This is a genomic window from Ruegeria sp. SAZD013, from assembly GCF_059612525.1.
In genome coordinates this window covers 1-46,059 of sequence record NZ_JBXWQT010000033.1, presented here as the reverse complement: position 1 = coordinate 46,059, position 46,059 = coordinate 1, and the positions used below count along the sequence as shown (strand labels likewise).

Annotated in this window: 44 protein-coding genes and 1 tRNA gene; 24 read left to right on the top strand and 21 right to left on the bottom strand. The window is 58.4% G+C overall.

Annotation, left to right across the window (positions count from 1 at the left end; genetic code table 11):
- Positions 1-477 precede the first annotated feature (477 nt).
- From AC2FLU_RS16970 to AC2FLU_RS16955, 4 genes are all read left to right on the top strand, one after another.
- On the top strand, positions 478-1,227 hold the full coding sequence (locus AC2FLU_RS16970) for a 5-oxoprolinase subunit B family protein (RefSeq protein WP_480475358.1): 750 nt from the start codon (positions 478-480) through the stop codon (positions 1,225-1,227).
- Complete coding sequence (locus AC2FLU_RS16965; protein WP_496809165.1) at positions 1,224-2,222, top strand: 5-oxoprolinase subunit C family protein; 999 nt, start codon at positions 1,224-1,226, stop codon at positions 2,220-2,222. Before AC2FLU_RS16970 ends, AC2FLU_RS16965 begins: the two co-directional genes overlap by 4 nt.
- A gap of 12 nt (positions 2,223-2,234) precedes the next feature.
- A complete protein-coding gene (locus tag AC2FLU_RS16960) occupies positions 2,235-2,996 on the top strand; it encodes a LamB/YcsF family protein (RefSeq protein ID WP_496809166.1) in 762 nt (253 codons plus the stop codon).
- Between the two features lie 150 nt (positions 2,997-3,146).
- On the top strand, positions 3,147-4,394 hold the full coding sequence (locus AC2FLU_RS16955; protein WP_480625494.1) for a hypothetical protein: 1,248 nt from the start codon (positions 3,147-3,149) through the stop codon (positions 4,392-4,394).
- 55 nt (positions 4,395-4,449) lie between these two features.
- On the opposite strand, the gene AC2FLU_RS16950 is transcribed toward AC2FLU_RS16955, so the two are convergent.
- On the bottom strand, positions 4,450-5,844 hold the full coding sequence (locus tag AC2FLU_RS16950) for a D-alanyl-D-alanine carboxypeptidase family protein (protein WP_480475350.1): 1,395 nt from the start codon (positions 5,842-5,844) through the stop codon (positions 4,450-4,452).
- A gap of 279 nt (positions 5,845-6,123) precedes the next feature.
- Complete coding sequence (locus AC2FLU_RS16945; protein WP_496809167.1) at positions 6,124-6,825, bottom strand: HAD family hydrolase; 702 nt, start codon at positions 6,823-6,825, stop codon at positions 6,124-6,126.
- A gap of 93 nt (positions 6,826-6,918) precedes the next feature.
- Between AC2FLU_RS16945 and clpS the strand changes: the two genes are divergently transcribed.
- Genes clpS through hemF form a run of 4 tightly spaced genes read left to right on the top strand, consistent with a single transcriptional unit; the run spans position 6,919 to position 9,998 of the window.
- On the top strand, positions 6,919-7,260 hold the full coding sequence (gene clpS / locus AC2FLU_RS16940) for an ATP-dependent Clp protease adapter ClpS (RefSeq protein WP_480475346.1): 342 nt from the start codon (positions 6,919-6,921) through the stop codon (positions 7,258-7,260).
- Positions 7,261-7,304: 44 nt separating this feature from the next.
- Entirely contained in the window at positions 7,305-8,270 is a 966-nt protein-coding gene (locus AC2FLU_RS16935; RefSeq protein ID WP_496809168.1) for a class I SAM-dependent methyltransferase, read from the top strand.
- A gap of 37 nt (positions 8,271-8,307) precedes the next feature.
- A complete protein-coding gene (locus tag AC2FLU_RS16930) occupies positions 8,308-9,108 on the top strand; it encodes an SDR family NAD(P)-dependent oxidoreductase (RefSeq protein ID WP_480475342.1) in 801 nt (266 codons plus the stop codon).
- 5 nt (positions 9,109-9,113) lie between these two features.
- The gene (gene hemF / locus AC2FLU_RS16925; protein WP_480495567.1) at positions 9,114-9,998 is read left to right on the top strand and encodes an oxygen-dependent coproporphyrinogen oxidase; all 885 of its coding nucleotides are present in this window, start codon (positions 9,114-9,116) and stop codon (positions 9,996-9,998) included.
- Between the two features lie 3 nt (positions 9,999-10,001).
- On the opposite strand, the gene AC2FLU_RS16920 is transcribed toward hemF, so the two are convergent.
- Entirely contained in the window at positions 10,002-10,409 is a 408-nt protein-coding gene (locus AC2FLU_RS16920) for a hypothetical protein (RefSeq protein ID WP_480495565.1), read from the bottom strand.
- Between the two features lie 182 nt (positions 10,410-10,591).
- Between AC2FLU_RS16920 and AC2FLU_RS16915 the strand changes: the two genes are divergently transcribed.
- Entirely contained in the window at positions 10,592-11,104 is a 513-nt protein-coding gene (locus AC2FLU_RS16915) for a toxin-activating lysine-acyltransferase (RefSeq protein ID WP_480518620.1), read from the top strand.
- Positions 11,105-12,031: a Hint domain-containing protein gene (locus tag AC2FLU_RS16910; protein ID WP_480518618.1), complete on the top strand. Its 927-nt coding sequence runs from the start codon at positions 11,105-11,107 to the stop codon at positions 12,029-12,031. It abuts the gene before it with no gap.
- A 2-nt stretch (positions 12,032-12,033) separates the two neighbouring features.
- Here AC2FLU_RS16910 and modC read toward each other — a convergent pair whose 3' ends face one another.
- Genes modC through modA form a run of 3 tightly spaced genes read right to left on the bottom strand, consistent with a single transcriptional unit; the run spans position 12,034 to position 14,608 of the window.
- The gene (gene modC / locus AC2FLU_RS16905; protein WP_480518616.1) at positions 12,034-13,134 is read right to left on the bottom strand and encodes a molybdenum ABC transporter ATP-binding protein; all 1,101 of its coding nucleotides are present in this window, start codon (positions 13,132-13,134) and stop codon (positions 12,034-12,036) included.
- Positions 13,131-13,823 carry a molybdate ABC transporter permease subunit gene (modB, locus tag AC2FLU_RS16900; RefSeq protein ID WP_480476900.1) on the bottom strand — a complete coding sequence of 231 codons (693 nt, stop codon included), beginning with the start codon at positions 13,821-13,823 and terminating at the stop codon, positions 13,131-13,133. Before modB ends, modC begins: the two co-directional genes overlap by 4 nt.
- A gap of 5 nt (positions 13,824-13,828) precedes the next feature.
- Positions 13,829-14,608 carry a molybdate ABC transporter substrate-binding protein gene (modA, locus tag AC2FLU_RS16895; RefSeq protein ID WP_496715430.1) on the bottom strand — a complete coding sequence of 260 codons (780 nt, stop codon included), beginning with the start codon at positions 14,606-14,608 and terminating at the stop codon, positions 13,829-13,831.
- A gap of 256 nt (positions 14,609-14,864) precedes the next feature.
- On the opposite strand from modA, the gene AC2FLU_RS16890 reads away from it, so the two are divergent.
- The 4 genes from AC2FLU_RS16890 to AC2FLU_RS16875 all read left to right on the top strand — a co-directional run bounded on the left by AC2FLU_RS16890 (position 14,865) and on the right by AC2FLU_RS16875 (position 20,486).
- Positions 14,865-14,940 (top strand) — tRNA-Val (locus AC2FLU_RS16890).
- A 146-nt stretch (positions 14,941-15,086) separates the two neighbouring features.
- Positions 15,087-18,683 (top strand): ATP-binding protein, encoded by a 3,597-nt coding sequence (locus AC2FLU_RS16885; protein ID WP_496812057.1) that lies wholly within the window; start codon positions 15,087-15,089, stop codon positions 18,681-18,683.
- 26 nt (positions 18,684-18,709) lie between these two features.
- Positions 18,710-18,967, top strand: a complete 258-nt coding sequence (locus AC2FLU_RS16880; RefSeq protein ID WP_209504668.1) for a DUF4242 domain-containing protein — start codon at positions 18,710-18,712, stop codon at positions 18,965-18,967.
- Between the two features lie 103 nt (positions 18,968-19,070).
- Positions 19,071-20,486 carry an FAD-binding oxidoreductase gene (locus AC2FLU_RS16875; protein ID WP_496812056.1) on the top strand — a complete coding sequence of 472 codons (1,416 nt, stop codon included), beginning with the start codon at positions 19,071-19,073 and terminating at the stop codon, positions 20,484-20,486.
- A gap of 327 nt (positions 20,487-20,813) precedes the next feature.
- Here the strand turns inward: AC2FLU_RS16875 and AC2FLU_RS16870 are convergent, their stop codons facing one another.
- Genes AC2FLU_RS16870 through AC2FLU_RS16855 form a run of 4 tightly spaced genes read right to left on the bottom strand, consistent with a single transcriptional unit; the run spans position 20,814 to position 23,971 of the window.
- Positions 20,814-21,611, bottom strand: a complete 798-nt coding sequence (locus AC2FLU_RS16870; RefSeq protein ID WP_480475312.1) for an ABC transporter permease — start codon at positions 21,609-21,611, stop codon at positions 20,814-20,816.
- Positions 21,608-22,360: an ABC transporter permease gene (locus tag AC2FLU_RS16865; protein WP_480475310.1), complete on the bottom strand. Its 753-nt coding sequence runs from the start codon at positions 22,358-22,360 to the stop codon at positions 21,608-21,610. Before AC2FLU_RS16865 ends, AC2FLU_RS16870 begins: the two co-directional genes overlap by 4 nt.
- Positions 22,361-22,369: 9 nt before the next feature.
- Complete coding sequence (locus AC2FLU_RS16860; RefSeq protein WP_496809171.1) at positions 22,370-23,134, bottom strand: transporter substrate-binding domain-containing protein; 765 nt, start codon at positions 23,132-23,134, stop codon at positions 22,370-22,372.
- A 39-nt stretch (positions 23,135-23,173) separates the two neighbouring features.
- Positions 23,174-23,971, bottom strand: coding sequence for an ABC transporter ATP-binding protein (locus AC2FLU_RS16855; protein ID WP_496715424.1), 798 nt, complete (start codon positions 23,969-23,971; stop codon positions 23,174-23,176).
- Positions 23,972-24,048: 77 nt separating this feature from the next.
- Between AC2FLU_RS16855 and AC2FLU_RS16850 the strand changes: the two genes are divergently transcribed.
- The 5 genes from AC2FLU_RS16850 to AC2FLU_RS16830 all read left to right on the top strand — a co-directional run bounded on the left by AC2FLU_RS16850 (position 24,049) and on the right by AC2FLU_RS16830 (position 29,497).
- Complete coding sequence (locus AC2FLU_RS16850; protein ID WP_480475304.1) at positions 24,049-24,705, top strand: TetR/AcrR family transcriptional regulator; 657 nt, start codon at positions 24,049-24,051, stop codon at positions 24,703-24,705.
- On the top strand, positions 24,702-25,886 hold the full coding sequence (locus tag AC2FLU_RS16845) for a pyridoxal phosphate-dependent aminotransferase (RefSeq protein ID WP_480538902.1): 1,185 nt from the start codon (positions 24,702-24,704) through the stop codon (positions 25,884-25,886). The genes AC2FLU_RS16850 and AC2FLU_RS16845 overlap by 4 nt, the downstream gene beginning before the upstream one ends.
- Positions 25,883-27,487, top strand: a complete 1,605-nt coding sequence (locus AC2FLU_RS16840) for a 5-guanidino-2-oxopentanoate decarboxylase (protein WP_496809172.1) — start codon at positions 25,883-25,885, stop codon at positions 27,485-27,487. The genes AC2FLU_RS16845 and AC2FLU_RS16840 overlap by 4 nt, the downstream gene beginning before the upstream one ends.
- 3 nt (positions 27,488-27,490) lie before the next feature.
- The gene (locus tag AC2FLU_RS16835) at positions 27,491-28,273 is read left to right on the top strand and encodes a dimethylarginine dimethylaminohydrolase family protein (protein WP_480518602.1); all 783 of its coding nucleotides are present in this window, start codon (positions 27,491-27,493) and stop codon (positions 28,271-28,273) included.
- 225 nt (positions 28,274-28,498) lie between these two features.
- On the top strand, positions 28,499-29,497 hold the full coding sequence (locus tag AC2FLU_RS16830) for a LacI family DNA-binding transcriptional regulator (protein WP_480518600.1): 999 nt from the start codon (positions 28,499-28,501) through the stop codon (positions 29,495-29,497).
- On the opposite strand, the gene AC2FLU_RS16825 is transcribed toward AC2FLU_RS16830, so the two are convergent.
- Both AC2FLU_RS16825 and AC2FLU_RS16820 read right to left on the bottom strand, forming a co-directional pair.
- The gene (locus tag AC2FLU_RS16825) at positions 29,498-30,631 is read right to left on the bottom strand and encodes a Gfo/Idh/MocA family protein (RefSeq protein WP_480518598.1); all 1,134 of its coding nucleotides are present in this window, start codon (positions 30,629-30,631) and stop codon (positions 29,498-29,500) included.
- 37 nt (positions 30,632-30,668) lie between these two features.
- Positions 30,669-31,772: a Gfo/Idh/MocA family protein gene (locus AC2FLU_RS16820; protein WP_480518597.1), complete on the bottom strand. Its 1,104-nt coding sequence runs from the start codon at positions 31,770-31,772 to the stop codon at positions 30,669-30,671.
- Between the two features lie 111 nt (positions 31,773-31,883).
- Here AC2FLU_RS16820 and iolC point away from each other — a divergent pair, with 111 nt between their 5' ends.
- Genes iolC through AC2FLU_RS16805 form a run of 3 tightly spaced genes read left to right on the top strand, consistent with a single transcriptional unit; the run spans position 31,884 to position 34,546 of the window.
- Positions 31,884-32,864 (top strand): 5-dehydro-2-deoxygluconokinase, encoded by a 981-nt coding sequence (iolC, locus tag AC2FLU_RS16815; RefSeq protein ID WP_496809174.1) that lies wholly within the window; start codon positions 31,884-31,886, stop codon positions 32,862-32,864.
- A gap of 9 nt (positions 32,865-32,873) precedes the next feature.
- Entirely contained in the window at positions 32,874-33,710 is an 837-nt protein-coding gene (locus AC2FLU_RS16810) for a 5-deoxy-glucuronate isomerase (RefSeq protein ID WP_480475288.1), read from the top strand.
- Positions 33,707-34,546 (top strand): class II fructose-bisphosphate aldolase, encoded by an 840-nt coding sequence (locus AC2FLU_RS16805; RefSeq protein ID WP_496715417.1) that lies wholly within the window; start codon positions 33,707-33,709, stop codon positions 34,544-34,546. The genes AC2FLU_RS16810 and AC2FLU_RS16805 overlap by 4 nt, the downstream gene beginning before the upstream one ends.
- Before the next feature lie 15 nt (positions 34,547-34,561).
- On the opposite strand, the gene AC2FLU_RS16800 is transcribed toward AC2FLU_RS16805, so the two are convergent.
- The 9 genes from AC2FLU_RS16800 to iolG form a co-directional block, all read right to left on the bottom strand.
- A complete protein-coding gene (locus AC2FLU_RS16800; protein ID WP_496715416.1) occupies positions 34,562-35,320 on the bottom strand; it encodes an SDR family NAD(P)-dependent oxidoreductase in 759 nt (252 codons plus the stop codon).
- Positions 35,317-36,123, bottom strand: coding sequence for a 5-deoxy-glucuronate isomerase (gene iolB, locus AC2FLU_RS16795; RefSeq protein ID WP_480518586.1), 807 nt, complete (start codon positions 36,121-36,123; stop codon positions 35,317-35,319). The genes AC2FLU_RS16800 and iolB overlap by 4 nt, the downstream gene beginning before the upstream one ends.
- Positions 36,124-36,171: 48 nt before the next feature.
- Positions 36,172-37,353, bottom strand: a complete 1,182-nt coding sequence (locus tag AC2FLU_RS16790; RefSeq protein ID WP_480518584.1) for a phytanoyl-CoA dioxygenase family protein — start codon at positions 37,351-37,353, stop codon at positions 36,172-36,174.
- A gap of 47 nt (positions 37,354-37,400) precedes the next feature.
- Positions 37,401-38,300 (bottom strand): myo-inosose-2 dehydratase, encoded by a 900-nt coding sequence (gene iolE / locus AC2FLU_RS16785; RefSeq protein ID WP_480518582.1) that lies wholly within the window; start codon positions 38,298-38,300, stop codon positions 37,401-37,403.
- Positions 38,297-40,129, bottom strand: coding sequence for a 3D-(3,5/4)-trihydroxycyclohexane-1,2-dione acylhydrolase (decyclizing) (gene iolD, locus AC2FLU_RS16780; protein ID WP_496809175.1), 1,833 nt, complete (start codon positions 40,127-40,129; stop codon positions 38,297-38,299). Before iolD ends, iolE begins: the two co-directional genes overlap by 4 nt.
- Positions 40,130-40,280: 151 nt before the next feature.
- On the bottom strand, positions 40,281-41,102 hold the full coding sequence (locus AC2FLU_RS16775) for an ATP-binding cassette domain-containing protein (RefSeq protein ID WP_480475274.1): 822 nt from the start codon (positions 41,100-41,102) through the stop codon (positions 40,281-40,283).
- A gap of 1 nt (position 41,103) precedes the next feature.
- On the bottom strand, positions 41,104-42,210 hold the full coding sequence (locus AC2FLU_RS16770) for an ABC transporter permease (protein ID WP_480475272.1): 1,107 nt from the start codon (positions 42,208-42,210) through the stop codon (positions 41,104-41,106).
- A 68-nt stretch (positions 42,211-42,278) separates the two neighbouring features.
- Complete coding sequence (locus AC2FLU_RS16765) at positions 42,279-43,199, bottom strand: sugar ABC transporter substrate-binding protein (RefSeq protein ID WP_496809176.1); 921 nt, start codon at positions 43,197-43,199, stop codon at positions 42,279-42,281.
- Positions 43,200-43,323: 124 nt separating this feature from the next.
- A complete protein-coding gene (iolG, locus tag AC2FLU_RS16760; RefSeq protein WP_480554164.1) occupies positions 43,324-44,337 on the bottom strand; it encodes an inositol 2-dehydrogenase in 1,014 nt (337 codons plus the stop codon).
- On the opposite strand from iolG, the gene AC2FLU_RS16755 reads away from it, so the two are divergent.
- Together AC2FLU_RS16755 and AC2FLU_RS16750 are read left to right on the top strand one after the other, a co-directional pair.
- Positions 44,290-44,559: a hypothetical protein gene (locus AC2FLU_RS16755; RefSeq protein WP_480476954.1), complete on the top strand. Its 270-nt coding sequence runs from the start codon at positions 44,290-44,292 to the stop codon at positions 44,557-44,559. The genes iolG and AC2FLU_RS16755 overlap by 48 nt on opposite strands.
- Before the next feature lie 367 nt (positions 44,560-44,926).
- Positions 44,927-46,059, top strand: a 1,133-nt coding sequence (locus tag AC2FLU_RS16750; protein ID WP_496809177.1) for a tyrosine-type recombinase/integrase, incomplete at its 3' end; no start/stop codon positions are given.

The window sequence follows — 46,059 nt, the reverse complement described above, 5'->3', positions numbered from 1 at the left end:
AGTCCGTCAGGCCAACCTCAGCTGCGCCGGTGAAGGGGTATTTACGGATTAGACTCCCTACCCGCAAGCGGAAAATGACGATATTGATCTTTTTTTTGAGTTTTCTTTGTTTATTATTTTATTTCAATAACTTATACCCCATCACAATTGCCCGCCACCCTTCCGTCCGGGTGCTATTAGGCATGATCTGACCGGCAAGCCCCTAAAAACAAAAGGGGCCGACACAAGATATAGAGTCTCCGCGATTTCAAGATACAAGTCAGGGCGACTCGAAACGGGAAAACGAGTCGGATTTGCGGCCAGAATACGGTCAAAAACCTCTCACCCCCGACGGACGCCTTGTACTGCGGGTCGCTCCCTGCCGGGATGTGGACGCATCAGGCACAATGTCGGCTATTGAACGCCCTGTCTTGCGCATCCCCTAAAGATGCGGTCAGGTTCCACCAATTCACTCTTCGATCCGAAAGCAGATCAGCAATGGCGCGCAATGTTCAGTTTCCTTTGGTCAGAACCGTCGGATTTGATGGCGCGCTGGTGACCTTTGCAGACAAGATGACCGACACCGCGAACCGGGCAGCGCTGGCGTTTCGGGCAGAAGTGGATCGTCTGCACTGGGATGAGGTGACCGAGTCGTCAGCCTCCCTGGGCTCGGCCTTTGTTCGGTTCGACACGCAGCGCATCTCTCATCAGAAGATGCTGCAAAAGCTTAGGGAACTGGTTGAGCAAAAGGACTGGTACACTACACCGCTGCCTGCCGGCCGCAGGTTGTGGCGCGTTCCGACGGTTTACGGGACCGACCTTGCGCCCCAGCTTGACAATGCCGCCGCTGCTGCCGGCCTGACACCAGACGAAGCAATACGTAGGCTTGGACAGTCCCGCGTTCGCGTTCTGACCATCGGCTTCGCTCCGGGGCAGCCTTACCTTGGACCTCTGGGGCCCGAGTTCAACATTCCCCGGCTGCAAAGCCTGACCCCCATGGTGCCGGAAGGGGCTTTGGTTCTGGCGATCTCGCAATTTGTTCTGTTTTCCGGGCCGACACCAACCGGGTGGCGGCATATCGGACAGACCGCCTTTCGGTGTTTCCGCCCCGAAAGGGCCGAGGCCTTTACCCTTAGACCCGGCGATGAGCTGTTGTTCAAGCCCGTTTCCCGCGACGTTCTGGAACACATCAAGGCCAACAACGAGGACGGCACAGGCGGCGCAACCTGTGAGGAGATTGCACCATGAGCCTGATCGTCCACCGGATTGGCCCGGCCTGCACCATTCAGGATCAGGGGCGCACAGGGTATCTGGATCAGGGGCTGTCCCGATCAGGGGCCGCGGACATTCTGGCCTTGCACGAAGGGGCGGCGTTGCTGGATCAAAGCGCAAACCTTGCGGCGCTGGAAATGGCCGGGATGGGAGGCGAGTTCGAGGCGACGCATAACATGCGCATCGCCCTGACTGGCGCGCGGATGCAGGCCAGCATTGATGGCAGCCCTGTGGCCTGGAACGCGTCGCACCAACTGATCGCCGGGCAAAGGCTGGTCATCGGGGCGACGCTGGCTGGAAACTATGGCTATCTGCATGTGGGCGGAGGTATCGATGCCGAGGTTTTTCTGGGGTCCCGCTCAACCCATCTGACAGCGCGGATAGGCCGGGCGCTACAGCAGGGTGACAGGCTGACCTGTGGACCGGATGCAGGCAACAGCGGGATGAAACTGGCTGCTGCCGAGCGGTTTTCGGGCGGGGTGCTGCATGTGATTGCCAGCTTTCAGACCCCTTTGTTTGATGGCGAAACACTTGAACGGTTTGCCCAAACCAATTTCCGGCGCGGCGCACGCGCCAACCGGATGGGCATGCAGCTGGACAGCGACGGCGACGGCTTTGCTGCCTCAGGCCAGCTGAATATCCTGTCCGAGGTGATCACCCCCGGCGATATCCAGATGACCGGTACTGGCGACCCGTTCATCCTGTTGCCGGAATGTCAGACCACAGGCGGGTACCCTCGTATCGCGACCGTTCTGCCATGCGATATGCCCCGCGCGGCACAGACACCCGCAGGCAGCGACATCCGGTTCGAATTTGTCAGCATGGAACAGGCAGAAGAAATGCACAAAGCGTTCCTGTCAGACCTTGCGCGCCTGCCCTCAAAAGTCGAGGCGCTGGTGCGTGATCCCCATGACATCCCGGACCTGTTGTCCTACCAATTGATCGGCGGAATGATCTCTGCCACAGACTAAGGAGATGTGCCAATGCCAAGCGTCGATCTGAATGCCGATATGGGGGAAAGCTTTGGCCCCTGGAAAATGGGCGATGACGAAAGCCTGCTGAAAATCATCACCTCGGCCAACATCGCCTGTGGGTTTCATGCCGGTGATCCGGATGTGATGGCATCAACGATGAAACTGGCGGACGAAAACGACGTCGGCATCGGCGCGCATCCCGGCTTTCCCGATCTGCAGGGATTTGGTCGGCGGAACATGAAGCTGCCCCATGACAACCTCCGCAATCTGGTCCGGTATCAGTTGGGGGCCGCAATCGGCATGGCCAACGCGGTTGGCACCAAAGTACGGCACCTGAAACTGCACGGGGCGCTGGCCAATATGTGTTCAGCCGATATCGATATGGCGCGCGCCTGTTATCAGGGCGCATTGGATGTTGATCCCGATATCATCGTCATGGTGCTGGCCGCGACAAAACAGGAAGAGGCCGTGCGTGAGCTCGGGTGCAGCTGGGTGGGCGAGATTTTTGCCGACCGTGCATATAATGACGACGGAACACTGGTTGACCGCAGCCTGCCCGGCGCCGTCATCCACGATGCCGAGGTCGCAGGCCCGCGCATCCTGAACATGGTCCGCGAAGGTGCGATCATCACCGAAAGCGGCAAGCGGCTGGAAACATCCATCGACACGATCTGCCTTCATGGAGACGGCCCGACCGCGGTTCAAATCGCTCGCTCGGTTCGCGACAACCTGATCGGGGGCGGTGTCGAGGTCACGAAATTCACCCGCTGAACATCATGCGTTAACGTCGGCAACCCAATTTTACGACTGTTGCCCGTACAGGTCTCAGCGCCTAGCATGACGGGCAAGCACATGTTCTGAAACCTACAATTTCAAACGATAGCTCGCCCCGGTCGGGGTTCCGCGCAAGGAGGTAGTCGAATGTCCTTTGATCTGATGTCCTATCAACCCCGGGGCGACAAGAAGAACTCGGACTTCTTTGCGCAATACCTTCCGAAAATCTACGAGCGCCGGACAAGTTCGGGCATCGCCGATCAGGTCGGGCCAATGCGCGCAATCTGTATGCAGATCGAAACCGACGCGCTGTTCGATACCCTCGTCGAGCTTTACGTCATGACACCCTATCGCCACACCGCCAGCTATCTGGGGCAGACCCACAAATTCTCGATCCTGCATTCGCATCCCGACTATCCCGCGCTGATCGTGATGGCCCCGCTCAGCCCGGGTTTCGAAGACTTTATTCCCCGCATCAATCGCATGTACCCGCTGGCCCGCAACACACCCCAAACGCGGTATGTTGGCGAGGTTTTCGCGGCCTGTGATCTGAAGGCGCTGACCGGGACGCTTGAGGATCAGAACATCCGCTTCGAATATGCCGGAGACACCGAAAACCCGTTCTACACATTGGACGGCTTCCGGTTCACGACCCCTTCGGATTTCACCTGCAACCGGGTCGGATATTCGACACATGATTTCAACGACACAGACAGCCTGGGCCTTGGTGATCGCGTGTTGCTGAGTGACGCGGAACAAGCCCGGCTGGATCAGGCCGCCGCTTTCGGATCGGATAGCAAAATCGCGCCTTTGATGCTGGGCATTGATCATCTGGCGACGCGCGTGCTGGCGGGTGAGCGCGAGGATGCGATCCTCGAATTCCTGACCATGGTGCCCTACTATTTCTGGGGGGCCTACAACATCTTCGACATGAACTCGTCCACCAACGTGAACCGCAACGCCAATGTGGATGATGACAAGAAATCCCCGGCCAAGGTTTTCACGGCCAATAACACGCCGTCCTTCGTCAACTCATTCGCCAAGCTGCCGATGCCGACCGAAGATTTTGTGCGCAATTTTGGCCGTCGCCTGCATCACATGGCAGTTGAGATCAAGGATGGCGATCATGGCGCCGGGGAAAAGAATGTCGACTTTGTCGTGAACACGCTGAAGGACAAGGGCGTGCCGTTCCTGGCGCATGTAGTGGGCGAATGCAAAGACGACCCGAACCTGAAGCAGATCTTCTCAAAACACTCGAAGAACACGCTGCTGATCACCGAATATATCGAGCGGTGTCACAAGTATGACGGGTTCTTCACCAAGGACAATGTCGCCGCCCTGACCGCCGCCGCGGGACAGGACGAGCAATATCAGCACGGTCACGTCTTCGATTAAAAAAAGGCTGCGGATGACCGCAGCCCAGACCCAACAGGAGAGAATATGCCGGACCTTATGATGGCCCGATCATGAAACAGGTGACATTGCGGGCTTGCAGGCGGCGACACGCCAGATCGGCCTGTTCCCGCGTCATGCCTTGGAATGTCGCGTCAAAGCCGCGCGAGCTCTGACTGACCTTGCGCAGACTGCCATCCAGCGTGGTCATCTCCGACAGCGCCGTTTTCAGCAGAACCTTCTCGGCCTCGTATCGTGTGGTGTAGCGGCCCACATTGACCCCCCACAGATGCCCACCGGACGAAGACAGGCGGGTAACCACTTCCTGCTCGGGCTCTGGCTGGCTGACGGGCTCGGTCGAGGCCAGCACCAGATTGTCCGGGCGCAGCGCCGGTCGGGTATCGGATGTTTCAACTGGTGGGGCGGCTGGGGTTATATCCGCTTCGGCAATCGCTGCGGCAATGCCGCTGCTGATACGGTCGCTGTTCTGGTCTGCCGATGCCGCAACCGCACTTGCAACCTGTGTCGCGGCGCTGGGGCGCCCAAGCGGGCGCAGGCTGGATTTCGGTGCGCCGCTCAGCGCTGCGACCTGGGTATCGCCCCCCAACCCGGCATTGCCCGCATAAACCGGGCGCTCAGGCTTGCGAATGGGTGCGCGCGACGGGGCAAGGCGAAACCCCAGATCCAGCAGTTCCGCAACCTTGGCGTTCCGCGACTCTCCGGATTTTCCGCCAAAGACAGTTGCGATGATACGCTCATCCTTGCGTTTGGCCGACGCCACCAGGTTGAACCCCGCCGCACGTGTGTATCCGGTCTTTATTCCGTCCGCACCCTTATAGGCTGCCAGCAGGCGGCGGTTGGTGTTGGGAACAGTCTTGATACCGGCATCCGTCGATTGGCGCGAGAACAGGTTATAATACTGCGGGTAATCGTACAGCAGATGCCGTCCCAGCGTGGTCATGTCGCGCGCGCTGGACAGGTGCCCTGCCTCAGTCAGACCATGCGCATTCTTGAAAGTTGTGCGGCTCATGCCCATCGCTTTGGCGGTTCGGGTCATGCGGCGGGCAAAGGCCGCTTCCGAGCCACTGATGGCAATGCCGATCGCCGTAGCCGCGTCATTGGCCGATTTTACCGCAGCAGCACGGATCAGATAGCGGAACGCAATCGTCTGGCCCGCGCGCAGGCCCAACTTCGACGGGGGCTCGGCCGCTGCCTTCTGGGTAATCCGAACGGGTGTATCCAGCGTGATCTCGCCGTTTCGCACCGCCTCAAACGCGATATACAGCGTCATCATCTTGGTCAGCGAGGCCGGGTGCAAGCGCGCATCCGCATTGCGTGAATGCAGCTCCTCGCCAGTTCGGGCGTCGATCACCATAGCTGCATAAGGCGCCGCCATGGACCTGAGCGGCGCAAACGCCAGCACACATAGCAACGCTATAAGGAAAAAGCCCATTCGGGCCGGAACTGTCCGCCGAATCTGCACGATCTTTGCCTCTGTCTGCCTCGCGCCGCCGGGTTTTCCCGGTCAGCAATGTTTGTTTTATTATCCCCAAGGCTATCACAGCGACCCAATGAAATAAACCGAAAGCTGAGGTTTTCGCGGTTTCGTTTCATGTCCCGGCAGAGGCTATATCTTGCGGATTCAGCCATCAAGACCACCAGATGCGCGATAAAAGCGAAGCTGCGTCAGGATGCGGCTGGGTTTATGCGAAACTGAGGCGAAAAGGCAACATCACTTCAGGTCGCGCAGCAGATCGGCCAGATCGCCCAAATCTCTCAACTCGCGGAATCGGGGGCTGTCGACAGGGGCTTCGGCATGTTCCACCTCCCAAACCAGACCGTGGGGCACATAGACACCCCAGCACCCGGCCTGAATGGGGGCCACGACATCCGAGTGCATGGAATTGCCGATCATCATCGCGGCAGTCGGGCCATCACCGTGACGGTCGAATACGAACCGATAGGTTTCGGGGGTCTTTTCGGATACGATTTCGACACCATCGAACAGATCGCCCAGCCCGGACTGGGCCAGTTTGCGTTCCTGATCGATCAGGTCGCCCTTGGTGATCAGAATGACCCGGTACGCATCGGCAACACCTTCGACGGCCTCGCGGGCATGGGGCAACAGCTCGATCGGATGGGCCAACATTTCTTGCCCTGCTTCGATCAGCTGCCGGATGACCGACGCAGGAACGAGGCTTTCGGTAACTTCGATCGCAGTTTCGATCATCGACAAGACAAACCCCTTGATGCCATACCCATAGCGCTGAATGTTGCGTTTTTCAGCAGCAAGAAGTCGCTCCATCAGGTGATCACGATTGGCATGATCGGCCAAGAGTTCAGCAAAACGAGCCTGCGTCAGCTGAAAAAACCGTTCGTTATGCCAAAGGGTATCGTCCGCATCGAACCCGATTGTCGTCAGCTTGGTCGTCATCCTGTTTACGTCCGCTTGCTCTTTTCACCGGCCATGCACACGTTATATAAGCGCCAAGATAAACCCCAAGCCTGAATCGGACAGTTGCACACGATGCTTGAAATGACCTGGATGATGTCTGACAAGCCGGACGACGACAGTGACGCGTCCGTCCTGGTACAGACACGCCCAAAAACCAAGCGTCCGCCTTTATACAAGGTCCTGTTGCTGAACGACGACTATACACCGATGGAGTTTGTGGTGCATGTACTTGAACGCTTCTTCGGCATGACCCATGCACAGGCGTTCGAGATCATGCTGACCGTTCACAAGAAAGGTGTAGCCGTTGTCGGGGTTTTCAGCCACGAGATTGCCGAGACCAAAGTTGGTCAGGTGATGGATTTTGCCCGCAGGCACCAGCACCCTTTGCAATGCACAATGGAACGCGAAGAGTAAGGCCTTTGGCCTGACGTTTTCCCTTCACTCAGCCGGAATTGCCCATGTCCCCTCGTCTGGAACTTGCCTTGCAAAACGGCCTGACGCTGTCCCCCCCTCTTAGTGTGATCTGCCCTACACCGGATCATGATCTGTCTGCGCTGGCGGGCGGGGCGCAAGTTGTGCAGCCCTTCAAACCCTTTCATGACCATTTCACCGCGCAGGGTTTTGAAACGGTGCCCGACGCGGACGGCTCTTGTCAGGACGCAATTGTCTTTCTGCCCCGCGCCAAAGCACTGGCACGGTCGCTGATTCAGCAGGCCTGTGCGCGGGCGAGCGGCCTGGTTGTCATCGACGGTGCCAAGACCGATGGTGTGGACAGCATATTGAAGGATGTGCGCAAGCGGGTTCCGGTCGAGGGACCGATTTCCAAAGCACATGGTAAGATTTTCTGGTTTCAGGCCGATGATCTGGCCTTTGTGGACTGGGCCGCGCAGAAACAGCAGATGGTTGGCGGATACTACACGGCACCGGGTGTGTTTTCAGCGGACGGGATTGATCCTGCCTCGGCCCTGTTACTGAAGACCTTGCCTGACCGGCTTGGCCCCCGCGTGGCCGATCTGGGGGCGGGATGGGGATATCTGTCTGCGGAAATCCTGAAACGCGGTGGGGTAAGCTCGTTGCATCTGGTCGAAGCGGACCATGCGGCGCTGACCTGCGCGCGGCTTAATGTCACCCAATCCCAGGCGCATTTTCACTGGAGCGATGCCGTATCCTGGACCGCGCCGGAGCCTATCGACACCGTTGTGATGAACCCGCCATATCACACGTCACGCAGCGCGGATCCCGCCTTGGGGCAAGGGTTTATAACCTCCGCCGCCCGCAATCTGACACGCAACGGAACCCTTTGGATGGTCGCCAACCGGCACCTTCCCTACGAAGCTACACTGAACGAACATTTCGCTCAGGTCGGTGAAATTGCCGGCGACAACCGGTTCAAGGTATTCCAGGCCTCTCGCCCTCGGCGTTAAGGCCCGTTAACCTGCGCCCCAATTCAGGAGGATTCGGATGTCCTTTTCCATCGCTGGCAAGACAGCAATCGTAACGGGCGGGGCAAGTGGCATCGGCCTGGCCATCGGGCGGCATTTCGCGGATGCGGGCGCAAATGTCATGTTTGCCGACATAGACGAAAAACGCCTGATCGACGAACTTGGAGAACAAGCCGAAGACAGCAATATCCGATATTTTGCGGGCGATCTGCGCGAAAAGCTGACCATTGCCAACCTGTTATCTGCGACGCTGGATGCGTTCGACCAGGTGGATATTCTGGTCAACGGTGCACGGCAAGTGATCCCGTCTGATCCGCTGGATCCGGATGACGATTCGATGCGCACCCTGCTGAACCAGAACCTGATGCCCGCCTTGCGGCTCAGCCAACTGGTTGCAAAGCGCATGATCAAGCAGGCCGACGGCGATCTCGAAAACCCGGCAGGGACGATCATCAACCTGTCCTCGATCGCGGCCCGACGGACCCACCCCGATCTGATGGCCTATTCCGTCTCGACCGCAGCACTGGACCAGTTGACCCGATCTCTTGCGGTCGCGCTGGCTCCGAAGCGGATCCGCGTCAACTCGATTGCGCTGGGTTCGGTCATGAGCGCATCACTGCAATCGACCCTCAAGGACAATCGCGATTACCGCGTCGATATCGAAAAGCACACACCCCTGGCCCGTATCGCCTCGGCCACGGAACTGACGGAAACCGCGCAATATCTTGCGTCTGATGCCGCCGGTTTCGTCACCGGGCAGATCCTGACAATCGACGGTGGCCGTACCCTGCTTGACCCAGTCGCGGCCCCTGCACATTAAGACCCATGTTCAAAACAGAAAAATCTACCGCCTCCGCCTGGTTTCGCCAATTGCGCGATGACATCGTTGCAGCGTTCGAAGCCCTCGAAGACAGCCACACCAACGGGCCGTTTGCCGATGCCGCACCCGGGCGGTTCGAGGTCAAGGAAACCAAACGCCAGTCGGACGATGGGTCAGACGCGGGCGGCGGGTTGATGTCGGTCATGCGCGGCGGTCGAGTGTTTGAAAAAGTAGGTGTCAATGTCTCGACCGTCTACGGCACGCTGGGCGAACGTGCGCAACAGGCAATGGCGGCGCGCAAAGGCATCCCCGGAATGACCGAAGACCCGCGCTTCTGGGCGTCGGGGATCAGCCTTGTGGCCCATATGCAGAACCCCCATACCCCGGCGGTTCACATGAACACACGCATGTTTTGGACACCCCATGCCTGGTGGTTCGGTGGCGGCTCGGACCTCAACCCCTGCATCGAGTATCGCGAGGACACCGCGCATTTCCACGCCACGCAAAAGGCGCATCTGGACCCGCACGGACCCGCCCATTACCCGCGCCTCAAGGACTGGGCCGACGAATATTTCTACATCCCTCACCGCAAACGCGCGCGCGGCGTCGGCGGGATCTTCATGGACGACTATTGCACCGGTGACTGGCAGGCGGATTTCGCCCTGACACAGGATATTGGCAGAGCCTTTCTGCCCGCCTTCCTGCCCTTGGTTGAAAAGCGCCGCGTTCAGAACTTCTCAGAGGCGGACAAGACCACCCAACTGGTGCATCGCGGCCTTTATGCGGAATACAACCTTGTCTATGACCGGGGCACAAAGTTCGGTCTGGAAACCGGGCATGACCCGGATGCCGTTCTGATGAGCTTGCCGCCGATGGCAAAATGGGTCTGACGATCAGAACGGGTCCGTGATGAAATTGTCGTAGCAGTAGTTCTGCGCCGACACCGCCGACATGTTTGCTCCGACTTTCTTGACCGTGATCGAATAGCCGGGTTTCGTATCGGCCCCCGGCGGCGGGGTCATGGAGAACTGCACTGTTCGCACGCCGGGTTCATACGCCCGCCAGATATAGATCCTCTGCGAGTTCGGAACGCCAAGTGTGCGAATGGCATAATCTCCGATCCCGCACCAATAATTGACAGGCGCGGATGATCCGACAGCCTTCACCTCGTAAACGCCGTTCGGCAAGGGCGTGATCTCGGTACGGAACTGCGGCCGGACTGACAGGCCGAACCCAACGGCCCCGGCCACCGCAGGCGCTAAAATAAATGTGGCAGCGATGAATGGCTTGAGAAAACGCATGATCCAGATATCCCAAAACAATGGCACCAATACCGATAGCATAACCACGACACCCTACGAGTAAAGTGGGGCACACCAGCTACGCGGACACAGTTATTTGGGGAATTCCCACTATTCATATCGCCGGAAACGAGTACACTACCCGAAAGCATTTATAACACATCAAACTATCGGCAATTCCGTTGACCAAGAGCTTTCCAAAAGACTGGTTCGATTTCCCGCCTGAGAAATATGCGGATCTGGGTGCGATGTTCTATCTCGCGGGGCTTACGAAAACGCACCAGAAACGTAACCTTGCGCAGGTTCTTTATGCGTTCGAAACCCCGTTTCGTCTGGGCCAATACCAGATCTTCAGACAGAATGGCTTTCCCCGCGGATTTGTCACTTTTGCCGGTCTCAGCCCCGAGGCCGAGTATCGCTATGCGGTGAAAGAAACCTTTCTGACGGACAAGGATTTTACCAGCGGGTCATCCTTTTGGATCATCGACCTTGTCGCGCCGTTTGGACAGACCAGTCAGATTGTTGATATCCTCAAGCAAGAGATCCCGCATCCGCGCGTGCGCACCAACCGAATGGACAGCGACATGACACGCAACCGGATTGTCGAATGGACGCGGGACGAAGCAGGCGAGGTTCATATGCGCCTGTACCGAAAAAAGGAATTTGAGCGGGTGTTGCAACAAGGCGAGGTCTAGTTGGTTTCAGTTCCGATCACTGGTGAATTGACCGGCGACGTGACCGGGTCCCCACCCAATGTGGCGATGGGGCAACCCACCCTGAACAACGGAAACTTCACGCCGCTGACCCAAACCTGGACGATTGCGACACCTCCTGCCAACGGCACCGCGACGATAGACCCAAATACCGGAGAGTGGACCTATACGGTCGATCCGACGTATTTCGACAGCCTCGACAATGGTGAAGTTGTCTTTGACTCCTTCTTCATCAGCGTCTCAGGGACAACGCAAACCGGTCCTGTCACACTTCCGTTTACCGGCTCTCCGGATCCGGTCGAAGTGGTCATAAGGATCGAAGGCGTCTGTTTCGCAGCTGGAACCCTGATCGAGGCTGAGGACGGTCCCCGTGCCATCGAGTCCCTGAACGTCGGGGACAAGGTGGCGACAGCCGATCACGGGTTGCAACCTGTTCGTTGGATCGAAAGCAGCACGATCCCGCCCGACCGATTGCGCACCGAACCTGCGATACGGCCCGTTCGCATCTCGGCAGGCAGTCTGGGGCCTAACACCCCCGCGCGAGACCTGCTGGTGTCTCAGCAGCACCGTATTCTGGTGAAGGGCCCCTGGGTTGAGCTGCTTTTCGGAACCGCCGAAGCGCTGGTTGCCGCCAAGCACCTGTGCCGATGGCATGGAATAGGGCTCGATACCTCGGTTGAAACGGTCGAGTATTTGCACATCCTGCTGGATCGGCACGAAATCCTTTCGGCGGATGGAGCACAAGCAGAAAGCCTGTTTCTGGGGGAAGAGGCGCTACATACACTTTCATCCGACGCGCTTCAGGAACTGGCCGCAATATTTCCCGACCGTCCCTGCTCTGGACATCAGGGGTTTGGACGCGCCGCACGCCTTATCCTGCTGGAACACGAAGCCCGCGCACTTGCCTGAGGTCAGGTGCCGGTACCGATGCGGCCACCGACATTCTGCGGGGCCAGCGCAACCGTCTTGATCACGGCATGGCATGTGCTGCCCGGCTGCAAGTTCAACGCCGCAACCGACCGGCGCGTGACCCGCGCCAGAACAGTCCCCGCCGGTGTCCTGACCGACACGATCGCACCGGGACCTTCGCCCGACCGAATCGAGTCGACCGTCCCGCTGAGCACGTTCAATGCCGACAGACCCTCGGGCTTTTGGACGGACAGGATCACCTCCTGCGCCGGAATGCGAATTCGCAGATGCGTGCCGACCTCCTGCCCGATACGTGGCAGAAACAGACGCGCGCCATTTGCGTTCAGCTCGGTCAACCCGTCGGTGTGGTGCTTCAGCACCTGCACCTCCAGCACGGCACCGATTGCGCGCACACCTGCCGGTGCCACAGTCGGGTCAGACAGAACCTCGGACGCGGGGCCGTGGCGGACGACCCTGCCATCCTGCAAAGCGACAACCGATGTGGCCAGACGGGCCACCTCGTCGGCCGAGTGGGTCACATACAGGATCGGGACAGACACCTCATCCCTGAGACGCTCGAAATAGGGCAGGATCTCCGCCTTGCGGGCCTCGTCCAGCGCCGCAAGCGGTTCATCTGCAAGGATTAGTCGCGGGCTGGCCAGCAACGCCCTGCCTATCGACACTCGCTGTTTTTCGCCCCCTGACAACCCGGCTGGACGGCGGTTCAGAAGGTGGCCGATCCCCAGCATCTCGATGACCTTTTCCGGGTCTTCCCGCCGCGCGCTTTTAGGGGCGAACCACCGGCCATAGGCAAGGTTCTGGCGCACGGTCAGATGCGGGAACAACCGCCCCTCCTGAAAAATATAGCCCAACCGCCTCCGGTGCGGCGGCAGCCAATGCCCCCTATCGGTGTCAAACAACACCCAGTCATCCACGGCCACCCTGCCCGCGCGCGGCCGCAGCAATCCGGCCACCGCGTTGACAATCGTGGTCTTGCCCGACCCGGAACGCCCGAACAGCACGGTCACACCGGATGGGGCGTCAAAACTGACCTCCAGATCGATCCCCGGCAGTTGATGGTGCAAACGAACAGACAAGCTCATGATCCGGCCACCCGCGCGGCGGCGCGCCGTCCCACATATTCCGACAGCAGCAACGCGCCCATGGCGATGACGATCGAGATCAGGACCAGCCTTGTTGCAGCAGCCTCGCCCCCCGGTACCTGCAAAAAGGCGTAAACAGCCGATGGCAATGTCTGCGTCTGTCCCGGAATATTCGACACGAATGTAATCGTGGCCCCAAACTCACCCATGGCCTTGGCAAAGGCCAGAATGGCCCCGGCGATGACACCGGGCAGGATCATCGGCAAGGTTACGGTCAGAAACACCATAGGCCGCGACGCCCCCAGCGTCGCCCCAGCCTGTTCCAGCTTCGGGTCAACCGCCTCGATCGACAGACGTATCGCCCGGACCATCAGCGGAAACGCCATGATACCTGCGGCCAGCGCGGCCCCAGTCCAGCGAAAGGCGACCACAATGCCGAACTCGGCCAAAAACCGCCCCAACGGCCCCTGAATGCCGAAAGTCAGCAACAGCAGATACCCCGTCACTACCGGCGGCAGGATCAAAGGCAAATGCACCAGACCATTCAGAACCTGCCGCCCGGGGAACCGCCAGCGGGCCAGAATGTAGGCAACAAAAATGCCGAACGGCAAAGTGGCCAGCGTCGCCCAGAACGACACGCGCAGCGACAGCTTCAGCGCTTCAGCTTCAGCGGGGCCCAACCACTCCAACTCGATCACCCGCCCGGCAGGGAAAATCCCTGCTCCTGAAAAATTGCCAAAGCCGCATCGCCGTGCAGATGATCCAGAAAAGCCCGCGCCGCACCTGTGGCATTACCTGTCATCGCCGCCGGATAGATGATCGGAGGGTGCAGGTCGGTGGGAAAACTGGCCACAACACTGACCCGCTGTTCCGCCTGCGCATCCGATCGATAAACGATCCCCAGAGGCGCGGCACCCGTTGCCACAAGGGCCAGCGCAGCGCGCACATTGTCGGTTTGTGCCACTCGGTCCTGCACCGCCTCCCACTGGTTCAGCCCCTGCAAAGCCGCCTTGCCGTAGATACCGGCGGGCACCGCATCGACCAGCGCCATGGCCAGAAAGCCTTCGCCCAGCTCGGCCCTGAGGTCATGAACCACCCGAATGTCACCCAGAACAGGACGCCCCGCAGCGCCGATCAGAACCAGACTGTTGCCCAGCAAATCCGACCGTGTCCCTGGCCGCAACAAACCCTGCTGTTCCAGATAATCCATCCAGTCGGCATTGGCAGAGAAGAAAATGTCCGCAGGCGCACCCTGCTGAATCTGACGCGCCAGCACTGAAGACGCTGCGTAGGACACGGTGACATCGTGACCCGTCCGCTCTGTGTATTCCGTCGCGATTTCGTCCAAAGCGGTCTTGAGGCTGGCTGCGGCAAAAACCAAAACCCCTTCTGCCCCGGCCCGGACCGGAGCCAGCACAAATGCGCCAAGGACCAGTGCCACCATCCAGATACGGCAGGCGAAGGGTAGGATCATGTGTGCTCCCGACCGGAAAGTTGCAGTCTCTTCGGGCATATCGGAGGCCATAGGGCGCTTGCAAGCGCCTTTGATCTTTTACACCCGCTGATCCAGATCAGGCGCTGGCAACCCACCCCGGCCAGCCTCGTCAACCTGTGGTCACCCCAGGCACGCGTTGATGGGGGCGGCATTTCCTATCCGCAACCCATCGCGGAATAAAAATCTCACAGACCCTCTTGCGCACGCCCGCTGGCTTGGCTACATGCAGCGTCACGGGTGATTAGCTCAGTTGGTAGAGCGCTTCGTTTACACCGAAGATGTCGGGAGTTCGAGTCTCTCATCACCCACCATCCTTTCCCCACAGTGTATCAAGGTCTTACGCGACTGGCATCTATTGCTATGCTGCGCATGAAACCGTGTCCGCTGCGCATTGATCGCCCGGCAGTTTAAATAGCGTTTTCTTGATTAGTGACGCGTATCTCAGCATGATCCGAATATGTCGGTTGAAATGGACACGTGGCTTAACGACCTCGGACTGGGTCAGTACGCAGATGTTTTTGCGGTAAACGACATTGATGCGCGGGTTCTGCCACTGCTGACAGGCGACGACCTGAAAGAGCTTGGGGTAAGTCTTGGTCACCGAAAGATCATCCTTGCGGCAGTTCAGGATTTGGCTGGCTCTAGTCACCTGTCTTCATCAGCGCCTGCCGCAGGAGAGCCCACCCGCGAGAATACTCGGCCATCCGCCGTTGATGTCGTGCAGGGCGAAGCTGCACCGACGAAAAAGCCCATCGCGCCCGCGGCTGAACGGCGTCATCTGACAGTCTTGTTTGCGGATCTGGTCGGCTCGACAGAGCTGACCAACCGTTTTGATCCCGAAGACATGCGGGATCTGCTACAGAACTATCAGGATACCGTCGCGGGGGCAGTGAGCAGGTATGGTGGCTATGTTGCGAAATACCTTGGCGACGGTCTTCTTGTGTTTTTCGGCTGGCCAACAGCCTACGAAGATCACGCCATTCGCGCAATAAAGGCGGGGCTTGAGTGCGTCCACCGGGTTGAAGAGCTCAACACTCCTGACGGTGAGCGTTTGTCGGTCAGACTGGGTATCGCGAGCGGCGATGTCGTGGTCGGCGACACGATCGGCGAAAACTCGTACGAGGAAGGTGCCATGACCGGGCCGGCGGTCAATCTGGCGGCGCGGATACAGGAACACGGCCTGCCGAACTCGGTGGTTTTGTCTGCGGAAGAAACCGAAGCCGCCTTGCACCGGATATTCGAGTTCGAGACCCTTGGATCAACTCAATTGAAGGGGTTCAAAGACCCTCGGACCTTGTTGAAGGTCGTATCGGAACGCAGCGCGGAAAGCCGGTTTCGCGCGTCGTACAAGGATGACGCCGACAGTACCATGATTGGCCGGGACTACGAAAAGGGTATCCTGTTGCAATCGTGGCAGCGCGCCCAAAGCGGTCATGGTGAGGTGGTTCTGCTGTCGGGTGAGGCGGGAATAGGAAAATCGCGCCTGACTGAGGGGTTTCTTGCGGATGTCACGGCAACCGGACAGGCCGATGTGATAAGGCTGAACTGCTCTCCCTATCTGACCAGCAGCCCCTTTCATCCGGTCACCCAGCGAATCTCGCAGGATGCAGGTGTTGAACCGGATTTTGATGACAATCAAATTCTGGAGCATGTCAGGAAGCTGCTGGAAGGCCGGGAAGGTCTGGACTGGGAACAGGTTCTGCCTGTCTTTGCAGCGCTGGTCGCGCCGCGCAGCGCACTGGCTCGTGAAGTTCTCGAGATGTCGCCGCAGGAGCAACGCGACATAACGATCCAAACCCTGATCCATACGGTGCAGGTCCGGGCAAGCGTGCGCCCGGTTATTCTGTGTGTTGAGGATGCACATTGGATCGATCCCTCGACGCAAGCCCTGCTAGAGCGGTTCAAGGCGATTTGCACCGATCTTCCCCTGATGATCCTGATGACCCACAGACCCGGGTGGGACCTGGCCCGCGATGACGGGGACACGCATGTTCAAACACTCCTGCTGCGCCGGTTCGGTTCTGCTGATGTCGCGGATCTGGTCCGCAATATCACTGGCAAGGACCCGGACGATGCCTTGATCGCGACGATCATCGAAAAGACGGACGGTGTGCCCCTGTTTGTCGAAGAATTGACCCAGGCGATCGTGAATGCTGATGAGCAGGGACAAGTCCGCATACCATCGTCGCTGAAGGGCGCCTTGATGGCGCGGCTTGATGCAGTTTCGCCCGAGGCCAAACAGGTCGCGTTGACGGGGTCAGTCATTGGGCGGGAATTTGAACCAGATTTGTTAAGGGCCGCGATGGGGCTGGAACGCGCAGATATCAATCTTCGCCTCGAAGAACTGTCGCGAACGGGACTGATCTTTGAAAGCGGAAACAACCGCGGGCATTTCGTGTTCCGCCATGCCCTTATCCGCGATACGGCATATCAATCCATGTTAAGCTCTACCCGCAGGCAGCAACATTCAGACGTTGCCCGCGCACTGATCGCGATGCGATCTGCTGAAATCGAACGCCGGCCCGAGCTGGTGGCCCGTCATCTGTCAGAAGCAGAAGAATGGCGCGCCGCATTTGACAAATGGGAAGCTGCGGCTGAAATGGCGTTGGCCCGGTCAGCCAGCCAGGAAGCGATGACTAATGCGCAGGAGACGCTCAAAGCGGCTAAGCAGCTGAACTCGGAAACCGGCCGGGAAATGGTCAGGGGCATGATCCTGGTTGGCCGCAGCCATGACAGCCAGGGTCAGTTGTCCGAGGCGATAGCGGTTCTGAAAAGTGCATCTAACGCTGCCCAGAAACTCCACGATGTGGAGCTAGCAGCCGATGCAGCCAATCATTTTGCTGACTCGTGCATGATGACGAGCAAGCGACATCACGAAGCGATTGACCTTTGTGAAAAGGCGCTAAAAGACCTGTCTGACAATGACGAAGTCAGGCGGTGCCGGTTGATGAGCCAACTTGCGCGGGCGTATATGTTTGTCGGCCAGTTTTCCGTAGGCACCCGCTTTGGTCAGCAATCCATGGAACTGGCGGCGAAGCTTGGGGATCATAAATCCCAGTTTTCGGTAATGATGATGCATTTTGGGGCGCCATTCGTTGCGCGCAACGGGCAAGAGGCACGACATTGGCGTGAAAACCTGGACGCCATGCATCAGGTAGCGGAACACCTTGGCAGTATTGATCAGGGCCGCGACCGGACGCTCAGCCTGTTTGTCGGCGCTGAAATGGCCGACCGCGACCTGTTGGACAACTCACTCGAATTGCTGACAGCGATTTCCGAAAAGGACAATCATCTGCAACTCTATTGGGTTCAAAAACACGCACGCGCCATGGTTGCAATCATGGACGGCGACTTTGTTCAGGCTGAAAAGCACGCCACCGAAGCGGTCAAGATCGGTCGAAAAACGCACGGCGAACATGTCGAGGGCGTTTTCGGCGTTCAGATGTTTACCATCCGCCGCGAGCAGAACCGCCTGCACGAGGTCGCGCCTGTGATTAAGAAACTGATGACCGACAGTCCCGAAGACATCTCGTGGAAGCCTGGTTTTGGCCTTATCGCAGCCGAACTGGGATACACGGAACCGGCTGAAAGAATACTGAATGAAATGGCGGAAAACGGCTTCGACCTACCGCCAGATGCCATGTATTCAACAACTCTGTCCTATCTTGCTGACATCTGCGTGGCTGTCGGGCATCCGGGTCATGCCCAGACGCTTTACAGTATGCTGCAACCTTACGAAGACCTAACGATCACCGCAGGGGCAACCACAGTTTGCACAGGTGCCGCAGCCAGACGCTTGGGGAGACTGGCAACGGTGCTGAAAGACTGGGAAATTGCCGGGAAGATGTTCCGGAAAGCCATCGAGATTGACATGCGGATGAATTGCCCACCTTGGATTGCGCATTCCAAGGCAGCGTATGCATCAGCACTCAGACAACAGGGCCGCCCCAGCGATTTGGAACTGGCGTTTCAACTGGAAGGGGAAGCGTTGGCAATATCACAGAAATTGAGTATGGTTTCCCTTAAGTCAAAGCTCGAAGGGGTAGCCAGTTAAGGTCCGGAAAATGCTTGGGGGGCATAATGCCACGATACATCATTGAACGAAATTTTGCGGAACAGCTGAATATCAGCGACAACGACAAAATTCACATCAAAGAAATCAATGACGAAGTCGGCATTGAATGGATCTTTTCCTTCCTCAGCGCAGATAAGCGCAAAACATACTGCCTTTACGAAGCCCCGGATGAAGAAAGCCTGCGAAAAGCGGCCGAGCGTCTAAACATTCCTGCCGATGTCATCACGCCGGTAGATCGGATCGATCCGGGAATATTTGCCTGACGACCAGCTTTCCCCCACAACCAAGTATCCCCTTCTCAGGGCAATAACAAATTCACGAGGCAGCCGTGCGCGAAACCTTTCCTGAAACAAGGGAGGCCTAAGCATGTTTGACCTGAAAGCACTCGACGGACGTATCGCGACTGTGGATCAAGGCGATTTGGACGCGCTAGATGCCTCACTGCGCGGCGGGGTCTACCTGCCGGGGACCCCGGAATATGAAGAAGCCAGGATTACCTGGAACAGCATGTTCGAGCGTTACCCCGCCTTCGTGATCCGTGCGTTGGGGGCAAGCGATGTCCAGAAGGCAATAAACTTCGTCCGACAAGCAGGCCTCATGATGACCGTTCGATCAGGTGGGCACCAGATTGCAGGGCACGCCGTCGCGGACAAGGCCGTCATGCTGGATCTGTCCCAGATGCGTTCGGTTCACGTGGACCCTGCCGGCAAAACTGTCCGGGTTGCACCGGGTGCGTTGCTTGGCGACGTTGATCGCGAAACACAGGCCCATGGTCTTGTTGTCCCCACAGGCATCAACTCGACAACCGGCATCGCAGGGCTGACCTTGGGTGGCGGTTTTGGCTGGACGACGCGGAAATTCGGCATGACGATCGACAACCTTCTGTCGGCAGAAGTCGTGACGGCGGATGGCGCGATCGTCACCGCCTCGTCCACGAGCCACCCGGAACTTTTCTGGGCCATTCGTGGTGGTGGCGGAAACTTCGGTGTCGTCACCTCATTCGAATTCCAGTTGCATGATCTTGGGCCGGATGTCCTGTCCGGCCTGATCGTGCACCCGATCGAAAAGGCACCAGAATTGCTTTCCGCGTTTGTGGCCATTGCGGACACCGCCCCCGATGAGCTCACCGTCTGGAGCGTGATGCGAAAAGCGCCGCCGCTCCCGTTCCTGCCGGAAGAGTGGCACGGGCGCGAGGTGCTGATTTTCGCGGCGTGCTATAGCGGCCCGATGGATGAGGGTGAAAAAGCGATGTCGGCCTTGCGCGCGCTGGGTGAACCGATTGTGGATGTCATTTCACCGCACAGGTTCGTGGACTGGCAGGCGGCTTTTGATCCCCTGTTGTCGCCGGGCGTCCGCAACTATTGGAAAAGTCATGACTTCAATACGTTGCCCCCGGCCGCCATCACGGACCTGCTGGACGCGATTTCCACCCTTCCTGACCCAGCATGTGAGATTTTCATTGCTCATGTCGGTGGCGCGATGGCCCGCGTTGAACCCGCTTCTACCGCCTACCCGCAAAGATCTGCGCATTTCATCATGAATGTCCACACACGATGGGAGGACCCTGACAAGGATGACACCTGCATCGGGTGGGCACGCCAGCTGTACGAACAGATGAAACCATACTCAACAGGCAGTGCCTATGTGAACTTCATGCCTGAAGACCAGGCAGACCACGTGACCGGCGCTTATGGTGTGAACGGCGAAAAACTTTCCAAGATCAAAGGACAGTACGATCCCACCAATTTGTTCAGGATGAACCACAATATTCTACCAACGTAAGACAACCAGAGTGGCAATTCCCGAACTGCATTGATGTTGGGACCGCTGTCTTAGCACCACTCAATTTTCTCGCTGTTCGGCTATCGCGCCAAGCGGTTCCTCTCACCTATGGCCGCGCTGGCACTCATGCCCTCTTGTCGTGCAGCTACCCTAGATGCTGTATCATTAGAGCGTTGAATTTACGGATCGCGAACGAAACCAACTTCCCTGATCCCGTTTCAAACACCTGTTTTACGCTTAAGCCTGCAATCTCGGTCGCTAGGAGCAATTCATCGAATAACCGCTTCGCTAATCGCAGAGCAAGTTTCCTTCGGCTTCTTGCTAGAACTATCCGATGGGCCCATTGCGGCGTCCGGTTCCCAAAACCTTCACCTCCAGCCAGTGGAACACCAAGGCAATTACGCCCGCTACGAGAATGTAGAATACGGCCAACAGGATAAGCGGTTCGTAGACGATAAACGTATCGGCGCGCACACGGGACGACACGGCATAGATATCAACCACGGTTATTGTGGCGACCAGCGGTGTTGCCTTTAATTGCAGGATGGTTTCACCGCCCAAAGTCGGCAGAACATTGCGGATTGCCTGTGGTAACCAGATACGGCGAAACATCGTCAGCCTTGGCATACCAAACGCCTTGGCCGCCTCCAGCTGTCCTTTGGCAACGCCCTTGAAGGCTCCGCGCATGACCTCACCTTCGTAACCCGCATAAGAAAGTGTCAACGCCAGCACCGCATAGGGCCAAGCCTGACGCAGGTACGGCCAAAGATCAGACGATCGTATCCATGGAAACTGCGGAAACAGAGAGCCGAGGCCATAATACAGCAGCCAAAGCTGCAAAAGCAGCGGCGTGCCGCGAATGATTGTGCAAAACGCCTTTGCAGGTGCCGCAAGGTACCATGGCCCAACGGCCTGCGCTAACCCAAGGGGTACAGCCAGTAAAAAACCAAGAACGATCGTGACAACCAGCAGCCAGAGCGTGGTCCAGATTCCCTGCAATGCAAGCGGCGCATAATTGGGTATCCAGTCCCACCGCAATGTCATCGCGCACCAAACCACGATCCCGGCAAAGATCAGCATCATCACGATACGATGAGGTTGCATCAGAGATCTGAGGTCGATCATCTGCTGCCTCCGTTCAGAGCGGGTTGGCCGCGACGGGCCCATTTCTCAATCCGCGCAAAGATCCCACCCGAAAACAGCGTAACCATCAGATAAAGGAAGCCCGCCGCCAAGAAAAAGGTGAAGTAGGCCCGCGTGCTGCTGGCCGCCTGGCGCGTTTCCAACGTCAGCTCGTTAAAACCGACTACAGCCAGCAATGCTGTGTCTTTGGTTGCAATCAGCCACAGGTTGGCCAGACCAGGTACGGCGAAGCTCATCATGGCAGGGATCGTGACGCGCCGCATGGTCATGAAGGCCGGCATTCCGTAGGATTTCGCCGCTTCGATCTGACCGGGCGGAACCGCCTGAATGGCGCCGCGCAGAATCTCGGTCGCATACGCGCCCTGAACGACGCCCAGCACCCAAATGCCTGCGGCAACGCCGTTGATCTCAACCCGGCCACCACCCATGGCAGCAGATATTTTGTTGATAATATCGGATCCCACGTAATACAGGATTAGGATCAGGACCAGTTCCGGCACGGCCCGGATCACGGTCGTGTAAATGGCAAGAAGGTCGCGCGTGACCTTCCCGCCGTAAAGTTTGCCATACGCTCCGAACAATCCGATCACGAGGCCCAGTGCATATGCGCCAAAAGCGATCTGCAATGAGTGGGACAATCCGCGTAGCAGATTGGCCCCCCACCCCGGTGGCGAGAGCGACAAAAGCTCTGCGCTCTGCGCCAAACCAAGTGATTCCAGAAATCCGGTCACGGCAACGGCTTAGTAGATGCTGGTCGAGAAATAGTTCGACGTGATCTTCTCGTGCGTTCCATCGGCAAGAATTGCCGCGATGCCCTTGTTCAACGCCGCAAGCAGGTCATCCTGCCCTTTACGAACGCCCGCACCGACACCACGCCCCAAAATGGCGGGATCGTCCTTCACGGCACCTTTGATTTCGCAGCAAGCACCGGCATCCGAATTCACAAAATCGGCCATCGCAATGCTGTCAGCTTGTGTGGCGTCGATCCGACCGGCAAACAAGTCCTGATTGGCCTCATCCTGAGTTTGATAGACGCGCAGTTCGGAATCCATGAAGTATTCCTGCGCATAGGCTTGGTGGATCGTCGAAGCCTGAATGCCAATGACTTTACCCGCCAGCGATTCCGGGGTTGCTTCGATATCCATCGATTTATCGGCAACGATAACCGCAGGTGTGTTATAGTAAGGATCGCTGAAATCAATGGTTTTCAACCGTTCCTCGGTGATCGACATCGAGGCCATGATGGCGTCGATCTGCTGTCCGGTCAGCGAGGGGATAATACCGTCCCAGGCCACCGGCGTGATAACACAGTCAAGTTCCGCGGCGGCGCAAACTGCATTGATGACATCGATCTCCCAACCAACCCAGTTGCCTGAGCTGTCCAGCGACGCGAAGGGCGGATAAGGCTCGGCCGCGATGCCGATCTTGACCTCTTCTGCACTGGCAACACCAGCCGAAAGGACAGCGGCGGCAAGACCGGACGCGAGCAGTTTTTTGACGTTCATTTTGTTACTCCCTTTGGTTCATTATGTTGTTTTTCTGGATCAGGCGACCGAGCTGAGGAACTGCTTCAATCGCTCTGATTTTGGATTTCCGAAGACTTCGGAAGGTGGGCCTTGCTCTTCAATGCGGCCCTCGAAAAGATAGACGACGTGGTTCGCGACTTCGCGCGCAAATTTCATTTCGTGGGTCACAAGCAGCATTGTGCGCCCTTCCGCTGCAAGATCCCGGATTACGGTCAGAACTTCGCCTACAAGCTCTGGATCAAGCGCCGAAGTTGGCTCATCGAAAAGCATTACGGAAGGATCCACCGCAAGCGCGCGTGCGATGGCAGCGCGCTGTTGCTGACCGCCTGACAGATAGGCCGGATACGTGTCGGCCTTGTCCCCCAGCCCTACCCTTTTCAGCAGGTCATGCGCCCGAGCGATAGCTTCGGCCTTTGGTACCTTAAGGACATATACCGGCACCTCGATCACGTTTTCCAGAAGCGTACGGTGTGTCCACAGATTGAACTGCTGGAAAACCATCGCCAGCCGTGTACGGATACGTTCGATCTGGCGGCGGTTCGAGGGGCTGCCGTCGGCATGCATTTCAACCAGCTCACCGCCGATCGTGATCTTTCCCGAGCTTGGTGTTTCCAGAAAGTTGATACAGCGCAGCATCGTGGATTTGCCCGAGCCTGAGCCCCCGATGATGGCAACGACATCGCCCTTGTTCGCTGTCAGCGAGACACCTTTCAAAACCTCCAGCGTGCCGAAAGACTTGTGCAGGTCCTCAACCCTTATCGCCTCTTCAGACGTGGTTGCTTCGCGTGCGGGTGTTGCTGCTTTGGCTGTGTCCATATCCAAGAATCTTCTGATTTCAGCTTGCAGTAAGCCTCGAATCTCGCAATTATGCAAGTGTATAATAATTCCGTACCATGGATGGCCCGGACGTGCAGGACGACAGCCGTAAATTTACACGTGAATCTGCCGAGTTTCGGCGCGAGGCGCTTATCCTGGCGACTTTGGACCTGATTGCCGAGATGGGCGTTCGGGGTGCCACTGTGCGTCAGATCGCGGCCCGCGCGAACGTGACCCAAGGGCTGATCCGGCACTATTTCTCATCCAAGGAGGAACTGGTTCAGGCTGCGTACGAACATCACATGAATACGCTGACCGATCAGACAGCTGCGTCGTCAGGGAAAGGCAGCGCAGTATCTCAGTTGACCAACTTCGTTGATGCGTCGCTGCGACCGCCAATCGTTGATCCAAGCGCTGTGGCCTTGTGGGCCGGCTTCCTGAACAAGGTGCAGCGTGATCCGAAAATGCAACGCATCCACCAGCAAACCTATAACTATTTCCGGGATCAGCTTGAAAAGCTGATCGTCGCCGCATTGCAAGAAACCGGACGTCCAGTCACCACGCCGCAAGCCGTGCAACTGGCCATTGCCTGCAACGCGGTTATCGATGGTCTTTGGCTGGAAGGCGGTGCGCTTCCAGATGAATTTTCCGAAGGTCAATTGGCGCAGATCGGATTGGATTCCGTCAGTGCTATCGTCGGTATCCCATTGATCAAAGAGGTGGAACAACCATGAAGACCACATCTGTGACAGAACGGTTAGCGGGCTTGGGTGGCGCCAAATGGGGCGTACATCTGAAAGCGCGCGACCTTATTAAGGCCGGAGCGGACATCGTCGAAATGACGATAGGTGAACCGGACGTGCCGGTGCCGGACGCGCTGGTCGAAGCCACCGTAACCTCACTACGGGCCCAGCGAACGGGCTACTCCAATGGCCGTGGCGAAGCTGGCTTGCTTGACGCGCTTTCCGCCCGTTACTCGGCTTCCCGCGGACGCGTTTTCGGGCCCGAGAATTTTCTGTGCTTTCCCGGAACGCAGACCGCATTGTTCGCTGCCATGGCCGGCGTTGCCGAGGCCGGTGACGAAGTTCTGGTCGGTGATCCGATGTATGCAACCTACGAAGGGGTCGTGCGTGCTTCTGGGGCGGAAATGGTGCCCGTACCGCTGCGCCCGGAACACGGGTTTCGCATGCAGGCCAAAGATATCGCCGTACGCGTAACACCGCGCAGCCGCGCCATTCTTCTGACCACGCCACACAACCCAACGGGCGCGATCCTGACCGCCGAGGAGCTAGCCGAGATCGGACAGCTCGCGATTGCGCATGATTTGTGGATTATCTCGGACGAGGTCTATGAAGAACTGATCTTTGACGGGGCCAGATTTGTGTCGCCACTGGCAGACCCGGAACTGGCGGATCGTGTCATAGGCGTATCATCCATCTCGAAATCACATGCCGCGCCGGGGTTCCGCAGTGGCTGGTGTGTCGGGCCAGCCGCGTTTTGCGAAGCGCTACTGCCCTATTCCGAGACCATGCTTTTCGGCAATCAGCCCTTTATCGCCGATATGACTGAAAAGGCGATCCGCGACGGGTCCGAGGTTGCCTCCGGCATGGCCGCCCGTTTTTCAGCGCGCGCCACGCTTTTGGCTGATCGCCTCGAAGCAGAAACGGATCTGACCGTTCACCGGCCTCAGGCGGGAATGTTCGCCATGATCAACGTCTCCGCCACCGGGCTGGACGGCGAAGCCTATGCCTGGGACTTGTTGCAGACCGGGGTGGCTGTCATGCCGGGATCCGCCTTTGGGGACAGCTTGAAAGACTGGGTGCGAGTGGCCCTGACGATCAGTGACACCGACTTTGCCACTGCGGTGTCCCGCCTCATCGATCACGCCAACAGAAAATCACGCGAGGTTGCATGAGTGAAATGACCGTGGGCGAAGCATTGGTTGCCAGGCTTCGCCAAAAGGATGTGACCTGCGTGTTCGGAATTCCGGGCGTTCATACGGTCGAGCTTTACCGCGGGCTTGCAGGCTCGGGCATTCGTCACGTTACACCCAGACACGAACAGGGTGCAGGGTTTATGGCCGACGGCTATGCGCGCGTGTCAGGCAAACCGGGTGTGGCCTTTGTGATCACCGGGCCTGGATTGACCAATACATTGACGCCGATGGCGCAGGCCCGCGCGGATTCAATACCGATGCTGGTGGTGTCCGGTGTCAACAAAACCGCATCTCTTGGCAGGGGTTTAGGGCATCTGCATGAATTGCCAGACCAGTTGGGACTGGCCAGGACCGTTGCGTTGCTGTCCGAACAAGTTTCCGCCACCAACGCTCTGGACCCGGTCTTGGACCGCGTGTTCCACACCCTCGCCAACGGTCGATCCGGACCGGTGCATATCGAAGTTCCGTTGGATATCGCAGCTTCAGATTATCAGGAAACACCGGTCGAACCGCCTGTCTCGGTCTCACCGATTGACCCGGCTTTGATCACCCAAGCCGCAAAGCAACTGGCCAAAGCGAAGAACGTTGTCATTCTGGCGGGCGGCGGCGCAAAGCATGCAGAGGCTGGATTGCAGGCACTGGCCGAAGCTCTGGATGCCCCCGTGGTGCAAACCGTCAACGCGCGCGGCCTGATGCACAGGCATCCACTGACCGTTCCGGCCAGCCCCAGCCTGAACGCGGTACGCGGCTTGATAGAAAGCGCCAATTGCATCCTTGCGCTGGGAACTGAGTTGGGGCCAACCGACTATGATATGTATGCCACCGGCCAAATTGCTGAAATGTCAGGGTTGATACGGGTTGATCGATGCAGCGAGCAACTGACGCGACATGAGGCAGCGCTCATCATTCAAGGTGACGTCAACTTGGCTGTATCAGCGCTGGTTGACGCTTTACCGCACAAGCCAAAGCAAAGCGACGGTACGGAACGTGCAGGCAAAACACGTGACGCCGCCTGGGCGGAGATTGGTCCGGACTATCGCAAACAGGTAGAAATCCTCAACGCAATGCGCTCTGCGCTCCCGAACGCGCTAATGGTCGGAGATTCCACCCAACCGATCTATGCCGGCAATCTTTTCTACGACCACGACCGGGCCGGAGGCTGGTTTAACGCGGCAACTGGGTACGGCGCACTGGGCTATGGAATCCCCGCAGCCATCGGCGCTTCGGTCGCCGATCCCACAGCACGTGTGATATGCATCGCGGGCGATGGAGGCGCGCAGTTTTCTCTGCCTGAGATTATGGCAGCAGTCGACGAAGACCTGCCGGTCACCTTCGTGATCTGGAACAATCATGGATACCAGGAAATTGCCACGTCAATGCAGGATGCGGGCGTAACAGTCATAGGATGTGATCCCTCGCCTCCCGATTTTTCAGCAACGGCCAAGTCATACGGCATTCCATTCGCTTCGGTTCCAGCTGAACCGCAGGCTGTCGCGCAGGCATTGCGCCAAACTGCCGCCCAGAACGGGCCGGTAATGATCGAAGTCACCACTCCGAAATTCGCAGCTCAGAAAGATTGAAACATGTCAGACCCAACCTTTGAGTTTTCCCGCGCCATCACCCGCCGTCCGGCTCCGACTATTGCAGGCGGGTTGCGTGCAGAAGATATCGGAAACCCGGATTTCGACGGGATGACAGCGGCGCATAAGGCATATGTGGCAGCACTGAGAAGCACCGGGGCCGAGGTAATCGAACTGGATCCCCTGAACGCGTTTCCCGACGCACAATTTGTCGAGGATACAGCCCTTTGCCTGCCGCAAGGTGCGATACTGATGCGACCTGGCGCACCTTCGCGGATGGGTGAAGTGGCTGAAATGGCACCGACCCTTCACGGCTGCTACGATACGGTTCTGGAAATCCAGGGCCCCGGCCATATCGAGGGTGGAGATATCCTTGTTACCGGTCGCGAAATTCTGGTGGGCCGGTCAGACCGTACCGACGCGGAAGGTGTCGCCGAGCTGGCGAAAATCACCTCGGAGTGGGGGCACAAACTGCGCGAGGTGTTCACGCCCGAGGGCGTCTTACACTTCAAGACAGATTGTTCACTGATGGACGCCGAAACAATACTGTCGACCCGACGGCTGGATGCCTCGGGCTGTTTCGAGGGCTACCGGGTGCTGCATGTTGCGGACGGAGAGGAAGCTGCCGCCAATGCGATCCGCTTCAACAATCTGGTGCTGATGGCCGCTGGCTTCCCACGCACAGCTGAGATGTTAGATCGTGAAGGGTATGAGGTCGTTGAAATCGACAACATCGACTGCGCAAAGCTGGATGGAGGAATGTCCTGCCTTTCGCTAAGATTTTAGGAGTGTAACCGGTAGCGTTCGATCCTTGGTGTTTCTTGCGAAAACTGTCGCCCGTACCGGTCTTTCCTTTCCCGCCATTCGCTCATAAACATAGGTGGCTGTCGATGATCTCGTCCGCCAAGTGCGACCTGCAACCGGTTGCAAGACTTTTGCGATGGTGCATAATGAAGCTCTGATGCAAAACACCTTGATATCTCTGACCATCAACGACCGGAGCCGCACTGCGTGAGCGTGACCCTGAAAGACGTCGCCGCCTTGGCTGGCGTATCGCGATCTGCGGTGTCGCGCACCTTCACCGAAGGCGCCTCGGTCTCTGCAAAAACACGCAGTAAAGTTGAAAAGGCCGCGCGAGAGCTTGGCTACAGCCCCAATGCCCTCGCCTCGTCCCTGACAACCGGGCGCACCAAACTGATCGGGTTGATTTCGAACAACTTTCACAACCCTATTTTTCTTGAGGTGTTCGATCAGTTCACCCGCGCCTTGCAGGAACGCGGGCTACGCCCTTTGATTGTGAACCTGACGGACGAGACCGAGCCCGCAAACTCGGTCCGCATGCTGCGCCAGTATTCGGTTGACGCGGCCATCGTTGCGTCTTCGACGCTGCCGCCCAGCTTTGCCAAGGCGTTCCACGATGCGGGCGTACCGGTGGTGCATACATTTGGCCGCTCGGCCACCTCGCCCGAAGTGCATGTGGTGGGAATCGACAACGTCGAATGCGGGCGCATGGCCGCGCGCGAGCTTTTGGCGCGCGGATACAAGCGTCTCGGCTATCTGGGCGGGCCCGAAGATGCAACCTCGGCACTTGACCGGTATCGCGGGTTCATGGAAGAACTGGCAGACCACCCCGATATCGAAGTAAGCCATTGTTTCGCAGGGGCTTATTCCTTCGAGGCCGGCCGCGCCGAAATGTTGCGCCTGTTGGCCAACACCCCGTCCGAGGCGTATTTCTGCGGCGATGACATCCTGTCTGTTGGCGCATTGTCCGCACTGGCCGATCACGGGCTGAAACCGGGTCAGGACATTGGAATCATCGGTCTGAACGACATGGAGATGTCGCGCTGGGAAAGCGTTAACCTGACAACGATCCACCAGCCGATCAAACAGATCATCACTTCATCCGTCGATCTGGTCGTTGAGATGCTGAAAGAGCCTCAGCGCTATCCCGAGGCCCGCATTTTCCCCTGCCGCGTGATCGAACGGGGCACATTGCGGCCCCGCCCCTGATCAGCGAAACATCGGCGGGCGCGCGTCCTGCCATGCGCCATCGGCCTTGCCCGACGCAACAGCCGCGTGGACGGCCGCAATGGACCGCAGCCCATCTGCCGCACCGGGCAGACCGTCGCGTCTTTCACCACGGATCGCATCCGCCAGATCGCAATAGATGTTGGCGACCGCCAGCGGAAAACCCTCGGGGTGCGCAATGGCGACACGCGACAGGCGTTGCACCTCATCGTGCAGACCGCCCTCACCCTTTTCGATGATCTGAGTACGCCCGCCGACCGGAGTATAGATCAACTGATTGGGCTGCTCGGACGCCCACCGCAGCCCACCGGTTTCGCCAAAGACCTGAATGTCAAAGCCATGCTGCCGCCCGATCGCCACTGATGACGTCCAAAGGCGTCCAACCGTGCCGCCCTCCATCCGGAAGTTGATCATTGCATCATCTTCCAGCTCACGGCTGACGATGGTCGAGGCCATGTCGGCAGACAGGGTTTTCACCTGATCGTCACAGATGAAACTGGCCATGTGCAACGCATGGATGCCGCAATCGGCAAACTGCCCTGAAACCCCGGCCATCGCAGGGTCATAGCGCCAGCGCACGCGCGGGTTATCCGCATCTGTGGCATCGCCATGATGGCCGTGGCTGAAATTGGTCACCACCAGACGCACCTTGCCGATATCGCCTGCGCGCACCATCGCACGGGCCTGACGCACCATCGGATAGGCGGAATAACAGTAGTTCACTGCACAGATCCTGCCCGAGGCTTCGGCCACGCGCACAATCTCTTCGCCCTCTTTCACCGTCATGGTCATCGGCTTTTCGCACAACACGTTAAAGCCTGCCTCAAGATAGGCCTTGGTAATCTCAAAATGGGTCGAATTGGGCGTCGCGATGGTTACCAGATCAATCCGATCCTCGCGGTCTTTTTCGCCCGCCAGCATCTCTTGCCAATCGCCATAGGCACGATCGGCAGCAACACCCAATCGCTGCGCGTATTCGCGGCCCACCTCGGGCCGGTGATCCAGCGCGCCAGCCGCAAATTCGAACAACCCGTCAGCCTGTGCCCCCAAGCGGTGCGCGGGGCCAATCTGGCTGCCTTCACCACCCCCGATCATGCCCCATCTCAACTTAGCCATGGTCATTGTCTCTCATTGGAATTGTCTCGTAGAGCGATCAGAAATCGCTGATGTCCTGCCACTGCCGCTGATCGGACGAGGCCAGCGCAGCGGCCAGCACGCGGTTGACCTCATGCCCGTCGCGGAACGTGGGCCAGATCGCCTCGCCGGTATGGATGGCCTGTAAAAAGTCCTTGGCCTCGATGATGATCTGATCCTGATAGCCGGTTCCGTGACCCGGACCCTGACAGAAGGGCTCATAATCCGGGTGCGCGGGGCCGGTCAGGATCTTGGTGAACCCGCGCGCGGCTTCGGGCCCTTCGCGCTTGTACAGCCACAGCGCATTCTGGTCCTCCTGATCGAACCGGATTGCGCCTTTTGTGCCTGATATTTCATAGGCATAGCCCATTTTCCGCCCCGTCGCGACGCGGCTGAAATACAGGCTTCCCATGACCCCGTTTTCGAACCGGCACATCATCTGGGCATGGTCGTCATTTGTTACCGCACCACCGGGGCGGGTTTTGTGAACGGTCTCAACATCGGCCATCACCTGCGCAATGGGCCCGACCAAGGCCAATGCGCCATTGACCATATGCGGGGCAAGATCGCCGATTGTGCCGTTGGCCATACCGGTCGTGCGCCAGGTGGCCGGGGCCTGCGGATCTGCATAGAAATCCTCGGTATGTTCGCCCCGGAACCACGTGATGTCACCAATCGCGCCATCGGTAATCAACTGGCGGGCATATTGGCTGGCGGGTGTGCGGATATAGTTGAACCCCACCATGTTCACCGCCCCCGAAGCCTCGGCCGCAGCAACCATCGCCCGACTGTCTTCAAGCGATGCGCCCAATGGTTTCTCGCACAAGACCGGTTTGCCCAAGGCAAAAGCCGCTTCTGCGATCTGACGATGTGTTGACTGAGGCGAGGCGATCACGATTGCCTCGGCCTTGGGGTCTTCAACCAACATGCGCCAGTCATCGGTTGCCCGCTGAAATCCATAGGCCGCCCGGTAGCGTTCGGCACTGTCCGGGCTCGACGCGCAGATGACCTCAAGCCGGGGGCGCAACGCCGTGTTGAAAACCGCTCCGACGGCCGACATCGCGACGGAATGGGCCTTGCCCATATAACCGCCACCCACGATTCCCACTCCGATTTCAGGCATCTGCCATGGCCTCGCACATTGTGTTTGCAACCGGTTGCAAAATCAGTATCGTGTGAATCGATTCAACGCAAGGTCCAAACTTTGCCCACCCACTTTGCCGGAGGACATGACGTGAGCGCTTTGATAGACGGTATCAAAGGAAATCGCTTTGCCGTTCTGGGGCGTGCGGGTATGGACCTTTACGCAGACCCGGTCGGTGTCAAAAGCGAAGAGGCCGATACGTTCCATGCCGATCTTGGCGGCTCGTCCGCGAATATCTGTGCCGGTCTGGTCAAGCTGGGCAGCCAGGCATCCTTGATCACCTCCATCTCGGACGATGCAATTGGTCGGTTCTGCCTCAACCGGTTGCAACATTACGGGGTAGATACCTCTTATATCCGCGTGTTGGGGGGCGAGTATCGCACCTCTCTGGCCCTGTATGAAAGCCGGACCGAGAACTTTCAGAATGTCATCTACCGCAACGGAGCGGTCGATTTTCAGGTTACTGACGCGGATGTGGACAGGGTTGATTACTCATCCTTCTCGGCCTTGATTTCGGCTGGCACCGTCTTTGCATCCGAACCCTCGCGCAGCGCCACGTTCCGAGGGTTTGAAAATGCGCGCAAAGCTGGTCTTCCGATCATTTTCGATGTTGATTACCGCCCCTACAGCTGGCCTTCGCCGGAAATTGCCGCTGACGTTCTGTCCCGTGCGGGCGAAGCCAGTGACCTGATTGTCGGCAATGATGAAGAGTTCGGCTTCATGGCCGGAGGTCTGGAAAAGGGCTTTGCCAAGGCACAGGACCTCGCCAAAAAACCGGGCCGGGTCGTCATTTACAAGATGGGCGAAAAAGGCGCCGTGACGCTGGCGGATGGGCAGGAAATCAAAACCGGGATCTACCCAGTGGACGCTATCAAGCCCGTCGGGGCCGGTGACAGTTTCATGGCAGGGCTTCTGGCTTCGATCGCGGCGGGGCACGCGCTGAAAGACTCGGTGATGCGCGGTTCTGCCTGCGCATCCATTGTCGTATCCAAACCCGGCTGCGCCCCCGCTATGCCCACGACCCCCGAACTGAACGCGTTCCTCGCCTCTCACTCCGGTCCGAACACATAGGAGTATCCCATGCATATCGCGCCCTATGACAATCAGAACAAGCCCATCGTTGACGCCGGCGATCCGACCGTTCCGCTGAACTATTTCAACATCGTCAAACTGAAAAAAGGCGAGGCGTTCGAATACCGGGTGCCGGGCTACGAGACCTGCATCGTCCCTGCAACCGGCAGCGTCGATGTGGATGTCGAAGGCGTTTCCTTCCCCAGGCTGGGCAACCGGGGCGAAGATGTCTGGGATGGCGAGCCCGAGGGCGTCTATGTTCCCGTCGGCGCAAAGGTGCAGATGGTCTGCCTTTCTGACGCGACCGAGGTGTTCATTGCCGGTGCGAAATATGACAAGGTGCTGGACCCGTTCGATGTGCGCGAACACGACCTTGTGCAATATGGCAGCGACGACACCAAAACCCACCGCAAGATCAAACACATCCTTGGCCAAAAGCAACACGACAAGGTCGGTCGCCTGCTGGTCAGCGAGCTGTTCACCGTCGGTCAGGGCGGCTGGTCGGGCTTTCCCAGCCACAAGCACGACACCAACCGCCTGCCGGATGAGACCCGCCACGACGAGACCTACAATTTCCGGTTCAAACCCAACTGGGGCTCGGGTCTACAGATGCTTCAGCGCGAAGATAACCAGCCGGGCGACGCCTATCACATCGTGGATGGATCGACCGTTTGCATCGACAAGGGCTATCACCCCTGCTGCGTTTTGCCGGGGTACGAGATGTATTATTTCACCATCCTCGGCGGCCTGACCCAGCGTTCTCTGGTGCAGTATTTCCAGCCCACACATGCCTATCAGATCGAAACCATTCCCGGCATCAAAGACATGATTGCGAAATTCAAATGACCCTCGTCACGCTGAAAGACGTCCTGCAACCCGCTTATGAACAGGGCTATGCCGTAGGCGGGCTGGTCACACTCGGCTGGGAAGATATGCGCGCCTATGTGGCCGCGGCCGAGGCCGAGAATGCGCCCGTGATCCTGCAAGCCGGACCCAGCTGCCGCGACCACACTCCGCTACCCGTACTGGGCAAGATGTTCCGGTATCTGGCGGAAAACGCCTCGGTGCCCGTCGTTGCGCATCTGGATCACGGCTATACGTTCGAAGACTGCAAGATCGCGCTCGACAGCGGTTTTACGTCCCTGATGTTCGACGGGTCGCGCAAACCCCTGCAGCAAAACATCGATGAAACCGCCGCAATTGCCGAGATGGCCCATGCGGCAGGGATTTCCTGCGAAGGCGAGATTGGTTTTGTCGGGTACTCGGGCGGTGAAGGATCAAACGGCACCGACCCGGCAGAAGCGGCCCAGTTCGCACGTGAAAGCGGTGTGGATGGGATGGCGATATCGGTTGGCAACGTCCACCTGCAACAAAACAAGGAAGGCGGTCTGGACGAAGCGCGCATTGCCGAGATCGACGCCTTGACCACCGTGCCTCTGGTCATTCATGGCGGATCGGGTGTGCCGGTAGATCAGCGTATGAAGTTGGCCCGCGAAACCTCAATCTGCAAGTTCAACATCGGAACCGAGCTGCGCATGGCCTTCGGCAATGCCCTGCGAGACGCTGTCAATCGCGATCCCGAACGATTTGACCGCGTGACCATCCTGAAAGAAACCCACGATCCGGTCGAAGCCGCCGCGCGGATGGTCATCCGTACCTTTGGCGCGCCGCCGCAACGTTGACGCGCGCTTTCGTCCTCAGATCGAACCCCCCTCGACCATGAAGTTGCCCGCGCTGCACATGGCGGCGTCGTCCGAGGCCAGAAACAGCACCATGCGCGCGACATAGACAGGCTCAATCGGATCGGGCAGGCATTGGCGGTCGACCTGTTTGGCCAGCGCCTCGGGCGTGACCCAGAGGTTCTTCTGGCGCTCGGTCATGATCCAGCCCGGCACCACCGTGTTCACACGAATGCTGTGATCGCCCAATTCGCGCGCCATGGTGCGGGTCAGGCCATGCACCGCCGATTTGGCGGTGGCATAGGCCGGAAAACCTGCCCCGGCCTCCCACCAGGAATTCGATCCTATGTTGACGATCGAACCTGCGCCCTTGGCGATCATACCCGGGGCCACAGCCTGAATGGCAAAGAACATATGGCGGATATTGGTCGCCATCCGCTCATCCCAATAGTCCGGCGTCACCTCGCGCCAGTCGTGGCGGTCATCCTGGGCGGCGTTGTTGACCAGCACATCCGCCTCGCCCAGCTCCTCGACCAGTTGCTCCAGCGCAGCCCGCGTCCCTTCGATATCGCGCAGGTCACATTGCGCAAAGGCGTGTTCACCGTCCAGGTCCGCCAGCAGAGCATGGCCCGCATCCGCATTGATATCCAGAAACCCGACCTTCGCCCCTTGCGCGGCAAAGGCGCGAACGGTTTCCGCACCAATTCCCCCGGCCCCGCCCGTGATGATAACCGTTTTGCCCGCAAGGCTAGGGTAATTGGCGAAGTCTTGGCTCATCCGTCACGCTCCATGATCCATTCGACCTCAGGGGCCAGGGCAAACCGCCATTTGCGCAGGGGGCCCGCCATGACGTTCAGGTAATACATCTCAAACCCATAGGGCGCGCCGCAAGGGTGATGGCCGCGCGGAACAGTCACAACATCGCCATCGGAGACAGCCATCGTCTCATCCAACTGGCCATCATCGGTATAGACCCGCTGAATTCCGAACCCGTTGGCCGGGTTGAGGCGGTGATAATACGTCTCTTCCAGATAGGTGATGCGGGGAAAATCATCCTCATCATGTCGATGACTGGGGTAAGAGGACCAGTGCCCATTGGGCGTAAAAACCTCGGTCACCAGCAGGCTGTCGGCATAATCCTCGTTCTCCATCGCGATATTGTTGATATATCGCGTATTCACGCCCTTGCCGCGTTCGGTCAGGGTGATGCCATCCGGCCCGATCCGGCGCGCTTTGTGGCCGCCCTTGCTCGGGGCCGAGCACACCGCCACAACGCAGTCGGTTTCCGCCACAGCCTCCCACTCGGTTCCGTTGGGCAGATACAGGCTATGCGGCGGTGTCTTTTCGAACACTTTCATCCGACCGCCCAACACGCCCCAGTCCTGCCCGGCCCCGGTGATCCGCGCCTTGCCTTCGACCATCACCAGAATGACTTCGCGGTCTCCTGTCGCCTCGGCCGCCCGGTCGCCCGCTTGCAGATGATAGAGCCCAAAACCTACATATCGCCATCCGGCACTGTCCGGGGTGATGTCATGTACTTTGCCACGGGTTCCAATAGGCTTCTTCAGCAGATCTGCCATTCTTGTTCTCCTTATTGGGCGGGCCTAAACGGCCCGCCTGTATTGCCCTCAGGCCGCTTGCCGTGCTTGCAGGGCCAAAAGCGCGGCAGACAGCTGAGCCTCGGCCCACCCTTCCGATACGGCCCTGTGCAATATGTCGGCCTGGCTTTCGGGCGCGTTGCCACCAATCGGCGGGTCGGTGTCCAGATTGGTCGGGAACGGATAGCCCTCAGCCGTTGCGGCAATAGCGGCATTCAGCTCTGCCGCACTCAGCGCCCCCCGTTGTTTCAGGGCGACCAGCGACGGAAACACCGCCTGCGACATGGACTGCCGGTCAACCATCTCCATCGCGCGGCCAAAAGCGGATGAGACCTGCAACAGGTTCGCCATCCGCTGAATATCCGTACTGCTGTTTTCCCCGGCAGCGTGGAACAGCGCCGGGTTGAAGAACACCGCATCCCCCTTCGCAAGGGGCAACTGAATGTAGTTCTCTTCAAAAAACGCCCGGTGTGCCGCATCGTGAAAGGCCAGATATCCCGGCGCGTAAAGCTGCGAAAACGGCAACAGTTTGGTTGGGCCGCTTTCCACGGGCATGTCACAATGCGCAACCGCGCCTTGCAAGGTCAGCGAGGCCGTCACCAGATGGGCATGGGCCGGATACCGGGCGGCGCTGTCGGCGGTTTGAAAGCCCAGATGGTAATCCCGATGCGCCTGCTGTGCCTTGCCGCCGGGGCGCACCTGATTGATTTGCGCGGTCATTTGATAGTTCGGCCCCAGCCACGCCTCGCAAGCCGCTGCAATGGCCACATTCCCGAAATAGAGTGCAAAGCCCTCGGGGTCGCGCAAGCACTGTTTCTGCAATGCGTTCCATATGCGGTCATTCGCGCCCGAGGCCGCGAAGTGGTCGCCTTCTCCGGCCCCGCCCTGACGTTCTTCCACGATGATCTGCTGGAACACAGCCGTCGCCCGGTCGATCACGGACGTATCCGCAAATGCGCCTTTTAGAACGATCACACCCGCAGATTTGTCCAATACGCCTGCCCATTCCGCCAGCAGCGCTTTTCTTTGATCTGCCTTCTCCAGCGCCGGGCGCAGAGCGTGCATATCATAGATCGGAACGTTCTTTTGCACCGATGCGGCATGAGGAACCGCACCGGTTGTCAGGTTTTGCGAAGTCAACACCTTGAATTCATCCAGATCACAGGATTCCCGGTCAAAATAGCCGACATATCCAAGGTCTTGATGTACCATGACAAACTCCTCTTTCATGGCTTCGGTGTTGCCCCGAGGGGCGGTGATTAAACGGTGATCTCCAACCCTGCCTTGCCGCAAACCTCGACGATGTGGTCATAGCCCAATTTGGAGTACTCATAGGGCGGCGCCTTGGCGGGGTCCTGCTCTGCCTCGACCACGATCCAGCCGCTGTAATCCATTGCTTTCAACGCGTTGGCTACGGCCTGAAAGTCGATGCAGCCATCACCCGGCACGGTGAATGCGCCGGCAATTACGGCATCCAGAAAGCTGCGATTGTTCTCGCGCGTGTCCTGCACGATGTCTGGGCGGATGTCCTTGAAATGCACGTGATGCACCCGGTCGCCCCAACGGTTCAGCGTGGCCATCACGTCGCCACCGCCAAACAGCAAGTGACCCGTATCGAAACACAGCTTCAGCTCGGGGCCTGAACCTTGCATCAGCCAGTTCACATCCTCTTCGCTTTCGATGATCGTGCCCATATGATGGTGATAGGCCACCGGCATACCCTGATCTGCCATCCATTTGGCAAGCTCGGTCAGCTTGCCCGCATAGGCCAGAACCTCGTCTTTGGACAGCTTCGGGCGGTCATTGACCGGTGTTCCGATCTGCCCCTGAACGGTATTTGAACACTCGGCGTAAACAATGCAGGGGCTGTTCAGCGCAACAAATTGTTCCACCTGCTCGCGCACGATGGCGATCTCGGCCTCAAGGTCATTGACCAGAGTACTGCCCGAACACCAACCGCCACACAGCGCGATGTCGTTTGCGTCCAGATAGGCGCGCAACCCTTCGGTGTCGCCGGGCATCCGCTGGCCCCGTTCAACACCGGTATAGCCGATCTCGCGCGCTTCTTTCAGCGCCTGCTCCATCGTGTAGGCTGCGGTCAGGTCCGGCAGATCGTCATTCTGCCAGGCAATCGGAGAGATACCGATCTTCACGCTCATTTCGTGTTTCTTTCCTTGATGGCGACCTCATAGGCCGCACGTTTTTCGTTTACTTCCGGACGGATGCTGACCTCGGGCACCGCCACTTCCCACCACGTTCCGCCATATTCGGTCGATGGGTAGGGATCGGTGTCGATCACCACCACATAGGGGCCTTTGATGTCACTTCGCTTGGCCAGTGCCTCCTCAAGCTCGGTGATCGAGCTGACCTTGAGCGCGGTCGCCCCCATTGCTTCGGCATGTTTGGCAAAGTCGATCACCGAATTTTCGCCGCCGATTGCGTGATCCAGCAGGTTGTTAAACTCGGCCCCGCCGGTTCCCATCTGCAAACGGTTGATGCAGCCAAAGCCGCGATTGTCGGTGACCACAACGGTGAACGAAATCCCCATCATCGCCGCCGTCGCCATTTCCGAGTTCGCCATCATGTAAGTACCGTCGCCGGTAAAGCAGATCACGTCGCGGTCGGGCTGGGCCATCTTGATGCCCATCGCACCGGCGATCTCATACCCCATGCAGCTGAAGCCATATTCCATATGATAGGCACCGGAGCGCGGTGCCTTCCACAGCTTGTGCAACTCACCCGGCATCGTGCCCGCGGCACACATGGCAACGGTGTTTTCATTGGCCGCCCGCTGCACGGCACCAATCACCTGCATATCCGTGGGCAGCGCATTGCTGTCTGCGGGCGCGTTGGTCAATGCGTCGACCTTGGCAAACCATTCCGACTTCAGCGTTGCAGGCATATCAGGCGCGCGGTAACCGCCCAACGCGTCGCTCAGTTCACCCAGCCCAACGCGGGCGTCAGACTGCAGCGGCATCGCGCCGTGCTTTGCCGCGTCATAGGCGGCGGTGTTCAGGCTGATCAATTCCCGCTCTGGGTTCGCGAACAATCCCCAAGACCCGGTGGTGAAATCCTGAAAACGGGTGCCGACGCCCAGCACAAGATCCGCCTCGGCGCAGATATCGTTGGCAGGCTCACCGCCGGTGACGCCAATCGGACCAAGGTTCAGCGGATGATCCCAGGCCAGCGCGGATTTACCTGCCTGCGTCTCGGCCACCGGCACATTGTGCGCCTCGGCAAAGCGCTGCAAAGCGGCGGTCGCGTCCGAATAATGCACACCGCCCCCGGCCACGATTACAGGGCGCTTGGCTGCCTTAATCGCGGCCACGGCCCGTGTCAGTTCACCCTCATCCGGACGAATTCGGCGCTGATACCAGACGCGCGGCTCAAAAAAGCTTTCGGGATAGTCATAAGCCTCGGCCTGCACATCCTGACAAAAGGCCAGCGTCACCGGACCGCAATCCGCCGGGTCCGTCATCGTGCGGAAGGCGCGCGGCAGCGCCGTCAACAGGTGCTCCGGCCGGGTGATGCGGTCGAAATAGCGGCTGACCGGTCTGAAACAGTCATTCGCGCTGATGGTTCCGTCCGAGAACACTTCGGGTTGCTGCAAAACCGGGTCGGGACCACGCGTGGCGAACACGTCACCGGGCAGCAACAAAACCGGCAGGCGGTTCACATGGGCCAGCGCCGCAGCGGTGACCATGTTGGTGGCCCCCGGCCCGATGGACGAAGTGACCGCCATCGCCCGCCTGCGCCCCAACTGCTTGGCATAGGCAATCGCGCAATGTGCCATGGTCTGCTCATTATGACCGCGATAGGTGGGCAGGCTGTCTTTCACACCGTGCAACGCCTCGCCCAGACCGGCCACGTTGCCATGGCCGAAGATCGCCCAGACACCTGCGATAAAGGGCTCTCCGGCCTCGTTCATCTGCGCGCCCAGATAGCGCACCAGAGCCTGCGCCGCGGTCAGTCGGACTGTCTTGCTCATCATGATCCCTTTCAACTCAGCTCCGCCTTTGGCGGCCTGCGGGTTTTCTCATTTGCGAAGGTGCCAGCTTTTGTATCAAAGCCTGAAAACAGAGTGGCGTCACGTGCCACCGCCCGATGGATGCCCCATTGGGGCATCCAAGTTCTGTACTTTAAACCGTGCCGCCCAGCGATCCTTCTAGCTCGGCCATTTCCTGACCGCCTGCCATCAGGTCCTGCAACTGCTCTGGCGTGATCTCGCCCCGCGTTGCTGTGCCCAGCGTCTTGCCCCGGTTCAAAACGGTGAACCTGTCACCCACCGCCAGCGCGTGACGCACGTTGTGGCTGATGAAAACCACGCCGACGCCCTGACTGCGCACCTTGTCGATGGTGGCCAGAACGTTCGAGGTCTGGCGCACACCAAGGGCCGAGGTCGGCTCGTCCAAGATCAGGATCTTGGCACCAAAATACACGGCGCGGGCAATGGCAACGGTCTGCCGTTCCCCCCCAGACAAGGTGCCAACAGCCTGATCCGGCCCGCGCAGGTTGATGCCCATCTTGCGCATCTCTTCCATGCAGACCTCATTCGCGTGTTCAACATCGAACCGTTTCAGCAGACCCTTACCCTTGGTCGGCTCGCGCCCCATGAAAAAGTTGCGCGTGACGCTCATCAGCGGGATCATCGCCAGATCCTGGAACACGGTCGCAATGCCTGCCTCCATCGCATCCCGCGGAGTGTCAAAATGCAACGGCTTGCCCTCGAAAAAGATCTCGCCCTTGGTGGGTTTATGTACCCCGGACATGGTCTTGATGAAGGTCGACTTGCCCGCGCCGTTATCGCCCAGCAGGCAGTGGCATTCACCCGGTTTGACGTCGAAACTGACGCCCGCCAATGCGATGATGTTGCCAAAGTGCTTCTCGATATCCTTCATTTCCACGATGGGGGCCTGATCGCCCGCCGCATCGCCGTGGTGGAACTTGGTATCTTCGGTCATATCAGCGCTCCCCGGTTACGCGTTTGCGGATCGCGTTGTTGAACAGAACGGCAATCAGCAGCATTGCGCCCAGGAACACCTGGAACCAGTCCTGATCGAAATCCGTATAGGTCAGTCCGATGACAACCATGCCAAAGATGATCGAACCAAAGAACGCCCCGATGGCCGAGCCATATCCGCCCGTCAGCAGACAGCCCCCGATCACGGCAGCGATGATCGCCTCGAATTCTTTCTGGAAACCACGCCGTGCGTCGGTCGAGCCCGCGTCGATCACCGTAATGATGGCCACCAGTGCAGCGCAACAGGCAGTCAGCATGAACAGAGACACCTTGATCTTGCTCACGGGAACACCGGAATTCGATGCCGCAGTGCTGTCACCGCCCGCCGCGAAAATCCAGTTCCCCGCCGGGGTTCGCAGCAACACATAGGTGGCGGCCAATGCCAGCACGATGAACCACAGGATTTCGACCGGAACGCCGGGCACCTTGGGTGCTCCGCTTTTGAAGGTGTCAATCATGCCATTGGCCGCCAGCCAGGCAAACAGGCTGCCAAAGGCTTCGCCCGAAAAGAACGGCGCCAGCCAGTCGTTTTCAACCACGTCACGCACACCGCGCAACTGGGTCGACCCTCCGGTCGCCGCTTTGAGGCCAACAAGGGACAAGCCACGCAGAATGAACAGGAAAGCCAGCGTCACGATAAAGGACGGCAGGCCAGATCTTATGACGATATTGCCGTTCACTGCTCCGACGAATGCCGCGAATACAAATGTCATGGGGATCGCAATGATCAGTGGCAGATGCCATGTCACCACGCAGACGCCGAAGAACAGGCCCGCAAACGCCACCATCGATCCGATGGACAGATCAAACTCACCACCGATCATCAGAAGGGCCGCACCGATTGCTAGAATGCCCAGCTGTGCCGCAGGTGTCATGAAATTCATGACCCCGGCCAGGGTAAACATCGAATCGTCTGCTGTGATGGCAAAGAAGATGACCACCAGAACGACACCGGCCATCGCACCGAGTTCGGGCCGTTTCATGAGCTTGGTCATGAAAGGTTCTTTCTTGACCCTTTCGTCCCCGGCGATTTGCGCTGAGTCACTCATCGTTTCCTCCCACTTGGGTGGGAGCGGCGCCACCGCGCCGCCCCGTTTAGTTCAGGTTGCGGTATGGATCAGCGGATGCCCTGCGCGGACAGCTCGATCACCTGCGCGGCCTTGTCCTGAGTGATCAGGTTCGGACCCGAAGGAACGTTGCCACCGGGCATCAGGCCGTATTTGGCGTGCAGGCCCATGAAGTTCACCGACAGGTACCCTTGCAGATACTGCTGCTGGTCAATGGCAAAGGCCGCGTCGCCATCCGCAATCGATTGCAGGAAGTTGGCCGACAGGTCGAAGGATGCAACGTTCACATCACGGCCCGACGCTTTGACAGCGGCAACAGTCGGCTCACCGGCCGAGCTTGCACCCAGCGCCATAACCGTATCGACGGCTTCGTTAGCAGCAAGAGCAGCCGAGACCTTCGACTCGATTTCCGACGGATCGTTCGAGGTCGGCAGAACTTCGACATTACCGCCAAAGCCTTCCGCGAAACCTGCGCAACGCAGGTCCAGCGCAACGTTGCCCACTTCGTGGTTCACACAGATCGCGGTTTTGCCCCCCATCGAAGCCAGTTGTTCACCCGCAGCTTTCCCGGCGTCAAACTCGTCCTGACCCACGTGCAGCAACGCACCCAGCTGTTTCGACACATCCGACCCCGAGTTGATCGAGATCACCGGGATGCCTGCGGCAACGGCACGTTCGATTGACGGGCCAAGCGCATCCGCATCCGGGATCGAAACGATCAGGCCATCAGGTTCCTGGTTCACCGCAGCGTCGATCAGCTGCGACATGGCCACCATGTCGAAGGTTTCCGGTGCGCGGTATTCCACATTCACACCGACATCCTTGCCAGCCTGTTCAACACCGTTCTTCACGACGTTCCAGAATGCGTCATTGGCCTGGCCATGCGATACGACCACGATGTCCTGCGCAAGAGCGGGTGTAGCCAGGGCCAGTGCCCCCGCGGCAAGTGCACCTATAACGAATTTCTTCATTTCAGTTTCCTCCCATTGGTTCAGTCTGATCTTCTGTTGGGGTACCGGCCCCAATCATCCGGCTGTGCCGAATCTCAGTGGCTGCGGCGCAGGGCCGAGCTGTCGTTAGTTTGAAGAATTTTGGTCATTTTGCAACCGGTTTCAAAATTTCCTCCATCCGGACGGGCTTTCCCGTCTGCGCTGACAGGGTCGCGGCCTCGGCCATCGCCAGCGCCGCCACACCATCCTGCAACGTGACGGGAACGTTGGAACCGCCGCTGACGGCATCAACAAATGCGGCCCATTCCACGCGATAGGCCGGCATGTAGCGTTCCAGAAAGAAATAAGTCGGCTTTGCGCCCACAACGCCATCTGCCGTCGATTTCACGACGGTGTTTTCCAGCATGTTATGCGCCTGCAACAACCCTTCCGAACCCAGCACCTCGACCCGCTGATCATAGCCATAGGCCGCCCGGCGCGAGTTCTTGATGACCGCAATCCGGCCGTCTGCGTAAGTCATTGTGACCACAGCCGTATCCACATCGCCTGCCGCGCCGATCTCCGCATCCACAAGCGACGATCCCACCGCCGTGACGGTCTGAGGCACATCCCCCATCAGAAAGTTCGCCATGTCAAAATCGTGGATCATCATGTCCCGAAACAGTCCTCCGGACACTTTTACATAGCTGACCGGAGGCGGTGCCGGGTCAAATGACGTGATCGACAACAGTTCGGCCTTGCCGATTTCACCTGCGTCCAAACCGGCCTTCAAAGCTGCAAAATTAGGATCGAACCGCCGGTTAAACCCGATCATGACAGGTTTGCCGCGCCCCGCGACGGCTGTCAGACAGTCTTGCGCCCTCTGAAGGCTCAGATCGACGGGCTTTTCGCACAGAACGGCTTTGCCAGCGCCCGTGGCCGCCTCGATCAGGTCGGAATGCGTATCCGTCGGCGTTGCAATCAGAACCGCGTCAATCTCGGGATCAGCGATTATTTCTTCTGAACTGCGTGCCTCGGCCCCATATTCACGCGCCAGGCTGGCTGCCGCTTCGGGCAGCGCATCGGATACGGCACACAACCTGCTCCCCGGATGGGAAGATATGGCCTGCGCATGAACACGCCCAATACGCCCGGCACCCAGCAATCCGACCCTCAACATGCAGCTCTCCCGAATCTTGTTGTTGTGCGTAACAATGATTTTCTTTGCAACCGGTTGCAATATATTTTTTGCATCGCCCCCGGTTTTGCCAGCGGCTCCCGCAGCCTCAACGCGAATACCGCGCAAAAACCCGGTCTGATCTCAACAGGATTACCCCGCCCGACACGCATTTTCCGCGCAAATGCCAGCCTACGGGAATCCCCCAATATCGCCGCCCGGTGAATCACGTTAGATTGTACTTAAGGAACACATACTACCACTCTGTGACCCCTTAGAGGGGCTGGCATGACCCCCTCGTCCAGCCCCTCATACCACACCAAACAGCCACAAGATCACATCGCGCCGACCAAAGCAGGCGCATGTCCGGTATTGATCTGGTTTGACAATGGCGATCCCTGAAGGACTCGAACCCTCAACCTGCTGATTATAAGTCTTACTACTCTCCTTTCGATGCAGTTCCAGGCACTTCTTTCAAACACCAAATCTCTTTATTTTTATGGAACTTATGGACTACCGCCTACGATCGAGCTCTTGTCAACTCTCTTTCTTGTGCTTACCTATTGCTTATCTAGCGTAGAATACTCTTACGATGCCAAACATCCGACTGACAAAAACAAGCATTGATCGCCTTTTGCCCACAAATCGTGAGGCAATCTATTGGGACGAGAGTTTACCGGGCTTCGGACTGCGGGTGAAAACCACTGGCGTGAAGAGTTTTGTCATTCAATACCGAAGCAAGCAAACTGGTCGGTCGAAACGTAAGACTTTGGGCAAGTATGGGCCAACGCTTTCGCTTGGCACAGCACGTGAGATGGCGAGAAACCTTCTCGCCGAAGTTATCAGAGGTGGGGATCCGGTCTCAGACGGGCAGTTGCTGCGAAAATCGCCAACAGTCTCCTCACTTGCCGAGCAATACTTGACCGAACATGCGGTCCCAAAGAAAAGGCCCGGTAGCGTACGGAATGATCTTTCCATGTTGGAGAGGTACATTTTGCCTAAGCTGGGTGAATTGAAGGTCATTGAAGTGACACACCAGCATATCCAGAAATTGCACAACCAAATGCGCGACACTCCTTATCAGGCCAATCGAACGCTCGCGCTTGCTTCAAAAATGTTCCAACTGTCGGTACGCTGGGGGATGCGATCTGACAATCCCGCGCGTGGTGTTGAAAAATACGTAGAGGAAAAACGTGATCGCTGGCTTTCCGATGCGGAACTTCAACGGCTTCTATTGGCGCTATCCGAACACCCCAATCAGACTGCTGCCAATGCAATCCGCTTCCAGCTTCTGACAGGCGCGCGGATTGGAGAAGTTCTGACAGCCAAATGGGAAGACATTGATCTAGAACGTCGCGTGTGGACGAAACCATCGCATCACACCAAGCAAAAACGGCGAGAACACCTACCTTTGTCTTCGGCAACCACTGCCTTGCTGTCGGAAATGCAAGTGTCGAATACGCTAAACAGCTCATGGCTCTTTCCCGGACGCGATCCTGGGCAGCCGTACAAGGACTTGAAAGGGTTCTGGCGGTCAATAACGAAGTCCGCAGGTTTCGAAAACTACAGGGTACATGATAACCGGCATACACACGCTTCACATCTGGTTTCTAGTGGTTTGAGCTTACCGATAGTGGGCAGGCTTTTGGGACACACGAACCCGTCTACCACGCAACGCTACGCGCACCTCGCAGATGACCCGTTGCGGCAGGCAGCGGATGTGAT

Excerpts from the sequence above, each read along its gene's own strand:
- AC2FLU_RS16850 (WP_480475304.1), top strand. The coding sequence starts at position 24,049 with ATGGATGGCCCGGACGTGCAGGACGACAGCCGTAAATTTACACGTGAA.
- AC2FLU_RS16930 (WP_480475342.1), top strand. The coding sequence starts at position 8,308 with ATGTCCTTTTCCATCGCTGGCAAGACAGCAATCGTAACGGGCGGGGCA.
- modC (WP_480518616.1), bottom strand. The coding sequence starts at position 13,134 with ATGAGCTTGTCTGTTCGTTTGCACCATCAACTGCCGGGGATCGATCTG.
- AC2FLU_RS16765 (WP_496809176.1), bottom strand. The coding sequence starts at position 43,199 with ATGAAGAAATTCGTTATAGGTGCACTTGCCGCGGGGGCACTGGCCCTG.
- AC2FLU_RS16800 (WP_496715416.1), bottom strand. The coding sequence starts at position 35,320 with ATGAGCCAAGACTTCGCCAATTACCCTAGCCTTGCGGGCAAAACGGTT.
- AC2FLU_RS16755 (WP_480476954.1), top strand. The coding sequence starts at position 44,290 with ATGAACACGCCCAATACGCCCGGCACCCAGCAATCCGACCCTCAACAT.
- AC2FLU_RS16960 (WP_496809166.1), top strand. The coding sequence starts at position 2,235 with ATGCCAAGCGTCGATCTGAATGCCGATATGGGGGAAAGCTTTGGCCCC.
- AC2FLU_RS16860 (WP_496809171.1), bottom strand. The coding sequence starts at position 23,134 with ATGAACGTCAAAAAACTGCTCGCGTCCGGTCTTGCCGCCGCTGTCCTT.
- AC2FLU_RS16875 (WP_496812056.1), top strand. The coding sequence starts at position 19,071 with ATGTTTGACCTGAAAGCACTCGACGGACGTATCGCGACTGTGGATCAA.
- AC2FLU_RS16840 (WP_496809172.1), top strand. The coding sequence starts at position 25,883 with ATGAGTGAAATGACCGTGGGCGAAGCATTGGTTGCCAGGCTTCGCCAA.
- iolG (WP_480554164.1), bottom strand. The coding sequence starts at position 44,337 with ATGTTGAGGGTCGGATTGCTGGGTGCCGGGCGTATTGGGCGTGTTCAT.
- AC2FLU_RS16950 (WP_480475350.1), bottom strand. The coding sequence starts at position 5,844 with ATGGGCTTTTTCCTTATAGCGTTGCTATGTGTGCTGGCGTTTGCGCCG.
- clpS (WP_480475346.1), top strand. The coding sequence starts at position 6,919 with ATGCTTGAAATGACCTGGATGATGTCTGACAAGCCGGACGACGACAGT.
- AC2FLU_RS16820 (WP_480518597.1), bottom strand. The coding sequence starts at position 31,772 with ATGCCTGAAATCGGAGTGGGAATCGTGGGTGGCGGTTATATGGGCAAG.
- AC2FLU_RS16825 (WP_480518598.1), bottom strand. The coding sequence starts at position 30,631 with ATGGCTAAGTTGAGATGGGGCATGATCGGGGGTGGTGAAGGCAGCCAG.
- iolD (WP_496809175.1), bottom strand. The coding sequence starts at position 40,129 with ATGAGCAAGACAGTCCGACTGACCGCGGCGCAGGCTCTGGTGCGCTAT.
- AC2FLU_RS16845 (WP_480538902.1), top strand. The coding sequence starts at position 24,702 with ATGAAGACCACATCTGTGACAGAACGGTTAGCGGGCTTGGGTGGCGCC.
- AC2FLU_RS16920 (WP_480495565.1), bottom strand. The coding sequence starts at position 10,409 with ATGCGTTTTCTCAAGCCATTCATCGCTGCCACATTTATTTTAGCGCCT.
- AC2FLU_RS16805 (WP_496715417.1), top strand. The coding sequence starts at position 33,707 with ATGACCCTCGTCACGCTGAAAGACGTCCTGCAACCCGCTTATGAACAG.
- AC2FLU_RS16965 (WP_496809165.1), top strand. The coding sequence starts at position 1,224 with ATGAGCCTGATCGTCCACCGGATTGGCCCGGCCTGCACCATTCAGGAT.
- AC2FLU_RS16775 (WP_480475274.1), bottom strand. The coding sequence starts at position 41,102 with ATGACCGAAGATACCAAGTTCCACCACGGCGATGCGGCGGGCGATCAG.
- AC2FLU_RS16885 (WP_496812057.1), top strand. The coding sequence starts at position 15,087 with ATGTCGGTTGAAATGGACACGTGGCTTAACGACCTCGGACTGGGTCAG.
- modA (WP_496715430.1), bottom strand. The coding sequence starts at position 14,608 with ATGATCCTACCCTTCGCCTGCCGTATCTGGATGGTGGCACTGGTCCTT.
- AC2FLU_RS16880 (WP_209504668.1), top strand. The coding sequence starts at position 18,710 with ATGCCACGATACATCATTGAACGAAATTTTGCGGAACAGCTGAATATC.
- AC2FLU_RS16810 (WP_480475288.1), top strand. The coding sequence starts at position 32,874 with ATGCATATCGCGCCCTATGACAATCAGAACAAGCCCATCGTTGACGCC.
- AC2FLU_RS16835 (WP_480518602.1), top strand. The coding sequence starts at position 27,491 with ATGTCAGACCCAACCTTTGAGTTTTCCCGCGCCATCACCCGCCGTCCG.
- AC2FLU_RS16790 (WP_480518584.1), bottom strand. The coding sequence starts at position 37,353 with ATGGTACATCAAGACCTTGGATATGTCGGCTATTTTGACCGGGAATCC.
- AC2FLU_RS16945 (WP_496809167.1), bottom strand. The coding sequence starts at position 6,825 with ATGACGACCAAGCTGACGACAATCGGGTTCGATGCGGACGATACCCTT.
- AC2FLU_RS16870 (WP_480475312.1), bottom strand. The coding sequence starts at position 21,611 with ATGATCGACCTCAGATCTCTGATGCAACCTCATCGTATCGTGATGATG.
- AC2FLU_RS16935 (WP_496809168.1), top strand. The coding sequence starts at position 7,305 with ATGTCCCCTCGTCTGGAACTTGCCTTGCAAAACGGCCTGACGCTGTCC.
- iolE (WP_480518582.1), bottom strand. The coding sequence starts at position 38,300 with ATGAGCGTGAAGATCGGTATCTCTCCGATTGCCTGGCAGAATGACGAT.
- AC2FLU_RS16770 (WP_480475272.1), bottom strand. The coding sequence starts at position 42,210 with ATGAGTGACTCAGCGCAAATCGCCGGGGACGAAAGGGTCAAGAAAGAA.
- hemF (WP_480495567.1), top strand. The coding sequence starts at position 9,114 with ATGTTCAAAACAGAAAAATCTACCGCCTCCGCCTGGTTTCGCCAATTG.
- AC2FLU_RS16855 (WP_496715424.1), bottom strand. The coding sequence starts at position 23,971 with ATGGACACAGCCAAAGCAGCAACACCCGCACGCGAAGCAACCACGTCT.
- AC2FLU_RS16970 (WP_480475358.1), top strand. The coding sequence starts at position 478 with ATGGCGCGCAATGTTCAGTTTCCTTTGGTCAGAACCGTCGGATTTGAT.
- AC2FLU_RS16955 (WP_480625494.1), top strand. The coding sequence starts at position 3,147 with ATGTCCTTTGATCTGATGTCCTATCAACCCCGGGGCGACAAGAAGAAC.
- iolB (WP_480518586.1), bottom strand. The coding sequence starts at position 36,123 with ATGGCAGATCTGCTGAAGAAGCCTATTGGAACCCGTGGCAAAGTACAT.